Genomic DNA, 57671 nt, shown 5'->3' with positions numbered 1-57671 from the left:
ATATCGGAGCTTGTTCTCCAAGCCGACGGTCCTTGGCGACAGTCTGGTGGATTATCTCCTGAAAGGGTGGATACCCGGCAGCAGCGGACAGGCTTTGATAAAAGGCGAGTTGTTCGAGGCTATTCAAAATAGCATGGAGACCGAGATCGATAACATCGGCCGCTATGGACTGTTTCTCGCGCTGCACGCTCATCCTGATGCTCTTGGGAGCGATGATCGGATGAAGCGTTGGTCCATGCAAGGTGGTCTCAATGGTCGCATGGAGCAGGCATAATTTGCCCGAAACACCATGAACAAAATTAAACAGGCGATGCTGGAATGAAAATCATCTACAAGAGCGGCAACATCCTCGACAATGGAGAAACCTTGATCGTCCAAGGATGTAATGCACAAGGTGTTATGCGATCTGGAATCGCCAAAGAAATTCGTGATCGTTTCCCGCAAGTATTCACCGAATATCGAGCAAAATATGAAGAGCAAGGTGGTCTCCTCAATCTGGGGCAACTCATCTGGGTCGACGTTGAGTTCGATTACGGGTCGGGCTTCATCATCAACGCGATCACGCAGGAATTTTACGGCCGCGACAAGTCAGTGCTCTACGCGAGCTATGACGCGATCCGGCGGGCAGTCGCTGAGATCGATATGATCATGGGCGAGGTTCCCATCGGTGAAACCAAGATCGAGCGCGTAGCCTTTCCGCTCATCGGCTGCGGCCTTGCCAATGGTGATTGGGAAATCGTGAGCCGGATCATCGAAGAGGAATCCACTTCCTTCCAGCCCATCGTATATCTCTACGATGGCCGACTGCCTGATGGGACAGTGCCTGAGTTCGAATGACCTACAAGAGCGGCAGGCAATATGAGCAGGGCATCGGGGCGTGCGTAGTCGAAGAAGATACGATCTACGTCACGCCACGGCGTTTTGCTGCCATGAAAAATATCGAGTTACGCGAAGGTATGCATGATCGCCCCATGCCATATTGGGTCGTCATCGACATGCTGGAGGCGGCCGGGTGGCGCGAAAGTCTGTATGGCCTTCGCCCCACCGGTTATCGGATCGTCGTCGATTACGAACTGGACGACTGATAATTCCGCTCTTGGTCATCGCGCTTGGCCGAGAAAATGATGTCGCGATAAACATCACGGCCGGTGATGCTATCGACCCAAAGGATTTCGTCTTGGCAGAATTCCGTGATGAGTTGGCAGAAAAGATCGGGATTGGTTTTTCCTGCTTTTTCCACCAGTTCAGTGGCGTAATCCTGTATCTTTTTCGCGACCGCAGCGGCGACGAACGATTTGGCGAAGTGGGTATCTCCGAAAACGGAAGCCTTGCCTTCGATAGAACCCTCGGCCATGACAAGGGCGATCATGGATTGGTTCTGCTCGGCAAGTTTGAAACGCGTTTCGAGCGCGCATGCCACACGGTGAATGCGCTGGTCGCCTTCGTCCGAGACATGGAAAGCGAAGAAATCGGCCAGCGAAGAGGCCGCCGGTGCGCCACGAATGGAAATCAAAACCCTGTCCATATGTGCTCCTATCAAATAGCGTGATATCAAATGTTTACATGGCGGAGTTCAGGAGGATTCCTGCTCCGCCGTTGCCGCTTCCATCGTCCAGTGGCAGATTGCCTTGAACGGATCGACGATCGTCACCACCCAACCCTGACCCAACCGCAGAGCAACCTGAACGGCGATCAACTCATAGGTCGCCCGCGATCGTTGTTTCCTTCCGCATAGTCGTTCCTTCACCTTCCCATCAGATAGACATAGCTTTCCATCAGGTCCATCTCTTCCAGCACCTGCTTGCCCTTGGCTAGGACGAAGACGCCGAACCACGGCTTCCGGCGCTTGTAGCTGCTGTAGAAGCGAATGAGAGCCTGACCCGCCAGCGCGCCATAATGGGGATGCTGAGTGGTCGCCTCATCCGCAGTGATCTTGCCAGCGGCGATGTCACGGAGAAACTGAGCGCGCTCCGGTGACCGCAGTGTGCGCAGAGCGATATCGCGAACAGGGTGACGATTGCGATACAGCGAGGAGAGATGTTGCTGCCTCACAGAACCCCCGCCTTGGTCAATGCCTGCCGCGCCGCCTGATACGCGTCGGCGTCATGCTCTTGGAGATGATCCAGAAGGCCGGACAACACGCGCGCCATTTCAGGTGCGGCCGAAATCAGGTTCGCGCGAGCTTCGGCCAGAGCGACATATTCTTTATGAGGTTCGGAATTACCGGCGAAGGCCGACTTGGGGAGCCAACAAATATGTTCTGCATATTGGCTGTCATAGGCCGCACTATTGATGTGGGGGATCGCGACGAAACTCTGGCCGAAGTTGCTCTCGTTTTTGTGCCAGAAGTCAACATGGCCCGACAACCATGTCTCCTTGACGACCTCGCGCGCAATTTCCTTTTGGCGGGAGACCACTTGGTCAGGAATGAGGCCGATTTCCATTACGTTGAACTCCCAAAAAGAAAGGCATCCGAAATCACTTCCGGATGCCTATACCACTTATTATGAGAAAGCAACCGTTATTCAGGCGTTGCAGGCCAAACCAGATCATTCACGACAAAATCGGCCCCCAGCGTGCCGGGAAAATCGCGCAGCGCCTGACGATAGGTGCTCCATTCGGCCTTCTTCTCATCACTGAGCGGAGAGTCCGGATACTGCGTCCAGTCCGAAGCCGCCAGCAGATTGTCGCGCGTGATGCGCACGATCGCCAGCTTTTCGTCAAGCGTGAGAACGATCTCACGCGCGATCACTTTGCCGCTATCGACGACAATTTCCTGACCAGTACAATTGGCATTCACGAGGGTCGTGTGCTGAGCCTCTGTGATCTCGATCGCGTCGCTCGGCGTGTATGCGCCAGCGGCACCTTTGATGCCGTGGACGTCCGAAATGTAGAAACCCTTGGTCGACGGGCTGAAATATCTCTTCATCAAATTTCCCCTTAAAATCAGTAACCGTAGGCGAGGTAATAGCAGGTGCCCGTGACATCGAGCGCACTGTAAATGACAAGCTGTTCCTTGTTCACGTTGGTAACATAGGGGGCATTGTCCTTGGCGTCGCCGATCGTCACGCCCGCTGACACTGTGGCACCGAAGCATGCGTTCGGGAAAGCGAGCGGGAAATTGAAGGTGGTCAGCGCATTGCGCGGCGGGCTCACCTTTGCCCACACCATCTGGAAGCCGCCACGGAACACAATCCAACCCGCTTCAGCAAACTGCGTGCTGGTGTTGATGAAGGTCGTGGGCGGAGCGCCGGTGAAATTGGCGTAGTCGAGATAATAGGCCGGAAGCTGGCCTGCCAGCTTGTCCGCGTTGTTCTCCCCAGTGTGGCTGCCGCGCGACAGGACGTAGGCGAGGTTTTCACCGCCGAGTGTCGTTGCGTTCACGTTGTTGGTCCAGCGCGGGATAGGGCTGTTCGAGCCGCTTTCCAGATAATAGGGAGCAGGGCCACTTTGACCGGCAAGACGAGAATGGGTTCCCGCATTGTTGAGGTAGATCATGTCACCTGCCGTCGTCGCCGGGCTGAGTGCATTGAATGCTTCTGCCTTGGTGACCTTGCCGGTGCCGCCGCCCTCAATCGGGATCGGACCGGTGTTTTCCGTGCCGATGAGCGCGATCGTGATGTCGCCGGTGGTGCCGTCGGGGTTGGTGACCGAAAGCTTCTCAGGCGAGCCGCTGACGATCTTACGAGCAAGAGTGGCCCCGGCATTGTTGACAATGATACCAGTGCCAACCGTCGCAAGGCTGTTGGCCACGGCATTGAATTTGAGTGCGCCAAGGTTGGTGAGGGCCTGATCCTTGGTCGTTGCGCCAGTGCCGCCCTTCGCCACGCTGATTTCGGTGGCGTTCCACGTTCCGGTTGCAACGGTGCCGAGCGTGACGATCGAGGTCTGACCAGCATAGGTTGCTGCGATATCAACGCCCGAAGCGCTGACTGCGATGCGAGCAGCACTGGCGCTCAGCACCTTAACGACGTTGGACGATACCGTCAGGCCATCGCTGATGCCGGTGCTCAGGATATTGTTGGTTGCGCTCGCTTCGATCTGATTGCGGACGAATGCCGTGCTGGCGGCCTGCGTGGTGTTCGTGCCGGTAGCGGCGGTGGGAACCTTGGGCGCACCGGTAAAATCGGGGGAGGCGATCGGAGCGGCACCGGCAACGTCGGAAACGCCCAGAACAACCGCGCCGGTGCGACCCGCAACCGAAAGCATATTGGCCGTTACGGTGTTGCCACCAGAGACTGTCAGGCCTGCACCAAAGGTCAGACCCGGAACGACATTGCTGTCATCGGTGCCCATCATGATGCGACGCCATGCCGAGCCGTCCCAAACCTTCATTTTCTTCGGCGAACTGGTGTCATACCAGAACTGGCCGGGCAGGGGGTTCGACGGGGGAGTGGAGCGCGCGAAGTTCTCCAGCATCTTGATAAGGTTCTCTGCCTCATACTTGCCGTAGTTGAGCAGGCCGCGACCGATGAGGGTCAGCGATGTTGCACTCGTATTGGCAGTCTGGTCGGCAAGGACGAGAAGTTGCGTCCCGTCCGATTTGTTCAAAGTATAAGGCATCGCTTCTCTGTCACCCTCGGTTTTCTTTATTTATCAGGAAAAGTAGATGCGAACCGTGTAGGAGACGTTCAAAGCTCGGTTGAGCGACTTCTGGATCGGGTTGAAGACGATGTGGCCGATCAGGCGTGCAAGGTCCGGGTCTGCATCATAGGTCTTCAGTCCGATCTCGTCGAACGTGAAAGTGCTTTCGGTATCAGTGGCATCATCGAACGCTTCCTGACCGGAGGGCTCGCCGCGCTCTAGGCGGCAGCGCGCAGTGATGTCGGCATAGGTCATGTTCTGCACATGCGTGACCGTCAGGTAATTCAGGCTCGGGTCGGTGTTCTGCGGCGAGCCATCATCGATCACCTTCGAATATGTCTGATGATAAAGTTGTGCGTCGATACCGATCGAGTTCGCAGGGAAATAGGTGATCGCGCCCGTGCCTGAGATTGTGCTAGCTCCATTACCGAACACCATAGAATGGATATTGCCTATTCCCCGGTTGGTGAGGGAATTACAAACGGCCACGCTGAGGTTTTCCGGGTGAAGCGCATTGTAATTGGACAGCAGCACCTCTCCGGTATCGGCGTCCTCGACCTGAACATAGCCGAATGCGCGTAGGGAACCTTTATCAATCATTTTCCAACCTCAAATTATCTTCATGAAATCCACTCTTGCTTAAAATGATCTCCCCGGTATCGGCGTCTTCAATCAAGATATGGTCAGTCGCTATAAAGACGCCGACATCGTCGGCGTCGTTATCATTCTTCATATTTATTAAATCACCTTGCTAAAATCATGCTGGTGCAAGATTGCGTTGTATACGGCAGAACCGGCCGAGTGATACGGCTTGGTAACTGTCCGCTTGGTGCCGCGACGCAGCGACGTCAAAGTCACCGTGTTGCCTGATCTTGCGAACCCATAATATTCGATCCGTTCGTTATTGATCCATATGATTCCCGGCGTATTGACCTGAGGATCAGGGATGGTGAACGGATCGACGTCGATCATTTCTTCCGGCAACGCGGAAGGGTTGACCGTGATGGTGATCTGGGTTGCGGTTTCATCCAGACGCTGTGAGAGCACGCCACCACGACGTTCATGGTCGAGGATGGAAAATTCCCACGCCGCAGGATTGAGGACATTGTCGATGATCCGCTCTGAATTTGCTGCGCGCGTGGCCATCTGCAACAGACGCGGTTCGGTCGCCTTGACGCCATGTGCGCCGGTGAACACGATACGATCGCTCTCTGAATGGGTCGCGTAGAAAACGAATTTGAGCTTGGGCTCAAGCGCGTCATAGCGGATCATGTCATAACCGTAGCGGTCATATGCGTCGATCGCATATTCGACCCAATAGTCGATGCTGGGGATAGCCTTGCGGCCGTTCAACGTCACCCAAACGCTGTTCTGATCAAACGGCATGTCGACAAAATAAGTGCTGTCGGCGTTGCCATTGAACAGTTCGGTTTTGAACTCCATCACATCGCTATGCTGGAATGTGGTGCAGGTCACGATGTCGGTGTCGACCATGGTCGCGATGCTGAGAGTGCCATTCACCACATCATATTCGTCCGCGCTGCTGCGCACGATGATCATGACATCATCGCTGACGAGAGAGGGGTTGTTGGCTGTCGCAACGCCATCGACAATCGTGAGAGCCGACGGCGAAAGCACGCCATCTACCCAAACCTGTGTCGAGGTGGGTGACGCTGGTATATCTTCGCAGGCGATCGAGCGCTGCGTGCTCGTCAGCTTGCCGTAATAGATGCGTGGCGGCATCAGGCGAATGCCGTTGCGCTCGACGATCGTCCGCGCAACAGCAATCGGACTGGTGTCGGCAATGACCCAAGTCTTCCCCGCATTATACGCCAGTTCGGCATAATGAGGGCCAACGCGCTCGCCGTCGCTATCAATCGCGGTAAGGATCAGATTGGTCCCGGCCGAGGGCGTAGCATTGAGGCTGACGCTGGAGGAGGTCTGCGCCGAGACGCTGTTGTCGGCAATCACGCCATCGCGCTCTACGAGGATTTTAGCCCCGCCGATGCCCGGCATAGCAAACGTCGCCGATGTGCCGTCAGCGACAAACGAGCGCTGTGCAATGATCGCACCGGTGGCGGCATGCCCAAACATGTGCAGCGAAACGCTGGACGCGCGGGATGCATCGGCTTTGACCAGTTGGATCGTGACTGTGTGGGCCACCTGATCGATCACATAATCGACATCCATGCGCGCGCGCAGGCCATCACGGAACACTGCAACACTGTCGCGGCTGCTCGGCAGGAAATCGAAATCGATCGTCGTGGTGGCCGCAGTCACCGTGCTGACATCGAGCGCCAGAACCAACTGCTTGGGTGCGCCTTCGGTCCAGATTTCCTCAATCTGCACGATCAGGTCGTCGCGCGAGCGGAAAATAGCGAGTTCTTCGGGTCGACCAGCCGCAAGGTAGGGATCATGGAAATTGAACCCATATTTGCGATCACCGATTGCGTTGATCGCGACGTCGGCGTTTTCGCGGCGGGTGCCCACAATGCGGACATCCTGCTCCACGGCTACGCCGTCGACGACACGGCGACCATCGATTACAGTGCCCTTGAAACCGAGGTTCATCAGGACCTCAAGGTTCTTTTCCTTCATCGAACCTTGGGGCGCGTAATAGTCCTCGATATACTGGGCTGCACCGGAACTGGGTGCATCGCTCGACACCGACATAGGGATGATAACCTCTTCGTCCACAGGGGCCTCAGGGGTTTCCTCCTCTTCAATGACCGTCGGCCAGATGCGATCGAAATAGAGTTCGATGTCGAGGTTACGGACATTGTCGCTGGTCGGATCGGCGAACCACTCCGCCCACGGACCGGTTGCGAGGATTTCGCGATCGGCAGGATCGTTGATGTCGAGGGGGCGATATCCACCAAGCTTCGGATCGAAATAACGCGGCTTGTCAAAGTCGACCGCGACACCGTGAACCTCATCAATGTCTGTGGTGAGACCCCGAATGAACTCGCGGGTTTTGACACGATACGGCTTCACCTCGTCGAGATAGCTGATCAGCGTCTCGGTGGTATCGGGAGTTGCCAGCGGCAGCGCGCGCAGCGGTTCATTATAGCCCACCACGGACAGGAACGAGGTTTTGAACGCCCAATCCACCTGATCCTGCTGGCTGTGGATGAAATGCAGCATCGAGAAGAACAGTTCATTCACTTCAAGATCGGTGATCAGTCCGGTGTCCCAAAGGAGATCGAACAATATGCGCAATTCGAATGACCCATCGCGGGTTGCGACCTTCGACATGTCGAACGCGTAATCACCATCAGCCCAACCATAAACCGAGCGGTTGTAGTCGTAGAAATTGGTGCTCAACTGGATCGTGCCATTTTCGCGCGCCACCACGCTCCAATAGCCGCCTGCGCTGCTATCGTTGACGTCATTGGGAGTGAATGCCGTCCACACCCATGCACCGTTGCCGTCGTCATCTACGCGGACAAATGTGCTGGCTGGAACCGTGCCCTCACCGGCATTACGATCGGCAATGGTTGCATAGCGCACGACCGGTGCCTTGGTCGACAGATAGCCTTCGGCATACCAATCGACTGCTTCGACAAAGTCGCTGGTGCGATAGGTCTGGGCATTCACGAGAGTGAACCCGGCGTCATAACCTTCGGTGGCTGCTTCCTGATAGCGCCAGACCGTCCAGAAATCGTTCGTCGACGCATCATAGACCATCACGCGGTCATCGTTGACGAGATCAGGCAGGGCATCACGGGCCGCGATGCTGTCCACGATGTAGTCATATTTCTTGGCCGGAACCAGATACTGGTTGAGGTTACTCTCAAGGTTGGCGAACGTCTCATTATCCGGCATGGATGACAAGTCGACCTGCCAGACGCTCCACTGCGGGCGGCTTTCTGACAGAGAGTTGAGCAGCACGCGCGGGCCGACGTTGAAATCGGCATCCCACGGGCGCAATTCCCATCCGGCCTTGTCCCACGGAGCAGGCTGGATGAACTTTCCATAGACCTTGCTGGTCAGGAATGCATCACGATCATCACTGCTGTAGACGACATGGTCATATTCCGACGAGGGGGGCAGGGTTTCTACCCAACGGCGCTTATCAGGCTGAACCCAACTGAGCGCATTGACCGCTGTGGTTTCCTGCATCAGGCTGTTGATGGCGAGCTGCTGGTTTTCGCTAAGATTCTTCCGGGCAAGGATGTAGTTCAGCATCTCGATGAACGACCGGCGGCCGTCCATGATGCCACGACGGATATCGCCATCACGACGATCAAACATATTCTGCCGGGGGCGAAGCAGAGCGCCGACGGCGGTTGCCTGATGCAACGCCGGATCGGGCAGCGCCTGAAGATTGTCGTCGAAGCCGACAAGGCTATCGCGCAGCTTGTTCCAAATCTGCAAAGGCGGGAGCGATGTTTCATCCTCGGGGCGAACAAGCGCCCATTCGGTATGCACCGGCCCATCATAGCTGATGGTCTTGAGTTCCATCTGAAGAACGGTGTTGTCGTTTTCCAGATAAGCATCGAGGCCGCCGACGATCAGACCCGTCGCGCTGATCGGCGAGAGCCACGGAATGTCGGACGCAGTGACGCTACCGATCAGATCAGCACAAGCCTTGGCCGAAAGATTGCGGTCCTCCATGATCGGCACAATCGTGCGATTGCCTACCCAGAAATAGTATACGGGGCGCGTGGTGTTGCGGGCACTATCGAATTCGGCGACCGTCACATATGGAGCATCAACGCCGCCATATACGAAGCCCGAATAGGCACCTGTGGTGTCATCTTCGGCGATATCCATCCAGTCGGCGGGTGTGTATTCGCTGCGCACCCACTCATAGATGTTGACGCGCGAACCGGGTGCGATGCGCCCCCAGTTGTTGATACGGTAGTCCAGTTCCGCCAATACGCGCGCGGAGGTCGGTGACCCTGCGAGATCATCGGTATAGGCTTCGAGGAAACGAACAGCCGACAAATCCCACCACAGGCGACCAACTTCGCTCAATCCCCAATGCTGGTTGCTATGCTCCGTCCCGTAAACGGCAGGGTCATATTCCAGCTTGAAGTCGATCTCGCGATCGGCCGCACCAGCAATCATGCCTACGGCGGGATCGATGATGTTGATTTTGTCGAGGACCAGAGGCTGGGGGCGGATATCACCCGATGCAATTTTGGTGTTGAGGTTATACAGCAGTGCCGACGCTACGCGATCCGTTGCCACCCGAACGCCCTGCTGGCGAACGGTGACCCACGCATTGTCCACGAAGCGCTGGACCGCCCATTTGCCGCTCTGAAGGTTGTCCATATAGCTCAGATCGCCATTGGACCAGAAAAGGCTTGCACTCTCATCGCTGCGCTCAATCGTGGTGGCGAAGCGCACGCTACGCAGAATGAACACCTTGGGACCAAGAGCGTCTTCGAGATATTCAAAACCATCGACCAGATCGGCGTCGATCTCGAACCACATGCCATCGGGATCGACAGCCGTGATTGCGTGAACCCCGGTGATGGACGGGTTGGACAAGGTTTCGCCAGCGACGTAGACATAGCGCCCGACATCCCCGGCGGCGAGGAGGGTCTTGTTCGCCATTGTGATCCGCGCACCGACCACGTCCAAATTGGTTTCCGGCGTCTCGATCAGGACGATGCCGTTATCGTCGTCGGATACGAACAGGCTGGTAACCTTGAAGACGTCCCAGTCGCCCGCGCCAGTGTTATAGAGCCAGACCGTGTTTGACGGCGACAGGATAGTGCCCGCCGCAATAGTCGCACCAAGCGCCTCGTAATCGAATGCCGCGATGGTGGTCTCATTGCGCCGCACATAACCGGCGGTGGGTAGTGCCTCGCTCGATATGGCGTAGCTGGTTTCAAATGCTAGCGTGTCGGGTGTTTTGCTCGTCGGATAGTCTACCCAACGGCCGTCATCCGATGCAAACTGGACCCAGTCCTGCCGCGTCTTGTTCGCGGCCGAAGGACGGATGCCGACATATTGCGGCTGGTTCCGGATTTCGCTTTTATCGAGGGTGAACTCCCAACGTTCGCGCGCGTCGCGAGCGCCGTAATTACCAAGGCGGATGGCCCATTCCTCAAGGAAGCGCAGATCGCGATTACGGCCGATCACATCGGAACGCAGGAGCTTATCAAAAGCGCCGACGCTGCCCTTGTTCTGGATCATGCCTTGGTAAAATTCGAACTGCTGGGTCTCCGACATTCCAAGATCGGACAGATAGTCGCGCGACTGATAGCCGATCACATGGCGCGCATGATCACGCAGAACCGGGTTCGACGCGTTCTCGATATCGAACATGTAGCGAATATCATCCGCCGCCTTGTCAAACGATGGACGGATTTCGCCGTTGATGATGATATAGCCCTGCGCTTCAAACCGACCGGCCCACGATGCTGCACGCTGCGCGCTGATCTTCAGACGCGGTTGACGCAGGTTGTAAAGCGGCTCGTAGATGATGTTGTCGAAGATGGTCTTGTTCGAGAAAATGAGCGCATGCTCGACTTCGGCGACGCACACGCGCGCGCCATAGATATCATGATCCTCGGCAGTGATTTCGATCAGACCATCCTTGCGGTCGACAACGCTTTCCTTGCGCGGGATCGGGAAACCGGTTCGGTTGATAATGCCGTAGGAGCCGTTGACCTCCTGCTCTACGTTCAAGATCATGCCGAACTCAGTCTCATACGAAACCTTGTTCGCGGCCGGTGACATGGTCAGGAAATTACCCGGTTCCCATGCGATCTGTGCCCATTGCACGAAGGTATCGACTGCGGTGCTCCAGTCGATCGGCAGCAGGGTTTCAGGATCGACCGCGCTGAACTTCCAACCACGGCTTTCCTGATAAGCGCCATGACCCATGAGGAAATTGATGACGTCCTGCTGGGTGTCCAGCACCGTGCCATACGGGATGATCTCCTCATGGTCGGCATAGCGCGAGTAGCGGAACAGGCCGGTAAGGTCGGATGGGCGAACAAGCGTGTTGATGGCCCAATAACCAGCCTCGAATTCTGCCGCACTGGTGTGACCCTTGGTGCAGACATATGCCGCATCACCATAGAAAATGGTCACGCCATTTGCGTAATAGGTGTTGGCGCGCCACGGATTGAGAGGACGCTCATCAGCCGCACGGTTGAGCTTGATCTTTGGACCAAACTCCTCAATGGCCTTGATGGTGAACGACGGGTTGGTCGGATCATAACCGATGACACGATAGCCATTACCAGTCCATTCAATGAGGACGCCGCTGTAGAAATCCTCCCGCACGGAAGGCGACTGGTGAAGCACGATCCGAATGTCTTCCTGAGGGATCAATCCGCCATTTTCGGAGGAGACCCGCATGTTTTCGCTGGTCGTGAAACCGGCGACTTTATGCGCAAGGCGAACGCCCGTGCGGCGCAGGGCATCACCAAGGATGGATGGGTTCTGCGCGCGCGACACCATGTAATCGGAAATCCACTGCTGCAAACCGGAGCGCTCGATCAGCACCCCATTGATGCGCTCACCATGCACAACAGTTTCACCAATGCGGGGGCGACGTCCGGTCGCAATCAGAAGGCTCTGGCCATTCGGACCGATCTTTGTGTTCTGCGTATCCCAGCAACGTTCGGTAAACAGGGCAGGCTTGAGCAGATAGCACGCCATCGCGGCTGCAAACCCATAGGCGGAGCTATTGGTCCATTCGCGCTCGACGGGACTGAAATCGCCAAATTTCCACTCGGCTGATGCATCACGGAAACCGGGCCGAGTGGGGACAATTTTGGCAGCAATCGGATCGAGCAGGTCGCCAGTATCGTCCACGGGCAGGAAGCCAGTGGTCGTGACTTTGCCGGTGCTGTCCTTTCGGAGGAGCAGACCCGGCCGGGCATGCCGCGAAGAGATACCTGCGCGCGCCCCGGCGGCGATGCGTCCGGCTTCAATGTCTTCCCACATCTGGAGGTTACCGGACGTGTAGGGTGCCGGGCCATAGTGCGAAACCCACCACGAAGGCTGTGACGCAAAGCCCAGCATTTCCCAAGGAGCAACATGAGGGCGATCGGTGCCAAGAACATGGCGATAGATGCCGCGCCAGTTACCCGCAAACGGCCGACCATTGCCGTCTTCGATGCTGCTGTAGTTCCAAGTGAATGGGTCGCTCGTGGAATAGAGGGGGTTGGCGCGATAGTCGCGCGAGCCTGTCTGGCACCAGCGCTCGAACAGCGGCCCCATGATTGCACCAAGATCATCAGCACTGAAGCCATCATCGGTGGCGAAAAAGCCATCGACGATCGCATCGAGCGAAAACGCCGGGACCGCATCACCCTTGAAACCGGCTGGCAGGCTTTCATAGATCATGTTCTCAAGGCTGAGCAGCATAGCGTCGCGCGTGTCGCCGAAGGCGGGTGTGATGCTACCGTCGTGGCCGCGAATGAAACTCCCATCACCGATGCTGTCATCGATGAACATTTCGGGCTTGGTTGCCGCGAAAATACCCATGGCAGCAGGCGTCGCAGGGATGAAATACTGGCCTCCAGCCAGCGATGACTGGGCAAAGGCGAATTCGCTCGTTTTCGTCGCCGAGAGGCTGGCCAGCACCATCTGAGGCCACAGGGTGGCATCGGAATGGGCATTGATGCTGCCGCTTGCAAACAGGTCGGTGAAGCGTTGGAGATATTTCCGCTTGAACGACGTGTATTCGCGCTCGACATAACGGATCGCGGTCAGCAGCGAGAAATTGGGATCACTGGCGAGCAGCATCGGGCGCAGAAGGCTTGCTTCGTGCTGGACGATATTTGACCCAATCCCCAGATCACGCGCAGTGTCGCGCCAGTTGTTTATGGCGTAGGCTGCACCATCGAAATCATCCTGCCCGGACAGGATCGACATGAAGTGATTGAACCACTGGTTCCGGGAAATGAAGGCGGGTTCTTCATTGTCGGGATTGGCCTGAAGGTTGAAGGGAACGGGAACGCCATCCTCGACGATCTGACCAATGCCCGCATTGTTGAAATGCCACGCGTTTTCCAACTGGTTGGTTCCATCCGCACCAACGATCGCATAGAAACGGGCATCATCGATCGTCCCTGCATGATCACTGTAGACGCGCGTCTGGAAGTCATTTTCGAAAATGATCTGCCCATATTCGTTGTGCTTGAGTGGCTGACCAATATAGGTGTCCTCGCTACCAGTGCCGACCGCATAGCCGAAGATGCGGCTGCCGGAAAAATCTGAGCCGGGGTATTTGGACGTGTCATCGAAGCTGACACCATCGCCGTCGAAAACCGCGAACAGCGGCGCTGACGAGTAGGCCTGAGCAACACGCCAGATTTCACCATCATACCAATATTCGCTGTCAGTGACGCGCGAGCGAACGACTGCACCACTGGCCACACCAGATTCAAGCAGGAGGCCGTAGACTGCAACGTTGCCATCGACCACTTCTTCGATCGTGTAGACCTGATTGTTTACGAACGAAACCGGATCGTTCTTCCACTTTGCAATCGTGAATGTCGATCCGCTGATGTGATCGACCCGTGCCCGGTATGTCTGTCCATCATAGATGATCAGGCTGTTTTGGGCGTAATGGGTCTTGGGCGTCCAGTCATTCACCATCTGGCGTGCGAGCAGGCGATCACCCGGCACCAGCGTGTGGCCATCGTCGACCGAAACGCTGCCGATCGGGAGGCCGTTGATATCGGCAACCGTGATCTTCGATGCCGGGAGGTCCTCGGTCGCTGCACGGGTTGCCTCTGCGCTCATCACGCAGTCGATGTCAGCGACGCGATAGGTGCCGTAATTGTGCAGAAGAATGTTGTTGCAGAACTCGATGATCGGTCTGGTTGCCTGAAATTCCGGCTGGATCGCGCTGTTGGCCGCGATAGCGCTGCGATGAATCCAGCGATTGCGCCGCGACCAGATGTTGCGATCACGCGAACGGCGATCGATCACGACATAGGGGCGATCGCCCGCATAGTCCTCGATATCTTCGACCAGTTCGATGCTCTGGCCAATACCTTCCGCAAAGAAAATGGTGGAACTGTCGCGCACAGCATCAACGATATTCAGGCGCATACCGCTTGTGAGCATGACTGACGTATCATTGGGCAATGGGGCATGGGTCATACCACTGAGAGTATTCACGAGATCGGCGTAGCGCATGATGCGAACCGACGCGTTGTTGGCCGGGGGCGTGTTCATGACGACCTGCGACCCAACGACGGTGAATGCATTGGTCCGGATGTTGTTGATCCAGACGGCAACCAAGTCGGGTTGCCCGGCATAAGCTGGAACGGCGGCAGGCATGGTGAAGACCATGTTGGAGCCATTACCCTTGTGGGTTACGACAGGGGATGCGGCACGCATGGCATCATGTGCATCATCGACCCAGTAATAATATTGGAAGTTGAGCAATTTATCGAGATCGATCGGGGGTGCCCATCCGTAGGTTCCCGATGCAATCATCTTGTCGATCTGGCCAACCGGCGCACCGGCAGCGCGCATCTGATTGACAAAATCCTCGAAGAACAGAACGCGCTCAGGTGCTCCATCAGCATCGGTGCTGACCATGGCGGCTTCCAACTGGCGGTTCGCGCGCGCGGTGGTGGGTTCGGTCTTGTAGAAGTCTTTGCTGGCGTCGAAATAGGACGGCTTGCGCCCGATAAAACCGCTAATTGCGTCAGCCTTGCCCGGCTGGAAGACTTGATCGACCGTTACGTTGAAAAACCGATCAAGTGCTTCCGTCCGATAGACAGAGTTGAGGAGGGAGATGTTACGACGCTTGCTCATTGAAACCCGATAATCAGTGTATCTGCTATTTAGGTTTCGCTTAAAGGTCTCCCTTTATGATAAGCAATTTTCTCGTTATCTCATCCTCAGATTGGAAGGCGTGTTCGCACCGATGATCTGAATGTCGGCAACCTGCGCCGTTGAGATGAACAATTCGTCGGAACGGCACTGAATTTCATGCAGATTACCAAAACTGGCATCTTCGAACATCGGGACGATTTCACATGACGCGATCGAACCCACCAGACGATTATGGATCAGTGCATTGAGTTCCGAATAATAGAAACGTGAACCGAAATCCCATGCGTCCAGAGCAAAATAGTCGTTGATTGCCTGCACCACCCGGCTCTTGATTTCTCCATCACTGAGCGTGGAGTTGGGTAGGCGAACCAGTTTGAACTGCGCGCGCAGTGTGGCATCAGCGCCGGGACCAAACAGCAGCTTATAACGCACCGGCCGCCAGACCATCGTGTCGCTCTGCATTTTCGACTTGTCATATTCGACGAAGGTCAGGCGCAAATCGAGTTCCGAAGGCGGCGTGGGAAGATCGGCGGCGATCGCGCCATTGGCGACCCACTGACGAATGGCATAGTCATATTCCTCGGTGAGGACGAACATATCCATGACGTTGGTCGGGCTGGGGTCAATGCGATGATCGCTGGGAGCATAATGCTTCCACTGGAAATTCAGACGGGCGGCGCGACGTTCGTCGGCGCTCGTCGTGACCTTGCTCGCTCCATTGACCCAGAACTGACACATGTTCGAGCCACGACCGGTCGCCGCTTTGAAGCGCTGCGTTTCGCGCTGCCAGTCTGAGCCATTCCACAGCCAGAACGTGCGATCCTCGGCCGGATCAGAGGCCTCGATCTGATAGGCAATGATGTCACCATCGACCGCCGACTTTGCGCCGTTATCCGCGAGGCGTTCAGCTTCATGCTGATAGACGCGCACGCCATTATAGGGGCTGAAGCCTGTCAGGTTGTCGCTACTGGCCTCCCTGCGCCAGAACAGCGTGTTGAGGCGGGGAAGGGTGGAGATTACCTTGAGGAAAGCATCAGGCACATCAGCCTGTCCATCCTCGTCGCTATCCGCGAGCCCAGCCTGAATACGTGCCGCTTCGGCATAGCCATCGCCATACTGGATGAGCTTCTGAAGATAGAGGTCGTAGTCGACACCAAGAGGGGCGCTATCATCAAGGCGACCGTTGATGCGGATGATGCGGATGAGATCATTCTGTCGAGCGCCGGTCTCCGGGTCGATCGCCCGGCTGCCGGGATGGAACCACTTGACAGAGCGCTCGCTCTCGAACACGAGCCGCTGCCCGCGAGCAGAAATCCGCCAATATCCCGAACCGGAATATTCCACACTTGCGAGTTTTATTTCAGGCAGATAGTTGATGGCATTCATGTCGGTTGCGAGGGTTTCGGCATCCCTGACCCGCCAAGTGCCGGTCTCGGGGTTGAACCACAAACTGAACGACAGACGCTCTTCGAGACGTGTTTTTGCTTCTTCGGTCGCGCTGCTGTCCAAAGCCGACATGTAGACGGGAACGATCTTCACGATAGTCGCGCCATCGGGGATCGCCTGATTGATGCTGACCGATCCATAGCGCTGGCCGGTGACCGGAGCGCTTGTTGCAGTGTTTGTGATCGAACCGATGGTGGCCCATTCCTGAACCGTGACGCCTTCGGCCATATAGGAAAACAGCAAGGTGGCACCGACGGTGAAATAGGAATTGGCGATCGAGAAATATCCCGTGCTGCTGGCCGTCGCACTCGTCACATTGTGCCATGTGCAACCAACCGGAACCTCGGGGTTACCATCAGCTATGGCCCGATTGGTCAGGACGTCATTTGCATATCCGCGCACTTCATCGCTTTCGATGAGCGGCTGGATGTGCAGCAGAAGCATTTCCTCCGGCGTGCGATTGAACTGAAGCGGAACCTCAGTGTAGCGATTGAATGGCTCCTGATAGATGATCCCGTCATCAGCGAATACATTGGTGTGCTGATAGGTCCCGGTTGGATCGTTCAGATCGATGAAACGCGAGTGGCCCGAATAGATACGGCTCACGGCCTTGAGCTTGCGGATCAGGTTCGAGGTGAGAGGGTAGACGTTATAGTCTTCGCCCGTGACCATGCGGTTCTGCGTGCCGAATACGCTGGCGGCGCGGCGCTTGATCTGCGCTTCCGTTTCTGCACGCGCTGCGTTCGACACCGGTTCCTGAAGTGACAGAGTGAGTGTCAGGTTGCGCTTGAGACCACGGCGATTGTAATAGGCCAGCGTGACGGTCACGCGGCTCATATCACTGGGACGAATTTGATATTGCTCGCCATTGGCGGCGCGATGCGTGACGCGGATGTTGCCGACGGGCGCGGTTCCGAAGATACCATCGGCAAAGCGGATGGAAACGCGGTCGTTATCGCGGGTGACCACACTGAAGATATTTCGCTCAGTCGGCGAAAGCGAATTGAACGTGATGTTTTCCGAGAAAATCGCCGGGACCTTGACCCAATCCTCCAGCACCTGACCACTATCATTCACGGTTTGGACCCAGACGTCGCTGTCATTGATGTTCGTGGTTTCAATGTCCAGCAGGCGATTGGCCTGCGGCGTGGAGATGGCAAAATTGCTCTGGGTAGTTCGACCCTGCTTGAACATGAAGAAAAAGCCGGTGCGGCTTGACCCATTACCCGCGCTGTCGTTGCGGTAGAAGAAATGGATCGGGCTTTCTCGATTGGGTGCGCGCTCGAAGAAGGATTCCCCATCGGTGAAATTGCCGTTGCACAGTTCAAACGACGTGCTGGCGGCCGATCCGCCGATCCGGCTGCTGAAGCTGAGATTATTCTCGCCCATCGACGCATTGATGCGATAAAGCTGCGTCGAGACGCCCGATACGGTTCCGCTGTAGAGGCTCGCGCCGAATGGCGAAGTCTGCGGCATCGCGCTGTTCAAGACCGCACAGAAGCGCTCATACCAGTCACCATCATCGGGATTGTCCCACTGAATGGTGGTGCCGCTCAGATTGACGCCATTGGAGTCATAGACATCGTCATCGGTCTGGATGGCGGTCAGCTTAACCAGACCGCGCGCGGATTGGCAACGACGCGGGTTGTAGGAAAGAAACCGAGCCAATCGCAGGATCGACTCTCTCGCCTCCGAGACTTCCATGAAATTTTCACGGGCGTTGATATCGGTCTTGAATGCAAGCGTGCCTGCCAGATAGGACAGGAGATCGATATACGCTACGAACTCCGAACTTTCGATCCAGTCGTTAAAGTCCTCGGGGTAGTTTGCGACGATATAATCGCGCATCGCGCTGGCAATCGACGCCGGATCGGAGGCGTTGAAATTGACCTGTGTGAAGGCCTGATAGAGGACCTCCCATTCCTGACTGGCAAAAAGTTCGCTCTGACGAAGGGACTGCGACATTGGCTCAAATAATCCTTATGAAATCATGCCCTGACGGGCATCAAATTGCGCTTTGAATTCGGAGGTCTCACCAGTGGACTGGTTGGTGATCTGGGTCGAGATGATCACGCCGTGATCCCACGGATAGACCTCTGCGCCAGTGTGGCTGATCCGGCTATCCGCATTGAACACTTCATCCGCAGCTTCGCCGATCAGTTCGATCAGTTCAGGGGTGCGCTGCTCCATGAGATAGTCCCAGATCGCACAGCCATATGTGGCGCGACCAATCCGATCGCCCTTACGGGTGTTGAAGTGATTGAGCAGGTCACGCTTGATCAAATCCGCATCATAAAGCTTCCACTGGCGACGGCGCGCAGCTTCGGTTGATGCGGTGCTGAACCCAACATATTTAAAGAATTTCTTCATGACACCTATTTAGTGCGTCATAAAGTCTGTCGTTAAAAACTATCCGTTTGCCTTGATGCTGCCATCAATCGTGGTGTAATAGCGATCGAGCTTGGTCAGATGATGCGAGTAGGACGGGTCGTTTCTACGCCAAGCAATATATCCCGTGCTGGTCGTATATTCGATCTCTCGATAGCTCTTGTTCGATCTGACCGCCGCATAGGACTCCCGGTAGCTTTGGCGCATTTCCTGATCCATGAACTGGATTTGTGCTCGAATATTGGCGTCGTCGCGCTTCATCGCACCAGATGATTCCATCGCGCCCTTACTATATAGGAACTGGTTGAGCTTGGTTCCTCGCGATCCCTGCCACGAAATCATCCCGGAATTGCGGGCGCGGTTTGCCGGATCGGTGTGCGACCCGAATATCAGGTTCCGGTTGTAGTCGTTCTCGCGGCCGATCTGTGCAATCATCACCTTCGCACCGGTGTCGCTCCAGCCAAGACGGCGCATTTCGGCATACATGACGTTCCACAGACGCTTTTTCTCGGCGGTGGTGGGAAAGTCGCCCGGAGCCATTGGCTCGCCGCCGCCATTACCCATTCCGCCGCTACGCGGTTCATGATGGGGCATGGAGCCGACGCTGGATGAACCGGTAAGAGTCCCGCCGGGGCCGTCAGGCAGATCACCGCGCGTCGGGGCCAATGGGGTGGGCGCGATAGGCGCATCGACGCCGTCCTGAATCATCGCGCCCTGACGGATGCTGTTGCCGCCTGCGCTAAGGCCCATCACGCCACCAGACGAGAGCAGGAGTTCGCCCCCGGCGCGCATACTGGCATTGCCGTTCGCGCCAGTAATCAGGTCGCCGCCCGCCGAAATATGCACATCGCCCGGCGACCCCATGGCAATCCGACCGGTCGCCATGATGTTGAGATTGCCGCCCGCATCGATGTTGATGTCACCGTCGGAATGGATGTTGTAGCCGCTGGTAGAGCGCAGATCGACGGAGGCTTCCGAATAGAGGTTTACACCATTGTCGCTGATTTCAATGTAGGACTTGCCGTTCCGCGAGACCATGTAGATGAAACCGTCGGTCTCGTGGATCGTGATGCCGACACCGCTGCGCGTGCGAAAACGAATGAACTCGTTGTCCCGCTCGCCCGCGACACTGTCATCGCCCTCGCCATCATCGATATGAATGGTGTTTCCACGAGGCGTGGAGAAACCGAACACATGAGACGGGGACTCACGGCGCGCTGATGTTGTGGCGAGGCCGCGCCGCGTATCCGAGATCAACCCCTGTGTCGTCAGGCCATCATTGAGTGGGGAGAAAATCGGGCGTGAAGGATTGGCATAGTCGGTCTGCTCGATCAGCTTGTTATATTCGGCCACTGGAGCCGACCCGCCCGGCTCCGCACCGATCGCCGGAACCATGTGGTTCATGTGCTGCTGAAACAGGCAGGCAAACCAGAAGCCGCGCGAGGTATCACCGTTGGCAAAGCAGCACAGGACTTCATTGCCTACATGGGGCGGCACCATCCACATCCCATAGGATGTCTGCGTGGCCGTCCAGTCGGAGCCTTCCTTATTATCTTCGACAGGGGTCGCGCCTGCAAACGGGCTGGCATAGGACATGGTATACCAGAAACGCTGATCATTTTCAGCGCCGGTGTCGATACCGCCCATAGGACCCAGTTCGGGAATCCACACCCGAAGGCGGCCCATGCGCTGATTGTTGTCCGAAACTTCTTTGACGATGCCCACGAATATTCCGCCAACGGAGTTCGTATTATCGCCACCACCGCTCTTGAAATCGCTTGCTGTTTTACTGAGATCAAACCTACTCATTGTCTGTCGAAGAGTTCCTTGCAACCACGCTGGCCTTAAAGACATTTATGAGCGGAAGGCGGTATGCATCGAGAGTTTGAGAAAATTGCCCACCGCTGAATTCGTGATTGACCTTCGTGACGGCGTAGATCGCCGTTACTGACTCATTCTGGCGAATGATCGGATTGCCATTGGCGTCGATCCCAGTGGGGTAGGCGAAATTCAGCAGGAAGACGTTGTCGCCCAGCGTATAATCGGCCGTGTAGGTTTTCTTGTCCTTACGGCTGGCGGAAGAAAGGTTGACCACCTGTTCGAGGTTGGCCGGGCCAATCCAATATGGGTCGCCACGAACCTTCATCGTGATGTTGAGGAACTGAGAGGTCATGTCCCCATGAAGCTGGTTGAGGATCGCCCCATACAGTGATTTGCCGCCATGATACTGCCCGCTCATGCCGTTGCTCAGTGCGTTCTTCACTTCATTGGTTGCGTGAACCAGAGACAGCGATAGGTCATTGATTTCCGGCAGGTCATCAGGCGACAGCGATTCTGCAATGACGTCCTGACCCTTGCGCAGGACCGCTGCATCAAATTTCGGCAGTTTTGCGTTAAGCTCGGCTCGAATGGTCGCGATACGATTGCTCAGGAGCGCGACGTTTGCGTCAGCCTCGGCCGTTCTCGTCGCAATCGTGTTTTTATCCTCTTCCGATGCATTAGGGTCGTCGGCAATTTGCTTCTGTTCAGCTAGTGCTGTCGCGCGTTCACTGATTGCTGCTCCATAGGCGGTCACGATATCGCCAGCCAGAAGCGCCATGGTCTCCTTCGACAGAGCCTTCTTATAATGGAGATGCTTTCGAGCGGTTTCGTCGCGCACAATACGGGGAAGCTGTGCGCTCCAGAGAAGGTTATAGCTCAGGTTGAGGTCCAGAATTTCCGTATTCTTGCCGGTGAACAGATAATGATAAGCGCGCCGCATCAGCCCACGTCGCACGAATGCTTCGACCATGGCTTTCTGAACGCTGTCATTCTGCGCCTGCATGATCTGCGTCTGCGACAGAACAGGGCGCTGGGTCACATATCCATAGACATGATAGGTGATCTTCTTGTTGTAGGTATTGAACAGAGGGTCATAGCCAGTGACGCGGACCTCCGGCTCAATACGGAATATGACGCTTTCGCGGAAACCCTTGCCGTTGACCTTGGTGTCGTCGGCATCTGGTGTACCGCCTTTGGTGTCGTCATTGTCGAACGCAATGCGCTGGGCCTCTTCGCAGTTCGACATGATGAGTTGCACGAACTGCGAGATCGTTGTCCCCTGAGGGATATAGGCCCGAGGTTTCCCGTTGACCGGGTTGCGCTCCACTTTATCGCCCGGTGTGTCGATCATCGATTTGCCATGCTGCGGATTGAGCTTGGGATCGTCGGGAGTGAGCTTGAGGCCCTCGATTTTCTCGGTGGTGTATGCGGTTTCACCGAACGCACCGTGAAATTTGATGGCATAGGTCAAGCCGTCTGACAGAACGGTCCGGCGCTGCCATGTGGCGTTGAGTTGCTGCGTGAAATCGTCGCATATTTCCCTGATCGTATTGCCTTCGGCGACGACCATTTCAGGGACGCTGCGCAAATGATCCTCAAGGGCGCTTTCGAAATATGGAATGAGGGTGAGCTTATATTCTCCGCCTGCCGCCGTGAGATTGGTCTCGATGTCGGTGATCTGAACCTGCCAGACCCAACGCCCATCATTATCGAACCCCTCGTCTGCCAAGAGGTTGGTTACGATCGAACCATCGGGCTTGTAGCCCTTGAATGTCAGTTCGAGAAAATACCAGCATTTCTGGTAATTGCGCACGCGGTTCTGCAAGGCTGCGTTCTTGAGAGAGTCAAGAAATGACACGCCGCCAGCCTCGATGATCGTCATGGTCATCGTGGTCATGTTGGTCGTTTCCGACCGGTGGTTGGGGCCAACCAACGACTCCATATTGACGCTCTGGATGTTGTAGCCAGTGACGCCGGTTTCCGCGATCGTGACCTGATTATACTGGTTGAGCAGTTTCAGATATTCCGACACCGTTCCGGGAACCGTGCCCCCGGCCTCGTGAATGGCATCGACATCCGGCGTCATGAACAGTCGGAAATTGTAGTTCGTATTTTCAAACGCGTTGAGGGGGTTGGGGTCGTAATAATCCCCACGGCGAAGAGCCGCGAGCGTCTTTTCGATCTGCTCCGGGTTGATCGTCTGGGCGGAGACATTTTCCACGCTAGTGTCGGCTGCGGGCTTATCGGTTGCCTTTGGTGCTGCGGGAACGGCTGCCTTGCTCGCCGCTGCGCCCTTGCCCTTCAGAACCCCTGCTGCATTCGCCCCCAGCGCGCCGTTCCAAGCGTAAACGCTATCCTTCGACACCGGGCTGCCCACAGGCAATGTTCCGGTTGCGACACCGACATATTTCTCGGTAGCCGACGGCACGCGGACTGTGCTGTTGTTCGTCGACATGTAACCGGCATAGGCCGCATACTCGTCAGCAAACTTGGCGCTGTCGGCTTTGCTTGGCGCGGCAGACTTTGGAGGGGTCTTGGGCGGGTTCATAGACCAAGCGTCTCCTTGAGATGAGCAGCGCTTGGGACCATGATTTCTGTCCCGACCGTGAAGTCCCAGATCATGTCGCGCATCACGCCGATGTTCCGGCTGACAAATATCCACGCGAGGCTCTCGCGGCCGTAAAGATCATAGGCGAGCAGATCGGGGCGCAGAGCATATTTTGGCTCAATCACGTAGGGGGTATCGTCTTCATGGGGTGGAATACCGCGATGGACATATCGACCGATATGCCAGCTTGTCTGGGGCGTGGCGGCATAAGCCGACGATGCGGGGTAGGTAATCTTGCTCATTAGAACCATCCTGAAGAATTTCGCAGCAACTCCCCGGTCCGGAATTCATCCAGACTGAAGTCTTCGCGCTGCGCTTGTGGCGTCTGCTGCACGCCAAGCTCGACGCTGATCGTGAACAGGCTGGGGATTTTCACCGTTTGGCCGGTCTGAAGCGTGAAGCGGATGTGGTCGACGTTGGGGTCGAAGGTATAGCTATGCGATTTGACGACGCAGCGGATGTCCTTGAACATGGCATCGCCATATCCACGGAAGCGCAGCACCGGAGGCGGCAGGCCCGCTTTGTTGGACTTGCTGTCTTTCTCGCCGAAATAGCTCTTCGACACCGTGCGCAGAAAATGGATTGCGGCTGCGCAATATTCGCCCTGCTGCTGATTTTGAGCGGTAAATTCACCCGACACGCTGATGCTGACCGACGGCGTCCGGTTGTAGGCATTGATGTCATAGTTGGTGTGGACCAATGCGATCGGGTCCCAGTTCACCGCCTGCGACACAGTGATGGTTGGCGTATAGGGGAACAGCAGCCCACCCGTGGCATAAAGTGGTGCAAGGATGTTGTTCGCCGGATCGTTCGGACCATAGACCTGCGATGCCGCGCTGGCCGTGATTGCAGACAGGCGGATGCGATCGTCTACTTTCTGTTCAGCAGTCACGACTATCGTGTTTGGGTCGACAACCGTAGCCGGTGCACCGCTTGCGCTCCCTGATACCATTCCGGTTGATGAAGTAGATGAAACGGTAGGCTGCACGGACGACCCATCGCTAAATGCGGAATCGGGCATCGCCTCAACTTTGGCGACTGCTGCACTGATACGAGCCTGTCGGCGCGCTTCGCTTTCAGCATATTCCTGACTGGTCGTAGACAGCGCCTTGCCATAAGCCGGATCATCTACCGGCGTTTTATTCGCCTCCTGTGCCGCCGCCACCATGGCGGCGTTACGCTTCTTTTCTCGATCGACGGTCGCCTGCATAGGCGCAGCAGCCCGCGCTACATCCGCATTAAGCTGCGCCATCATGTCCTTGCTACTTGCCATACTTCACCAATATCGAAACTGCACATCTATTTATTTGTCGATTAAGTGCGCAGTTTTATTTTGCAATCAAAGTGAATGATTTGGTATGTTGAAGTATAATTTATAGTTTTGGTTACGGATGGCTTATCTCACAAAGAAAGAATTACTGACAGAAATTCACCGGTGCAAACTGACATACTGCTATTCGCTGGATAAGAAGGCATATGGAGCGTATGACGCCATCGTCGACGACATCGATCAGATCACGCCAGAGTTGATCGCCGAGATCATCGCCGAAAAGAAAACCCGGATCGGTAAGAAGGACGAATGCACGCGTCTTACTCCTGATAGTCTGATTTTCCGGGTCATGACCCATGACCATGTGCCGCTGGACCCTGAGCGCAAGAAGCGTAGCCGGGCGGCCAACCCTGATCATGCCCAAACGAACTTCCCGCCATTCAAGCACTTCATCATTACCGAAGAAGGTCCCAAGGAGGTGCTTCGGTCGCATTGGAAGGATGGCTTTGAAAACGGCGAGTTCTGCACCGATCATGGCCGCGTTTCGAATAAGCTTGGCGAAATGATCATGCGCCTGATCCGCAATTATGCCCGATCGGGTAGCTTCCGAAATTATACCTACAATGACGAAATGCAGGGCAATGCGCTGGAGCATCTGGTAAAGATCGCGCTGCGCTTCGACGAAGCCAAGTCGGACAACCCCTTTGGTTTCTTCACCAAATCGGTGCATCACTGCTTCGTTCGGGTGTTGAATAACGAAAAGCGCAATCAGGAAATCCGTGATGAGTTGCTGATGATGGCCGGTGCCAAACCGTCCATGACCCGTCAGATTGAACACGAACTTTCCATGCGCCCCGAATTCCAACAGGCTCAAAAGCCTATCGCAGCCAAGCGAGGTCGAAAGACCAAAGTTGAAAAGGCTGCGATGGAAGCCGCAATTAAGGCAGAACGCGAAGAGCCCAAATAATATCGACTTTGTAGTGTAGAGTTTTCTAGCCTTCTTCGACTTGAAGAAGGATATTTTACTTGAGCACTTTTGAAGTATTGGTCCGGGTGATTGATGATGTGATCGATCACCCGGATGCAGACCGACTGTCGATCTGCAAAATTCTGGGCTTCGATGCCATCACGAACAAGCTCGAAGATGGGTCGCACCGTTTTCGCAAGGGCGAGACGATCATCTACGTGCCTGAGAATGCCGTTATCCCCGCAGACGTGCTGAAGGAGCGCGGCTACTGGAATGACGAGAAGGACAAGGGCCTTCTGGGCGGCAAGGCTGGCGATCGCGTGCGCCCCATGAAGCTGCGTGGCGTTTTCAGTCAGGGTCTCGTATGGAAGCTGGAAGCCGATTGCCTGACCACTGACCTCAGCGACGTCGATAACACGTTCCTCTGGGCCTATCGCAACGGCACTGAGCATGAGAAGGCAGTGGTAGTCGGTGACGATGTCGCTGAGTTCTTCGGTATTACCAAGTATGAACCGCCGATCCCGGTCGGTATGGGCGGCGAAGTCCTGTCTGCTGTCGAGTTCGCGTTCGACTATGATATCGAGAACTGGCAAAACTTTCCCGGCTTCCTCGACAATGATGTTGTGGAAGCTGTGGAGAAGGCCCACGGGACCAACTTCCGCGTCGCATACCGACCGGGTGTCCACTATGACGAACTGTTCGGTGATGGTGATGTGGCGATCGCATCCAAGGGACTTGGAGCCAAGGGTCTCGTCTTCAAGAACAACGAGAAGAACGAGGGCAACATCTACGTCAAGACGGCGAAGGAGTTCGATCTCATTGATCGTGTCCGGATGCTGGGTCTGCGGGAAGATGCGTCGATCGACCTGTTCGGCGAAATCTTCGGTCAGGGCGTCCAGCGGTTGGCCTATGGCCTGAAGAAGCCCACGTTCCGCGCGTTCGACATTGCGATCGATGGCAAGTTCCTCAACCGGGAAGAGAAGATTGCGATCTTCGGCGAACTGGGTATCGAGCGACTGCCGGTTCTCTACCACGGTCCGTGGAATGAGGAGGCGCTGATCGCTGTGCGTGATGGCAAGACCACGATCAGCGGCGATCATATCCGTGAGGGCGTGGTGGTGACCGCTGTGGGCGACCAGTCGAAGCGCGTGACGCCCGATGGCAAGCGCAACCTGCGGCCGTTCCTCAAAATGGTGAGCCCGGCCTACAGCCTCAAAGAAGACGGTACGGAAATCCAGTAAGGAGCAATAAAGTGAATTTGAATCTGGGTCAGATGAATTTCCAGCCGCTGGCTGGCAATAAGGGGGTTCGCGTGATCGTCCCCATTACGAGCAAAATGGGCGAGGCACCGTCGGTGATGAGCAGCCTCAGCTTCGTGCTCGAAGTCGATCAGTCGCTCTCATTTAATGAAATGGAGCCGCTGGTCATGGATCAGGGCAGGGCGGTTCTGCTGGCTGCGCTGGACCTGTTTCCGGCCAAAGAGCAGGCAGAACCTGCTGAATAAGGGGTGGGGGCTTCGGCCCCCATTTCTGTTTCTCAAACTGGTGAAGAGCCGGTGGCTAATTACTCCCATGGGTCGAGCGGAAATCGTCTCCTCCCGCCTTAGCAGAAATTGTCTTGGGAGTAATATGGAACATAAGAGAGTTGAAGAACTGCTCCAGTTTGCAAAGTCGCTGACTGGTTCGAATGACATGAATGTGCTGGTCAGGGCCGCTAGGCAGATCGGCGATTGGATGAGCGCAGAAAAGCCATCCACTGACAGCGAGCCGGTTGTCTGGCTTCCGCCCCACGATCTTCTCAGTTTCATGAAGCAGACCAAAATTACTGACCAGCATGGGGTCACTTCAACATTTAAGCCCTATATGTGGCAGCGACATGCCGCTGAGATGATAGACGCTTTTGACGTCGTGCTGATCGCAGGATCGCGCCGAATGGGCGTCACTGATTTGATCAGCCGCACGCTAGCCTACGAGTTGATCAAGCCCAATTCCCGTTCGATGCTGATGTCGCACAAGCAGGCGCACTCACGCGAAACTGCGGCCCGCTCAGCGCAAATTATTAGGGGGCTACCGCCCCAAAGCCCGCAGGTCAAAAATAACGCTCAAAATATCATCGAGGTAGGCTACTCAACATCGTATGCCTCCGCACTTTATTGTCGGAACATGGATGCCATTGGACTGAAAGGGCATTCGTTGACGATGCTGGTCGTCGAGCATGGCGATTTCATGCCATACAGTAAAGTGAATGATTTCCTCAGTTGCGCCATGCCATTAATGGCCGCCTGTCGCAGCAAGTTGATCATCACGGGCAACAATCCATCAGACCCCAAATCGCTGCTTGGCAAACTGTGGCAATCTCCGATGCAGGCCGCTCGCATAACCGTTCCATGGTCAAACATCCTTGCCGATGAAAATCCACACCATACAGGTGGAGTTGACGAAAGCCGAGCGAACATGTCGCCTGATGCATTCAAGCGGGAATATGGCTGTGGAATTGGTCTAACGACCCTAGAAGAGCCGCTCATGAGCCAGAAGCGCTAAATAGGGTTACATCGATTTTCTTCGGAGATTAATAATGCATCCTATTCATCCGCGTAATTTTGGCTCGGCTGCGGGCAAGATTGCGGTAAAGTTCTATAGCGGTTCGGCCGTCGTCACGGGTTGGATCGTCAAGCAAGTGGGCACGACAAAGTACAAGGTCACGAACGGCACTGTGACCAAGTTCGCACGGCTCGCTCAGACCACGTCGGAATTGACTGCTCTCACCGCCGGTACCGGCGATGACGCGGCAAAGCGCGCGGAACTGTGCACGGTCGAAATCGCAAAGTTCGGTGGCAGCACCGAGAATGCGAAGAAGATTCTGAGCACCAAGGTTGTGACTGTCCAGAACAGCGTTCTGACCTTCAAGCTCGGCATCGCCGGTGCCGCTGCCGGTCAGGGCACCATGGCGACCTACGCCAACGCCGCTCCGACTGTCGCGAATGCGATCCCGAACCAGACCGCCACCGTTGCGGCTGCGTTCTCCTATGCGTTCCCCGCAAACACCTTTGCCGATGGCAATGGCGACACCCTCACTTACACCGCTGCTCTGGCAGCCGGTGGGGCTCTCCCGGCCTACCTCACCTTCACCCCGGCAACGCGCACGTTCGCGAAGGCTGCTGGTGCTGGTGCGGCTGGCACGGTTTCGGTTCGCGTCACGGCGTCGGATGGCAAGGCCACCGTCACCGACGACTTCGATATCGTTATCTCCTAATCGGGATAGAGCTTCGATGTGATCTGGACCCCGTCTCGAAAGAGGCGGGGTCTTTTTGCTGAATAATAGTGACTGCGCAGTATAGGCTTTTCTATGCCATCAGCAGGTGAACGACCGCACCATTTGATAACGGCATTTCAGAAGACTATTGGTGTTCGACAAAATTGTAGCAATTACCGATCTCCATTTTGGGCGATCGTCTGGCAGTTTGGTTGCCAATCAGGACAACCTTGATTTCCTCATATGGGCGATCGAACGTGCCCGCACATGGGGTGCGAAGAAGATTGCCGTCCTTGGTGACTGGCACGATAGCCGACATTCTGTCACGCTGGGTACCATCCATATGTCTCTCAAGGCGATGGAAATGCTGAACGATGCGTTCGATGAAGTGCATTTTATCACCGGCAACCACGACCTCATGTATCGCGATCGCCGCGATGTCGCTTCGACGGTGTTCGCAAAGAACCTCGACAACTTCCGCTGGATCAATCAGCCCGTAACCTATGGCGAAGGCAAAGATGGCGTGACCTTCCTGCCGTGGCTGGTTGGAGATGAACGTAAGATGCTGCGTAGTCTGAACTCCCGTTACATCTTCGGGCATTTAGAGTGTAACGGTGGATTTTTGATGAATGAAAAGGTTCCGGTCCCCGACCATGAAGGTCGACCCGAAATCGATGATTTTGTCGGCAACGAGTTCTGCTTCACGGGGCACTATCATTTTCGTCAGGCCAAGGGCAATGTCGTCTACATTGGCAATATCATGCCGTTCAATTTCGCGGATGACTGGGATGCCGATCGCGGCATGATGATGCTCGAATGGGGTAAGGACCCGATGTTCGAGGCATGGCCGGATCAGCCGCTGTTCCGCACGATGTTGCTGAGCGATCTTATGACGAAGCCGGGAGAACTGCTGCGTCCCAAGATGACGGTTCGAGCAACCATGGATACCGGCATCACCTACGAGGAGACAATGAACCTGCGTGACGAATTTGCGCGTAACCACCAACTCCGCAAGCTTGAACTGATCCAGCCCAACACAAAGCCCGAAGTAACGCGCGATATGGCGCAGGATGTAAAGTTCCAGACCGTCGATCAGATCGTGTATGAAGGTCTTGACCAGTTCGATTCCAACGGAATCGACAACAAGATGCTCAAGCAAATCTACGAAGATATTGCGTCGAGGCAAGGAAAATAGTGACTTGATGCTATAGACGAACGTAGATTTATCTGATGGATCACAAAGAAATACAGGGGTATCGCGAGCAGCAGTTCAAGTTGATCCCAAAGGTTCCGGGCGTTTACGGTTTGGCCGATTGGTTCCAGTCGACACTTTATGTCGGTCGGAGTGATGATGGTCTGAGGGCGCGCACGCAGCGACATGTCACGAGCGGCCGATCGGACCTCATCTCGAACCAGAAATTGAGCGCGGAAGAAATCGCCTTCATCTGGTTCTACGAAGAGCCCGATCGGGATCGTCGCAAGGCTATCGAAGATATGCTGATCTACCAGCATCATCAGCACAGGCTGCTGATGAATTCGAAGATTCCCGCCGCGCCGCCACCGACTATCGATCTTCCCTCTCGGGAAATCATCCAGATCATTCCAGATGTTGAACTGGCGATCCGGCGCAAACCGATAAATGCCTACAAATACAACCTGAAGATGCAGCAGCGACTGCTCGATTATATTGAGCAGACCAAGGATAACAGGGAGACCCGCAATGCTCTTCAGGCGCGGGTAAACCTTACAAACTATCACCGCGAACTATTTGAGAGAGAATGTGAATCTTGAATTTGATGGCCTCTGGCTAACCAATTTTCTCAGCACAGGTGCAGTGGAGCAGTATATCCCCTTCAATGAGGACCTGCTCACGCTGGTGCTGGGTTTCAGCACTGACGCCAATGGCGGCGAAACCCGCAACGGCACAGGCAAGACCACGATCATTCAGGCACTGAGTTATGTCCTGTTTGGTCAGGCTCTGGACCGGATCAAACAGGACAACTTGATCAACAACATCAATGGCAAGAAAATGCTGGTCGCAACCCAGTTCCGCCGTGATGGTAAGCTGGTCCGGGTCATGCGCGGGCGTAAGCCCAATGTCCTGAAACTGTTTCAGGATGGCGTCGAATATGACGAGGCGGATGCCGAACGAAACGGTGCAATGGGCGAGAATGTCGACACGCAATCCGTGATCAACAATCTGCTCGGTTTTGACCACACGATGTTCTGCCATATCCTCGCGCTCAACACCAACACCGTGCCCTTCATCAAGGAAAGCGCGGCCAAGCAGCGCGAGATTATGGAGAAGCTCCTCGGCGCAACCACGCTGGGCGATCGCGCGAAAGTCCTCTCAAAGCTCATCAGCGAGACTAAGCGCCGGGTCGAGAGCGAAGAAACCAAAATCGAGGCTATTGTGGAGGCCAACCGCCGCATCAACGTCGCCATCGATCAGGCAGCACAAAAAAAGGCCGAGTGGGATTCCGACCTGAACAGTCGGGTTGTTCGCGTTGCAACCGAACTCGATGCGATCGAAAGCCTGAACATCGATTTCGACGGCGAACTGCGCATTTTCGATCAGATCGATGCCTATGATGCGTCCCTCACGGCTGCCCGTTCGGCCAAGGAAACTGCTGAGCGCGAACTGGCTCTCAACGAACGAGAAGCCAAGACGCTGGAGGGCGAAGTATCCACTCTACTGACCCTTTCGCAGCAGGATGACCCTGATGGGTCGATCGGGAAGCTGACCCGCGAAATCGAGGCGATGCGCGATCAGGCTGTCCGCGATGCTCAAAATGCACGCGATGCATCTCGTCGTGCGGCCGAAAATGCAAACGAGGTCTCCCGGCGGGAGAAGGCGCGCGCAGTCGAAGACTGCCAGAGTTCCATTCGGCAGCTTGAGGCTGCTCTGCGTGATGCCGAATATACGGTGGACCGGCTTGGTCGGGAAAAGGATCGTGAAACGTCTCTGCGCGAAGCCAAGATGCTGGAGCGCGAAGCTGCGCACGGTTCGGACTGCGCTACCTGCGGTCAGTCGCTTGCTGGCTCGGATCATTTGCACAAGATCGAACAGAACCTTGATGCACAGCTTGCCGTGATCGACGAAGGCATCCGCGTCCTTGAGGAAAAGATCATTGATGCGCGCGCAAAATCTGATCAGTATCAGGCGTCCATCACCTCCCTGCGAGAGACCGAAGTCGCTGAGCGCAAGGCACTGGACGAACATCCGGCAGTCGCTTGGGAAGATACCGAGCTTGGTCCGATCGAGGATACGGCAGAGATCATCTCGAAGCTGGATGCCCTTGAAGTGGCAAAACAGGCCGCGATCGATCTTCGCACCGGTATTCTCGCCGAATATGAAGCGCAGAAGGCAAAGGTTTCTGACATCCGCAGCGCACAGAGCGCGTATCTGGCGGACATCGATCGCGCATCGGCCGCACTGGCGGAATTGGGTTCAAGACCGACCAGTAGCTTCCGTTCACGCGATGAAGTGTATCGAACCCGTCAGGCGCATGAAAAGAAGCTCGACGATCTGGTCCGCGAACTGGAGCAGACGCAGCAGGCCGTGAACCCGTTCATCGAGCAGGTTGAAAGCTTCCGGGCGACGCTTCAGATCGTATCCCATGATGCTTTGCATGAGGCACAGCACCTCCTGCGTCATCAGGATACCCTGCTCAAGCTGCTGACCCAGCGTGACAGTTTCATCCGCAAGCGGATCATCGAGCAGAACCTGTCCAATCTGAATGAGCGCATGACCCATTATCTGGGCAAGCTTGGGCTTCCCCATGAAGTGCAGTTTCTGCCCGATCTGTCGGTTGAAATTTCGCTGCTGGGCCGAGACTATGACTATGACCAGATGAGCCGTGGTGAGAAGACCCGCATCATTATGTCGACTTCATGGGCGTTCCGCGATGTTTGGGAGAGCCTCAACCACAGCGTCAATCTCATGTGGGTTGATGAGCTTCTCGACAATGGTCTGTGTGCCTCTGGTTCGGAAGCAGCCCTTGGCGTTCTCAAGACCTATGGCATGGGGCGCAACAAGAATGTGTTCCTGATCTCGCATCGCGAGGAACTGCGCGGTCGTGTTGAGAAGACGCTGATGGTGAAGAAGGAAAATGGCTTCACCGAATTCGCGCCTGACGAGATTTGATTTTTGACAGTTGGGTAGGTGCTTGTCTACCCAACTGTAGTCGATTTGATAGAGGAACTTGATTAGATGCGTAAGTCGAAGCGTTGGTTTGTCGAGATTGATTACGATGCAAATCCCGACATGAACTATTTTTCCATCCGATCCTTTATTCAAAACAACTTTGCCCGAACCGAAATAACCGGAAATAGGGTGATCTGTAACGACATCGACGATGCACTTCGACTGCGTATGTCGCTCGATGAAAACGTGGTCGCCACCGGCCACGCCTGAACCCATTTGAAAGCCCACTATTTGATGACTGCCAATTTCAATTACATTGAAGAAGCCCATGTGACGGCTTCGCCCAACTATCACGCTGACAAGGTCGAACCGGGTGTCCTCTTCGGCGCGCTGGAGCAGTTCGCGCTGGCCGCCCAGACGCTCGACGTGATCAAGAAGTCTCTGTTCTACGGCCGCGATCTGGGTCACATCCCCAAGGCGCTGCGCGAGGACGCCCCCGAAGTCCGCGCGAATTTCGTCGACACCAACATCGTCCATGGCATCATCGGCATCGCCACCGAAGCGGGTGAACTGGTCGAAGCGCTGATCAAGGCCATGTTCGGCGTCCACGAACTGGACGTGGTCAACATGGGTGAAGAAGTCGGCGACGTATTCTGGTATGCTGCTCTGCTGGCAAAGAAGGCTGGCGTGACCTTTGATGCGATCCAGCGCAACAATATCGAAAAGCTGCGCAAGCGCTTCCCGGACAAGTTCACGGAGTTCGATGCGAACAACCGCGATCTGGCCGCCGAGCGCGAAATTCTCAACACCCTGATCGAACCGGGGAAGATCGAAACCAATGCGGCGGTTACCCTCGCCGACTTCACCAAGAACTGATAGGAGAGGGCGGGGCAACCCGCCCTTTTTCACAAAAAGAAGTAGGGGGCTTGAAACTTTACCCCGAATGATGAATATAGGGGCATTAGTCCAGAGACATTGGAATTGAAATGGCTGCCCCACAGAGACGATCCGTAGAACGCGCCGCCCGCACCCGTGGGGTAAGTTCCAAATCGCGCGGCCATCTCAAGGCAGTCAAGACGCCGACTGACAATCAAACCACGCTGCCGATGAACATGCCCTTGTCGGATGAGGGACTGGTTCGTCAACTGGATGATTTGCCTTCCGTCGTGTTCAAGGCCGTGCAGAATGCGCGCGAGCAGATCGGTCAGATGATCAAGACCGACACGAACGAATATGCCAACTACAAATATGCGCCGATCGATGCCTATTATGCGCAGGCCATCCCGATCATCCAGAAGAACGGCCTGTCGATCGACGCGCGCGAAATCGGTTGCACAACCGGTGATGGCAATGTGCTGCTATACAAATTCAAGGGCGTGCTCGGCTACAAGGATGGCCGTCAATTCGACATCGGTGACGTTACTATTCCGCATCGTTTCGATGGGCCGCAGACTGGTGGATCGGCGCATTCCTACGCTGATAAAGTGTTGATGCGGCGCTATTTCAAAATTCAGACGGGCGAGCCCGATGGCGATAGCCAGCAGCAGGAGAAGGCTCGTGGTCGGGCACCGGCGCAGCATCGTCCAACCCAAGCTGACGTCGATCTGATGGCGGAGGCGCGGCAGTTCGCCCAGCAGAAGCCGAAAGAACCGCCGAAGCCCGTCCTCCCGAAAGTGCCTGAAAGCGCTTATAACAGCGAATATGACTTCACCGATTATATCGGCGGAGCCCGATCGGTCGATGAGTTGGAGGCGCTATATCGTCAGGCCAAGGGGACGATCAATGGTTTCGAGCCCCATGACAAGACATGGGTTCTTGATCTCTTCGCGCGGAAGAAGGCACATGTCCTGCGGTCGAACGGTTAAGGTCTATTCCGGTTTCGGAGCATGTTTGCATTTCTCAAAATGGTAGCGCTTAAGATTATTCACTCCACCAGATTTACCACAATGAGGACAAGTGGCCTGTTCCTGCGGTCCTTTTGGTTTTCGCATTTTTTCTTTGGTGGCTTCAGACTTTGGTCTCCCTTTGGTGGCTTTTGATATCTTCGCTCTCCACTCATCGCGTTCCGACGGAGACATTTTATAGGTGCACGGGATACCGAACATGGGATTATTCTCTCCGGTCATTCGTTCGCGCAACCGATCTTTCAACTGATTAAGTTGGTCTTCCGATAGGTTTTCGTGCGGGCTTTTTCCAAAGCGGGGATTCTTTTCTCCCGCGAAACGACCCTTCATATTTTCCGATTGAGCTTTTTTGACTTCATCAGTATGTTTGACACCAAACCGATGATGTAGCTCACCCAAAACGCCGAACATGGGATTTGCTGCACCGTAACAGTTGTCAACCAAATACTGCTGCCACTGGTCTTCTGTCAAACCGCGCATGATTGCGTTATTGCCACCAATTCGATACTGCTGATCCCAGACTAATTTTTCCTCATCGGTCATCTTGTTATAATAGTGGTGATCCGTATTCTGCCAAAATAGACGCAAGGTCTGTCTAATTTTATGGCGTGTTTCTTCTGGCACCTCCGCAGGCGGCAAAAATTTAACGTTAGCGATCATACCATTGTAAAATTTTCGCTCACCATTCGGCAACTTGGCTCTGAGAACATCTTCGTCAACTTGTGCCTCGATTTCGGCGTAATGCAGCGCTGCTTTCGTTTTATGAAGTGACTCTATCAGAAATATAAAAGCACCTTTCCCCTTATTCTTGATCGCTTCATTGATATGAACCGATGAGCTAGTGTATTTTTTCCAATCAGATTCCTTGACTGTTTTTTTGCGTCGCGACTTCCCTTTCACCGCCTTGGTGGTGGTGCTGTGAAACTGCTTCTTTCCAATATACTCCCGATCATTCGTCGTATCGATGATACGATATATGAAACCAAACCACTCACTGACGTCAAATTTACCGGGGTATTCCCAGTGCCCGAAATCCGAAATATCTTCCATTGTCTATTTAGACAGGGGCACTTTATTCGGTTTTATTTTTTGAAAATGCTGTTCGTTATACATTAGGTATGAAACATGATAAGCAGCATAGAACCGCTCCATCTTTCAGAGCGCAATAATCTGGCCAAGACCGTCAAGCGTCTCGATCGCCAGAACCAGAAAGAAATTCGCCGCTACAGTCTGGAAGAACTGGTCGATGGCATCAAGGCGCAGGTTCGTCGAGACCACCCCGATTTCACGGAGGATCAGGTCCGTCGCCGCGCACTGGAGCGCTATAGCCGCCTCAAGAAGCCCTACAGCGGCCCACAGCCCACCACGCAACCTTCGCATCACAACGCAGCCCACTCGGCCGCCAGAAAGGCTCAGCGCGCTAAAATGAAGGGCAATCGCTGATGGCGGGTTTCTCATTCATCGTCACCAGCCTTTTTGACGCCGCAGCTATCATCAAGGAAGGCTCCGTTACCAAGATCGTCAGCCTGATCGACAAAACCGATTTGCGCCTCATCGATCACGCGGGATCGCACCACCTCATTCGCCACTTCGATGATATCGAAACCGAAAGCACCAGAGAATGGACCGCGCCCGCGATCGATGACGTGTTGGCCATATTGGCGCATACAGCCGATCTCACCGACGACGACCGCGTTCTGGTTCATTGTCGGGCGGGAAAAAGCCGCTCGACCGCAGCGATGATCGCCATCCTGATCCAGCATGGTGCCGAGCCGCAGGAGGCATTCGATCGCGTCGCTGCCGCCCGGCCGGTGCTCCTCCCCAACCGTAGGCTCATCGAAATGTTCGATGCCGCGCTCAATCTTGAGGGTCGGCTGAATGAAGTGATCGCAGCCTATTACCAGCGCTTGACCCTTCCCGGCATCAAACTGCCCAATCGTGGAGGCCATAACCTGTGATCATATATTTCGATGGCGGGTGCAAACCTAATCCCGGCGCGATGGAGGTTGGCGTCCTCAGCGATGATGGGGCCATTCGATACCATGAGAGGATCGGACATGGGACCAATAACGAGGCCGAATGGATGGGGTTGATCTGCGCGCTAACGCTGGCGTCGCAGGCTGGAATGACCTCCATCCACATTCGCGGGGACAGCAGTCTGGTGATCAACCAAGCGCTGGAGAAATGGAAAATCAAGAGCGCAGAATTGCGTAAATTCAAGGATGTATATGACGAACTTGCCACCCAGTTCGATCATGTGGAACTCGAATATGTGCCCCGCGCGCATAATCTGGCGGGGCACTATATCGAGGAAATGAACTAGACCAACGGCATCCGTATTTTCTCGGTCGTTTTCATTCTTGCCTCTGCCTGTTTCATGATCCGAACCCTCTCCCGATAGCTGAGCGACCATGCCTCATCACGGGAGAGGCCGCCACGTTGATACCAGCACAGGTCATTGATGTGATCGATCATTCGCGCCTGATCGCCCTCATATTCGGCCATAAGCTCCTCATACTCGGCACTTGAGTTTATTCTGAGGAGCCTTGCCCGAAAAAAGTCGTGGGATCGAATTCGATTGCCGTTTCCCAACCGTGACCACAGGCGTCGCACACAACCGGGACCGTCTTGTCGAGACCAGCATTGCTGATTTCGCGCTGTTTCTCGTCGATGAGCTTGAGCCATGCAGCAGATGTATTGGCGATAAAGTCAGCGATCGCCTGACGGTCATCGACTTCGCCTTCGGGGACCACGATCTTGATAACAGTATTGGCCAACATCTTCGACTGAAGCTCGGAAACCCGCTTGAAGGCGGCTTTGCGCTGAATATGATGCTGCTCTTCAGTCAGGGACTGGTCTGCTTCCAGAACCCGCATGCGCCGTTCCTCATCGAAAATTCTACGGCTCAGTTCCGAAATATCGCGGATAGTATAGGGTTTGAGATATGCCACGATCTCCTCAGTCAGGCGCACAGCATTGACCGGGTCAACCGACTTCACATTTGCCAGCATGATGGGGAGATTGCAGTCGAACGCCATCTCATTGGCGCACTTTGGACACTGGGTTTCCACTTCCATGATGCGGCCATAGGTGGCGACACGGATCGCCAGCAGAAGCACGTCCATGTCAGGCGCGCTGATATCAGCAGGCGCTTTGATCGCGGGTACGCAGGATTCAAACAGCATTTCGACCGCGTTGCCGCTCATGAGGGCATCGGGATTCTTCATCATCATTTCATCGGCCGCGCGCATCGGAAGCACATCAACCTCACCATTGATGTTTGCCTCGAAACTCCCCTCAGGGAGAAAAGCACCACCGGTCGGCAAGATTACGCTCTGGCCGGGGATGCGGAAATACTTGTTAAGGATGCTCATATCGCTCTCTCGAATTAAAGTAGTCGTTATTGTTATTTAGAGGGCGACTAAACGGCTGCCTTAATCCTCAAAATAAATAGGGGAGTAGGAGACTCCCATGAACGACGATATTAGCCGCGACGACTTGCAGAAATTCATTTCAGGCCTTCAGGGTCTTACTGGTGCTATTGGAAAGCTTCAGACTAGCGTCGACCGTGGAGCAGCTTCGCCGGGCGGGGCATCTGAAGGTGGACGGCTTCGTCGGGTGCGCGATCGCCTCAATCAGGCAGAGCGCAATATGGATAATCGCGTTCGCAGCGTCGAACACACATTGTCTCAGTTCAACCAGAGCCTCCGCAACAGTGCCGATGGTCTGCGCAACATTCTGCGCGGTGTGTTCGGCGGCGCATTCGTCGGAGCTATCATCTCGAATGGCACCCAGATGGCGCGCACGCTCGGGGAAATGAACGAGATCGGCCAGAATTTTGGCGGTTCGTTGATGGAAATGCACAAGGCCGCAGCACAGGCCGGGCTCCCGCTGGCCGACTTTGCCGATCTGATGAAGCGCAACAGCGCCGTTGTCGCGCAATTGGGCCAGAAAGATTTTGCTCGCCTCGCCTTGAGCGTCCGCAAGAATGCCGAACGCAACGGCATGTATGGCTACACGGTTGAGGCGCTCAGCCAGCAGATGGGTGACTATATGGAGACTTCCCGTCTCTATGGGACTTTGGAAGCGCGCAGCCGGATCGACGCAACGGATGGATATGTCCATCTGGCCGAAGTCACTTCAACCATGGCTACGGCGACGGGTAAGGCGCGAACCGAAATCACGGCTCTCGCCAACGAGGCTATGCGCGGAACACTGGCGATCGCTGGTATGCTGGCACTGGACAAGGAGAGCCGTGCATTCGTCCAGAAGAACATGGAAATCGGCAGCACGGTCTTTGCGGCACAACAGGGTGAGGCCGGAAAATTCCTCGCCACTTTCTTCGCCGATACGATTGGTGCTGGCAACTCCATATTCACCGAAGGTGGTAAGGCATTGATCCAAGGTGGGCTTGGTCAGCTATCGTCGGCGATGGATGATCTCGCGGCCAAGACCAATGCAGGCACCGCCTCGGAAATGGACTATGTGAACTATGTCAACCGGTTCATCGATGAAGTGGATGCAAACGCAGAAACGTTGAAAATGCTGGCCATCAGCGGCAACGCCCAAGCGCAGCAGATGATTCAGGCCCGTTCCCAGATGCGCAAGCTCACGGCGGCCGAAATGGCCGACAAGGCCAAAGAAGCAAAATCCAGAGCCGTCATTACCAAGCTGTTCCAGTCGTTCGAAAGCGCATGGGGACGCATTCGCGGGGCCTTTCTCGATAAGCTCATCTCGTCGATCGAACCGGCTATGAAGAAGCTCGACGGTTTCTTCGCCGAAGGCGGCGGGTTCGATCCGATCGTTGACGCGGCCGGTCGCTTTGGTGACTGGCTTGGTAAGATGATCGTTAGCGTCGCCACTCCGGGTAACGTGGAGAAGATCGTCTCCATCATCACGGCCGTTGGTAGCGCCGCCTTGGCGGTGGGTAAATTCGCCGCATCCATGGCGACCTACCTCATTCCGATCGCCCAAATCGTCGGATGGACTGTCGACGTGATCACCTCCGGGATCATGAGTATCCACGACATGTTCGCACGAGTGAACAAGACGTTCGCAGACTTCGTAACGGCGGGCGCGGTCGCTGTGGCATTTATCGGCGGCAAATTCATCAAATCCATGATCGGTAATTTCCTCTCAGGTATGCGCATGATGAATGTGCGGGCAGGGGTGGTCAACATTGTGGGACAGAACGGCACCTCATCCCTTGGCGACATTCTCGGCGGCGGAAATGGTGGTGGCTCTGGTGGTAGTGGTGGACCGGGTCGCGGTGGCCGGGGAGGGGGCTCAGGCGGTGGTCGCCTGAAGAAGGCATTTGGCGCGCTTTCGTCCATGTTCGAAAATATCGTGAAGCATCCCGCGACCAAGAAATTCGCTTTCGTGGCGGCGGCTGTCGGTGCGACATTTGGTGCATTCTCCGGCATCGCCAACGCAGCCGAGCCCACCAATCCGAACGAGAAAGAAGACGCGTCGACCGCACGCCCGGTCCCATTCCAGTTCCTCCATTCCGATATGATCAAGGACAAAGCGGAGCGGGCAAAATACGAAGCGCTGCTGGATGAACAGCGTAAGCTGAAGAGCGCAGACGCCACCAATGAAAATCTGGCCCGCACCAAGGAAGTGTCGGCGGAATTGGCGGACATGCGTAGCAAATATGGCCGCGAGGTCAGCGACCTGCGCGACTTTAACAATGCGACCTCGCGGGACAGCAAGCTGATCGCTGATGGCATGGGTAAATCACGCGCGATCGGTGGGGCTGCAAAAGCCGCCCCGGATAGCCCGGCTCCTGCTGAAAAGAAGGAGGAGGGATCGAGCACGCTGGATTGGCTTCAGAACGGCTTGAGCGTGGCAGGTTTCCTCCCCGGCATCGGCACGGCCGCCGACCTTACCAATGCTGGTATCAGTGCTGTCAGGGGCGATTGGGGCGGGGCTGCAATGAGCGCGATCGCATCTATTCCAATGTTCGGCGATATCGCTGCGTTGGGTAAGGCCAGCAAATTTGTCCGCTATGGTGCCAATAGCCTCCCGATCCTTGGTGGGATGTTTGGCGGCTCAGCCAACGCCCGCCCGATCGATCCCATCCAACCAGTCGAAGGCGACATGGATGCCCGTGCTGAACGCATGCGCCCCGAGCCTACCCAGCCAACAATGGAATTCCCGCAGCAAGATCAGCAAATCGATCTGCTGAAAAAAATGATTGCGGAAAACGAACAGAGCACAAAGCTTCTCGCCACCCAGCTTCAGAAACTGATCAACTCGCAAGAAGCTATGGCGCGCACAATCGCAAGAAACGGGAAATAACACACAACCAACAAGATGACGACCTCGATCATAAATAACACCACAGTTTATGATCGAGGCTCTTCATGGCATCTTGGACCAAATTACTAACCCCATATCACATCCGCAACGGTAATGGCGGATCAGGGGGGTCGGTAACGCCAAATTCTGACAACTCCAATACAGGAACGAGTGCAAAATACGCCTCCTATCTTCCTGAGGTCTATGCTGGTCACCCTAACCGCATCCAGCGTTATGCCCAATATGAAGAGATGAACCGTGACTCGTTCATCCGCGCTGCCCTCGACACCATCGCTGAATTCTGCACCCAGTCGGAAGAGGCGAGCGATAATCCTTTCGAGATTGTCTATCAGGAAACCGCTACGGAACCTGAGACCAAAATCCTCAAGGAAATGCTGACCGCGTGGACCAATCTCAACGAGTTCACCGCCCGTCTGTTCGCCATGTTCCGCAACACGATCATGAACGGCGACAGCTTCTATCTGCGCGATCCGGAAACCAGTGAATGGACTTTCCTTGATCACTATGCCGTGATCATGGCGAAGGTCGACGAGCAGAATGGCCGCAACATCGAGGAATATCTGGTCAAGGGCTTCGATGACTTTCGTCGCGCGCGCTATTCGTCACGGATCGCCGACCTTGGGCAGTATCGTTCGCCCAATGGCATGTCGCCCATGGTCCAGACCCGGACCTATGCGACGCCCGGCTCGACGTCTGCATCGACTTTCCAGATGGCAGGTTCTGACCGGGATAATCGCCATTCCCGTCTCCAGCAGAACTATGAATATTCGGTCCTCGACGCAAAGAATGTGATCCATCTTTCGATGTCGGACGGACTGGACAACAACTGGCCCTTTGGACCCTCGATCCTCGAAAGCGTGTTCAAGGTCTGGAAGCAGAAGGAACTGCTCGAAGACGCGATCATCATCTATCGCGTTGCGCGCGCGCCTGAGCGTCGCATCTTCTACATCGACGTCGGCCAGATGAACCCGGTCATGGCGCGCCAGCACGTCGAGTCCATCAAGAATGAAATGCATCAGCGCCGCATTCCCACCCGTGCCGGTGGCGGCGGTTCAATGGTCGACGCGGCATATAATCCGCTTTCCATGATGGACGATTATTTCTTCTCGCAGACCAGTGATGGCCGTGGGTCCAAGGTCGAGGTTCTTCCGGGTGGCGATGCGACCGGCGAGATCACTGACCTCAACTATTTCCGTCGTGAACTCGCGCTCGGTTTCCGTATCCCCAACACCTACCTGCCTTATGGCGGCGACGATACTGGCGGCGGCGCGGCATATAATGACGGCAAACTGGGGACAGCGACCATTCAGGAGTTCCTGTTCACCAAATACTGCCTGCGTCTTCAGAACCGCCTTGCGCCTGCATTTGATGTCGATTTCAAACGCTTCCTCAAGGAAAACGGCGTCAAAATCGAGAATTCCCTGTTCCGCCTCAAGTTCTGCCCGCCGCAGAATTTCACTAAATACAGGCAGATTGAACTGGATACGCAGCAGGTCAACTTGCTGTCGCAGGTTAACGGCATGAAGGATGTTTCGAAGCGTTTCGCCAAGATCAAGTATGGCGGCTGGTCGCAAGACGACATTCTCGAAAACCAGCGCATGTGGGCAGAAGAAAACCCTGCAAAGGTCAAAGGCGTGGCAGGCGCAAGCATGGCTGACGCTGAAAGCGAAGGTGATCTGTCATCCGTCGGTGTTCGTCCGATGGGCGGAGACATGTTCGGCGACCCGATGGCCGATTTGCCTCCCGAAGGTGGTGAGCCTGCGCCCGATGCTGGTGCAGAGGCTGCTCCCGATGCGGCTGCACCGACCGGTCCTGCTCCGTCTGGCCCCGCGCCCACCGGTGGCGGCGGTCTCATCTAACAGGAGAGCAAAAGATGAAGTTGGTTGAATTCGTTACCCCGGATCAGGCGTCCACGGGGCGCTATGATCCGAGCGAAGATAAGCTCAATGCCCGTCGCCGGGATGATACGCGTAAAGCGAAAGTCACCCTGCGCGATCTCAATCGTCTGAAGAAAATGCGCGCGCAGAAGAAAATGGAAGCGTTGAAGAACGAAGACATTTTGTCAATCATGTACACGTCCGATGATGGCGGAATGATGTAACCACCAGTTTACCGTCAAATTTCATGTAATACGGCATCTATTCTCCCGACCCGACTAAATATCAAGTGCAATAGCACTTGAGCAACCATCGGGAGAATATGATGCGTTCTACTATTGATAAGGCAATTCTTGCCCTTCTGAATGAAGAGCAGGAAACCGCAAACGAACTGTTCCGCCAGTTCCTGATCGCCAAGGCGCAGGAAATCCATGAAAGCTTCCGTCAGGGCGACGAAGCTGTTCTGTCGGAAAATTACGACGAAGAAATCGTCGCTGAGAAGTATTTCACTGACGCCGATTTCGGCTCGGATGACGAAGCTACTGATGACACCACCGACGCTGCCGCCGACGACCTGTCAGGCGACCTTGGCGTTGATGCTGACGCAGATGCTGACGTTGATGCCGATGCTGGCCTCGATCTCGACGCGGACGCGGATGCGGATGCCGACGCAGGTCTGAGCGATGACGGTGACGAAGGCGTTGATGAGCGCATCGACGATCTGGAAGCAAAGCTGGACGATCTGGTCGCTGAGTTCGAAGCCGCGATGGCCGAACTGGAAGGCATCGCCGATGACGTTGATGGCGACGACACTGTCGGCGCTGAAGACGAAGTATCGACTGACGTTGCCGGTAACGACGTTACCGATGAACCGGTCGAAGAAGGCGATCTGAGCATCGACATCAGCCACGACGACGATTTCGACGACATCAATGAGTCGATCCTCGACGAACTGGAAAAGATCACCGTTCCGAATTCGGATGGCCGTGAGCAGGGCAACAAGTCGATCACCCAGAACGACAAGTCGCTGCCGACCGCCCGTGGTAAGGAAGGCGCTCCGATCAAGACCAAGCAGGATCAGCACAAGGGTTACGACCGCGAAACGCCGCCGTCGAGCGACCGCCTGCCCAAGTTCACCAACACGCTTGATTCCGCCGAAGAGCGCACCTCGAAGGTGAGCAAGGAAGGCGACGCGTCTGCTGAACTGAACAAGCTGAAGCCGAACCCCAAGGCTCAGTCGCCGATCGCAAAGCGCAAGTAATAACGAGGTCCCGAACCCCATGATTCTTAAAGAATGGTCATCATTTGGTGATGCCAACGTCATTCTGGAAACTGATGACAAGGGCGTGCCCGGCAAGGATTTGCACCTTACCGGTATCTTCATTCAGGGTGGGGTTCGGAACCATAACGAACGCGTATACCCTGTCCGCGAGATCGAAAAGGCGGTCAAGGCCGTCAATGACACGATCAAGTCGGGCCAGAGCGTGCTGGGTGAGTGTGATCACCCGGACACCCTGACGATCAACCTCGACCGCGTCAGCCACATGATCACTAACATGTGGATGGAAGGCAATTACGGCATGGGGAAGCTGAAAATCCTCCCCACGCCGAAGGGCCAACTCATTCGCGCCATGATTGAAGCTGGTGCGAAGCTGGGTGTTTCCTCGCGCGGTTCCGGCAACGTCAACCACGATGGCACGGTCAGCGATTTCGAAATCGTGACCGTCGACATCGTCGCGCGACCCAGTGCGCCTGAGGCTTATCCGAAGCCGGTCTACGAAGCATTCAAGGGCAAGAGCGGAGCTATTCTCGAAGAACTCTGCCGCGCCGTTTCTCACGATCCCAAAGCACAGAAGCACCTCTATGAAGGTGTCATGCAGTGGATCAAATCCGAACTACAGTAAAGCCGGGAGTATTTTCATGAAGAAAAATCTGACTGATATCCTTGGCGATGCGCTCCCTCAGGAGCTTGTTGCATCGCTTCAGGAAGCATTTGATCAGAAGGTTGCCGACGCCCGTAGCGAAATCGAACTGGAAGTCCGCGAGGACTTGGCTCGTCGTTACGATCATGACCGCAACAACCTGATCGAAACCATCGAAAAGATGGTCACCGACTCCATCACCGAAATGGAACAGAGCCGCGCCGACGAGATCGCCAAGTTCACGGAAGCTCGCGTCAAGTTCCACACCGCGATGGTCGAAGGTCGCAAGGACACTGTTGTCCGTATGTCGGAAAGCCTGTCGAAGGCCAAGGACATCATCGCACAGCAGCTTACCGCCGAAATCCGTTCGCTGCGTGAGCAGAAGGAAGCCGCAGTCTCGAAGACCTTGCAGCTTGCTGAAGAACTGAAGAGCGCAAAGCGTCTGATTGCCGAGCAGCATGCCCGCCACATCGAGAAGATCGATGCTTTCGTCACCTCGCAGGTCCGCAAGGAACTGGTCGAGTTTCAGGAAGACAAGAAAGCGCTGGTCGAAGCCCGCGTCAAGCTGGCTACCGAAGGTCGCGCGAAGCTGAAGGAAACGCAGGAGCGCTTCATCAAGGCTGCGTCGAAGAAGGTTGAAGAGATGGCCACGGTCTCTCTGAAGTCGGAACTGGCTCAGTTGCACGAAGACCTTGAGCGTAACCGCCAGAACATGTTCGGTCGCCGCATTTTCGAAGCGGTCGCCGCTGAATTCATGACGTCCTACCTCGCCGAAGGTACCGAAATCCGCAAGCTCCAGCATGTTCTGGAATCGAAGGATCAGGAACTGGTCGCGAAGGATCAGGAAATCGCAAGCGCTCAGGCACGCATCGACGAAGCCGTCAATGCTGGTCAGGCCGCATCGCGCAAGGCTGTTCTCGCTGAAGAACGCGCCGAACGCGCAAAGATCATGAGCGAACTGCTCACCAATCTGTCTGGTGACAAGCGCTCCGTGATGGAAAGCCTTCTGGAGTCCACCAAGACTGGTGAGCTTCGCAAGTCTTTCGACAAGCTTCTTCCCTCGGTTCTGGGTGAAGGCCGTCGTTCGGCTGCCGCCTCTGCCGCTGTGCTCAGTGAAAAGCGCGCAGCACCGAAGGTCGCGACCCGCACTGTAACTGGTGATGTTTCGCGTCCTAACCGTCTGCTGGAATCGCAGTCCGAAGAAGAAACCCAAGAATCGTCAGAATTTGCGCATTTCATGCGTCTGGCGGGTCGTTCGGAATAAATAAAACCGAAGACCAAGTTCTTACCCAATTTGATCAAATCCAATTTTAGGGAGTTTATTTCATGTCGAAGCTTTTTGAAAGCCAGTGGAAGCAGACCAAGGCTGCACTGCTGGAAGGCCGCGACCTCACCACCAACATGGATGGTACGGTCAACAACAACAAGAAGCGCACGATGGAGATCGTTCTTGAGAACACTCGTCGTTCGCTGATGGAACAGGCCACCATCGGTGCCACCAACTCGACCATGGTCGCGCAGTTGAACAAGGTTGTTCTGCCGGTCATCCGTCGCGTTATGCCGACCGTCATCGCCAACGAGATCATCGGCGTTCAGCCGCTTCAGGGTCCGTATGGTCAGATTCACACCCTGCGCGTCCGCTACGCTGACACCGTCCCCGCGACTGGTACTGGCCGTGCAAACGCTGGTGACGAAGCACTGGCGAACAACATCTACAAGTTCTATTCGGGTAACGAAGACATCGCCAATCCGGCTGCTGCTTCGACCACCGCTCTGGAAGGCAAGCCGGGTAACCGCCTGTCGATCGGCATCACCCGTCACCTCGTCGAAGTTCAGACCCGCAAGCTGTCGGCTCGTTGGACTCTGGAATCGGCTCAGGACGCTCAGAGCCAGCACGGCATCGACATCGAAGCTGAAGTGATGGCTGCTCTGGCGCAGGAAATCACTGCCCAGATCGATCAGGAAATCCTGTTCTCGCTGCGTCGTCTGGGTGGCACCCCCGCTCAGGTCTTCAACCAGACCGCTGTCACCGGCACCCCGACCTTCGTCGGCGACGCCCATGCTGCTCTGGCCATCATGATCAACCGTCAGGCCAACCTGATCGCCTCGCGCACCCGCCGTGGCGCTGGTAACTGGGTCGTCGTTTCGCCGACCGCTCTGACCATCCTTCAGTCGGCCACCACCTCGGCGTTCGCTCGCTCGACCGACGGCACGTTCGAAGCTCCGACGAACACCAAGTTCGTTGGTATGCTGAACAACCAGATGCGCGTTTATGTTGACCAGTATGCTGGCGATGCGACCCCGGTCCTCGTTGGTTACAAGGGCAACGAAACCGACGCCGCTGCGTTCTACTGCCCCTACATCCCGCTGACCTCGACCGGCGTGATGATGGACCCGAATACGACCGAGCCCGTCGTCAGCTTCATGACTCGGTATGGATACAAGGAACTGACTGACACCACCGAAACTCTCGGCAACGCCGCAGATTACGTCGGTCTGGTGGGCATCGACAGCAACAACCTGACTTTCTATTGATTTTTCGGTAGAAGGACGAAAGAATTGAGGCGGGGGAAACCCCGCCTCTTTTTTTGTTAGTTATTAATATCCATGGTTGTGTTGGCAAGGGACATGCTGTATGCATGTCTCATGGAAACTGAAATCAAATGCATGGAATGCAATAAATCCACAAAACAGATCACCCCTGCGCACCTCAGGACGCATGGTCTGACTATGCAACAGTATCGGGAAAGGTATCCTGACGCGCCAATTTTCACGGAATCTTTTCGCAATAAACTATCGGCGGAGCGGAAAGGTAAACCGCGTGACCCTAGCGTTATTGCGGCAATGCATGCTGGGCGGGATGCCGCACCAAAGCGGACAGGCTATCGACATTCTGCTGAAACGAGAGAAAAAATCGCTCTAAAGGCAACCGGACGAAAATTGAGCGATGAGCATAAGGAAAGCATTTCAAAATCGGCTATTGGTCGCAAACACAGCGAAGAAACCAAAGCAAAAATACGCGCAAATCACTCCTCTCAATCGTCGACAGGCGATAAGCCTTATTTGACGGAAGGCACGTTGCGGCGCTTCTGCCAAGAAACGTTCAAGGGTTGCGAGATTACCTTCAATAGAAAGGTAAAGGACTTTGGTGCGAATTATAGGCCCGATGTCGCAATTCTATGTCGAAAAATTTTGATAGAGTTCGACGGCTATCATCACTATCAAAGTCCTTCTGTGATCATATCGGATCAAGCCCGTGACCGTTTCTTTCTGAAACACGGGTTCACGACTATTCGCATCCCATATTTTGTTCAATTATCAGAAGAAACTATCATCCATTGGTTCAGGGAGCTACTACCTTCGGATTTTAGCCCATCAATGCAAATATATCCTCATGGCTTTATCGATGATAATGCAGTTTTACCAGCGGCATTTTGCGAACTTGGCGTTGAAAAATTCAAGCGCGAAATAGAGGCGCTACCCGAAAGCGTAAGGATATCAATCATGGAATCGTTGCAAAGAAAAGCAGATTTCCTTGATCCAAGAATTGTCTTCCCGCTGTCGATGCTGGATTAAACGAATGGGGGCGGAAACCCGCCCCCATTCTTATTCGGTCAGCAACGACCGAACGGTCAGACAATCACTATTTGTGGTATATCGTTCGGAATGTCAAGTTGATCCTTTGCCCGGCTTTTGAAGTTTTTTCGATCCCGTGCAGCCAGTTCTTTTGTGTATCGCCCGCCATAATGAGCAAATCATGATCGGCCAGTTTCACATGAACCGGTGGATGAAGTGACTTCTTGTGGCGGAAAGTGAATTTCCGTGTTGCACCGAAACTGACAGAGGCGATCACCGGTCGCTCACCAAGCTCTACTTCATTGTCGCTATGAAAGCCGATGCTGTCGTTACCATCTCGATATAAATTGAGCAGAACGCTGTTGAACTGAGCACCCAGCATGTCGAACAATTGCTCCCGGATCAGCGTGAGGGTTTCCGTCCAAGGCAAAGGGTCGTGCTTCAGGCCGGAATAGGTGTAGGAGGCCTCTGGATCGCCATACCAAGCCGTAAGGCGAGGTTGGCGGACAGTTCGGCCCATTATATGGATAGATCGTTGCTGCCATGCTGTTTCTGATCGCAGGCGCGCGAATATATCATCCCGCTTTGGGAGCTTCAGGTGATACACCTCAGCGTCGGGTATTTCGAGATCATCAAATTCATCCATCCGCCTGATATATCGGTTTTGATTTCAAAGTTCAAAATTGAAGATTACGCAAGTCATCAAAAGTGGTATGAATGATGCGTCAACGGCGCGGGGCTGCCATCGAGGAAGCGAAAGCGGCCTGACACAAGAAAGGCCCGGTATTGCTACCGAGCCTTTCCCTTATTGCACCTTCGGGGGAGATGTTATTCTTCGTCGTAGATACGCAGAACGTCTTCAATGACGGGGTGACGTTCGACGTCGCCGGTATCAAAACGCGCTACGGCAATGGCGTCAGAGCCACGGCGCTCAAGGCGCTCGATGAAGTCCTTCAGACCATTGTGGTCATAGCCACGATCATGCTGCTGAAGATCGCCCGTGACGATGATACGGCTGCCTTCGCCAATACGGGTGAGCACCATCTTCATCTGGTTCGGCGTAGCGTTCTGCGCTTCGTCAAACAGCACCACGGCGTTCTTGAGCGTGCGGCCACGCATAAAGGCGAGCGGGGCGATTTCGATCTGTTCATTCTCGATCATCTTTTCGACCTGCTGAACAGTGTAATATTCCTTGAAAACGTCCATAATGGGGATGACCCACGGAGCCATCTTTTCCAGCAGGGTGCCGGGCAGATAGCCATGCTGTTCATCAACCGACACGGCCGGGCGCGTGAGCACCACCTTATCGATCTTTCCAGCCTTCAAATCCTTGATGGCAGACGTGGTGCCGAGCAAAGTCTTACCGCAACCGGCCGGACCCATGGCAAAGATAATGCTGAGATTATCGGATTCGAGCATGTCGATATACTCTTCCTGCGCAATATTACGCGGGAGCAGTTCGACTTTCTTCTTCGATGAGTTTGCAGTAGGCTCAAAATTATCCGATACCAGACGCGGATAATTCCGGTCCTCACGGGGATTGGCACGATTAGCGCCCTTGGCGCGATGTGCGCCCTTGGCAGGTCGTTTGTTACTCGGTTTTGCCACACCATACTCCAGTGGTTAAGAGGTTTGAGTGAGCGCTCCTTCTATTTATACAAGGAGGTGGTGTGGCTCGGCTTATTAGAGAGTATTTCTCCTATTCTTTACGCAATCATTTGCGCTATTTCGGACCAGCCAGAAACGCGCAGCAAATTACTGTCATGCCTGTTGTAGGGATGGTCGATAAGGAACGTGTGATGGCCAGCGGTTGAACCCTCGATCGCGTGGCTGACTGAATCCTCGACCCATATTGCGGGCTCATAGCCCGAAAGGCAGTCGAACTTGGACGATCGCAAACCCGTATAATGGATGACCGGCCAGTCGATCTGGAACACGTCCTCCAGATTGCGCTGTCGTGCCCACTGGACGTCATCACCTTCGTGGCATGCGGTGACGGCAATGAATTCCCATCCATCGCTCACGAGGCTCCGCAGCGCCTCCTGCGCGCCTTTCAGCGGAGGGAGGTTTCCGAACATCGGATCATGCGAAAAATCATGGAAAAGCTGCAATTCCTCTTCGATAGTAAGGGGAAGCAGATGTTTCACATAATAGACGTCATTGACGTGGCCGGGGAGTTTGTATCCCCGGCCTTCCAACCACGACTGGAACATGTTTCCATAGTCGAGGAGGGTATTGTCGACATCGGTAAGGATCAGCTTACGCTTCACCATTACCCGCCCGCGAAGGAAGCTGCTCTGGATCGACGTCGCCGCTGGCCAGCAGTTCGCGCGCCTTGGCCGTCAACCAGCCTTCGGTGATTTCTGCGATCTCCTGATCGTAACGATCATAGAGAGTCTTGAGCAGAAGATCATTCGGCGTCTGGGTATCGTTCTTGACCAGCTTCATGTTGAAGACGTCAAGAATGATCGGGACATTGCGCAGGTGGTTGTTGCTGACGCGGTCGGTGACCTCATATCGCTCCAACTGATCGAGGCCGGTGCCATCATATGCCCAGCCGCGCACGCGGGTATCGGCGGTCTGCGGTTTGGCCTTCTTTCGCTTGGACGACACGCTCTTGAATTTGTCGAACTTGCGGACAGTGGGGTTATCCTGCTCCACTTCATCCTGCGCTGTGACCTTTGCGGGGACATAGCGCAGATATACGAGGAAGAAGGGGCGATTGCGGAGATAGGGGTCTTTATTCAGAAGTGACATGATAATTCCGTTATTTGCGCAGGCGCTCAAGGCAGATGAGCGTTGCCGCGAGATTGATTTCAGGATCGAGAATTTCGTTGTGCTTGCAGAGGCCGTCGCGGATGATCAGCAAGGCGTCGTCGGCCTTTTCGTCCGTGGAAGCCCAAAGCTGGAGGTTGCGATGGAAGAACCTGAAAATATCTGGATATTCTTCGATACGCGCCTTTTCGACTACCATTTGGCGTGCTGCACGAACCTCGCCGCGACGATACATCTCGACCATTTCATTGAGATAATCGAACGTAGCAATGTCGTCCGACTTCAGGGGGGAGAGGACTCCATTGACGACCTTGTTCTGCAACATCCCGATGCACTTGCGCAGATCGGGATAGGTCGCATTCACATATTCGACGAGGACCGCAGGGTCGAATGTGACCTTTTCGCTCTCCAGAACATCCACCGCGCGCATGGTGAATTCCGTCGAGTCCAGTGCATTGAACACATAGACCGTCACACGCGAATGGAGCGGGTCAGTGATGCGGCGGGGCTCGTTGGTCGTGAGGATGAAGCGAACGCTGCGGGAATTCAATTCCATCAGCGATTTGAGCGCATCCTGTGCATAGGCACTGAGGCGATCGGCCTCATCAAGAATGACATATTTGTAGCCGGTCTCGTTCATCGACCATGTTGAGCAGAAATTGCTGATCCGCTCGATCACGTCATCGACTTTGCGTTCCTTGCTCGCATTGATGAAGAGAATATCCACCTTCGGGATGCCCATTTCGTTGAGCAAAGCACGGGCAAGGGTTGTCTTGCCCGTGCCCGCCGGGCCGGTGAACATCAGGTGTGGAATTCCCCGCTGCGCGATCCATTCCGCCGCCTTCTTTTCAAGGTGGGGAGAGGACCAGACATAGCCAGCGAGGGTGAGCGGCCGATAATCATCGACCCACAGCTTGATCATTCGAAATTCCCGAGATTACTGGCCGCGACCATGGCCGACGAGCGACCCGACATTGTGCATTTCGTGATCACGCGGATCACTGTCCGACACGAGAAGGATGGATTCGGGGTATTCGGCCTGCCAGATATCCAGATCGCTTCCCTCGCCATCGCTCATGGTGATGCGCTGCGACCAGCGACCATGGGCAATGAGAACCCATTCACCGGGGACGAGATCGTCGACGTCAGGTCCGACGGCGTGAACCTTAGCCCAGCGCGGGCGGATACCACGGTCCTTCATGTCATCATCGGGAATGATGATGCCGCCCAGAGTCTTCTGAATGCCGCGATCGAACTCGGTAACGAAAACCTTGTTGCCGATCGGCGTGAAGCTCTTGGCCTTAATAGTATTGCTGACTGACATTAAATCTCTCTTATCAAATGCTTTCGCATCGTAGAGACGGGCCAGCGAACAAGTCAAAATTCACGTAAAGAAAAACCCGGCCGAAGCCGGGTTGATCTTAGTTTTCGCTTTCGCTCGACTGCCTCTTGCGACGCGAGGGCGGAATGTCAGCCTGATCGGACGATGGAGCAGCGGGGAGGCTATCCGCAGCCGCATTCAAACTCATCACTTCATCAGCAATGTCGGACAGCGGGCGGTAGGCGCTCACAGCCTTGGGGCTGGCATAATATTCATTTGCCTTCTCTTCGCGGCTCTTGACGATCACGCCACCCCGACCAACCGTATCACCGCGCGCGTTCATGTTCGCGTTGCCGACAGCCATGGTCGCGCCCTTGCGCTCGATGAAGTCGTTGTAGTTGATCTCAACGCCCTTCTTGGAAATTACCTTCATAGAATTCTCCGAATTAACTGCTGATATTTATCATTTGAGAAAATCGGAGATTGAAAGCTCATACTTCATCGAATCGATATGGTGAACGCCGAGCAGGAACAGGCAGTAACTGGCCACCGAACTTCCGCGCCCAACGCCCCATACGACATTGTTTGCCCGGAAGCGTTCTACCATCACTTTCATGCGGATAAGGAGGGGAAGGAGGCCGCGCTTTTCAAACAGCGCCAGTTCATCGGATACCCGCGTGCGCTGTGCGTCATTCTCGCACCTATTCATGAGATAGTCGCGGATATCGAAGCCTTGCTCGGGCTCAAACAGCCATTGCGCCGCGCGGCGATCATGGCACGCTTCGGGTGTTTCGCTCATTGGCGTGGGAAGATCGAACAGATAATCGATCTTGTCGCGCCGAGTGCAGTGGGCGTGATACTGGTCGATGAGTTCGTCATGCTCGACCAGAACGGTCTTGGGATCGCCGCCGCGCATCAAAAATTCGATCATGCCCTGTGGGGTCAGGATTACCCGACCCCACTCGTCTGTTTTCCGCTCAATTTCCATCCGAAGATGATGGCGAATAGCCCATGACGTTTTCAATAAGATTGTCCAGCGCCACGACGACATCGGCATCGTTGTTCGCGATCGCTTCACGCATACGAACGAGGAACGGTTCGCTAAGCAGCTTATTGAACATCATGAGCGGAGTATATTGAGCCGACGGAAACATCACTTCGGCCCGCCATCGATGACGGTGGGCTTGAACTTCCCGGCCACCACCACGGGCTTTTCGGCCGGGCGCTTGGCAAGGAAATCGAGGCTGAACGCCCATGATGGCGCGATATTGAGATCGACACCATCGGGCGGCGTGCTATCGAGCATGGAGGCGTCATTGCGGTGCCACCACGGGAGATCGAACCAGTTCGGACCGGGAACCCAATCTTCCATCGGAGGGAGTTCGCGGGCGCTGTCACCCATGAAAACGAAGGCCATGCCGCCAGAGGTGTCGGCCTTGATGTCGACGCTGCCAAACACGAAAACACCTTCACACAGCGCGCTGAGCTTGGCGTGCAGAATGATCGCGACCGTTTCATCATCCGGGTCATAGGGCATCAGTGCGAGATAGTTGTCCACGCGGGGTGCCGAGGTTTCTGCGTCGAGGACGATATCGAGACCAGCACGATTGGCCGTGCAGAGCATTACGCTCTTGGAGAGCATATCCAGCCAATAGGCCATCTTGTCGAGAGCAAGCTGGGCAGCATGTTCATCGACGCCCGGCACGGCGGCTATTTCCATGCGCACGTCGAAGCTGGTGGGGGAGAGGAAGCCGCCAATCACTCGGATGGCCTTCACGTTGAACGAATAGCTCATGAAGGTTTCATTTTCGACACCGTCGAAATTTGGATAGTCTGACATTATTTTTCCTTGGGAGGGGTATTGGTCGAAGGGGCTGGGGGCACGTCGGGTGATGCAGTCATCGGGCGATCCGATCGAATGACGGACATGCGTTGAAGTGGCTTTCGCGCGAGACGTTCACCCGGCTTGGGGCGCTTGGGCTCAGGGGAGAGATCGGGTTCAGTCTCGACAACGGATTTCTGTTGCTTCATCCGTTCGTCGAACAGTTCCTTTTGCGTCCGCTCCATTCGTTCGAGCGAAATGGCGCTAAGGATGTTGCGCAACTGTTCGACCACCTCTGGGCTGGCACCCGATGTGCTATAGAAGCTGAGTTTGCGGCTGACGTCGGAGTAACGATTAACTAGCTCGTCATCGGACATCCCAGCCAAATCTAATCCGGGTATATACATGAGATCATGTTAGAAAAGCGGAACGTTTCGCCGCAATATTATTTTGGTTGGGCGAACGCCGGATTGGTGACCTTGAAATATTTTCCGCAGCTTGGGCCACCGCAATAGAACTCGACGCTACGGAAGGTGATACCTTCGAACACCCAAGTCCCGGTCGTCTCACAATGGGGGCAGGTGAACTGCATTGGGCCACGCAGCAATGCTTTGGTCGGATCGGCTTGCTTGGATGCGCGCTTCTTCAAAGGAAACTTAATAATATCCATGACTTAGATACCAAGCGGGAACCTCATAATGCCGGGATGGCGCACCAGTATTTATCCCATCCCGGCAATTTCAGATCACGTAGGATCGGTCGAATTTTCGTCGTTGGTCGCCTCTTCGGTCTTCGGGAACCGGTCCTTGATTTCCTTCTGACGGGCCATCCAAGCATCGAAGCCCTCATGATACATGAGGTCCAATTGCTCTTCGATCGAACCGTAGGCGTCCTTTCGCGCGGCGGCATAGCCCTTCTTGATGTTGATCTTCACTGTGTTTCCTCCGGCCCCGTGGGGATTTCAAGATATTGGGATAGATAGTGGGGATGGGCGAGGAAGATAGTGCGCGTCTCGGTCACATCGGCTTCAAACTCGATGCGGTCGTCCTCTGCAATGACCTGCCCTTCCTGAAGGGTAATCGCGGTGCCTTCAGGAACGCCCTCCACTAGATTATAGGCCACGCTGACCTCAAAGGGCATGCGTTCCTTGGACGTCATAGTGGTGAGGTCGAGATAGACGGTGTTGGCCGTCAGGTGATCGTCAACCATCACTTCAATGATCGAGGTATCCCGGTAGTCGATGGGGCGCTGCGACACCGCAACGACCTCCCCGGTAGTCTTGAAATATCCATATGCCATTATCGTTTCGTTCCCAGAAGAGTGAGCATGATGTCGCGGACGTAGAAATTGCGTGCGACTGCCTTGGTGATGAATGCGCCGGATATAGCCCGCATCAGCACGCGGACCTGTGCGCCCTCAACCATGGTCGAGATAGTTCCCCCGACGCGGCTGTAGGTGTTACCGTTGTCGGTAGTAATCCCGAGCGTCTGCTGCGTCTTAAGCTGATACCCATTGCCTGTGTCGACATAGAGGTAGATACGAGCCGAAGCGTCATACTGGATTGTCGTATCGAGCGTGAAATCCACCGACACCACTGCCGAACCGTCGACACCGTCACCAATCGTGATCCAACCGGTGGTCAAGCAGTCGATGGTGCCATTGGCCGGAACATAGGCATCGACCGCCGATAGAGCCTGCGTTGCACCAATTGCGCCACCGGCGATGGAGCCCGTCGTGACTGCACCAACCTTGATCATGTTGGTTTCGATCGAGTCCGCAGTCAGTTTGCCGTAAATGCGAACCTCGTTATTCTCGACGCTGAGCACCTTGTTCCATGTGCTACCGTTGGGATTGAACACATGGAATTCGCGCGCACCGATGCTGACATTGCTGTTGATCGAGCCATCATTGTTGACCGATCGCGCAGAGATGAATGCGGTCGATCCGCCACCAGCATTGGTTTCAAGTTTCCAGAACGCTTCCGCCGTGCGATCGCCAATGTTGCCCATGGTCTGTTCGACCACGGAGATGCGCCCGGCCGCAGAGTTGATGTCATCGAGAACGGTGGTAACAGCCGTGCCTGCGATCGTTCCTGCAATGTCGCCAAGGAAGACCGGGGCGGTCTCAGGACGATAGGGGTTTTCCTCGCCACGCTGGCTCTTCACCGCAGCGCTCTGCATCACGCCATCAGCTTCAATGTCCGCGTCGACGATGCGATATGCCTGCACATAGAAGGTATAGAAACGCTCGGGCGGAACGCCCTGAATGATCAGCGCGCGACGATCCGGCGGGACATAATAGACCAGTTCGAGCGCCGGGTTCTGGCCCAGTGCATATGCGAGCGAACTGTCATTGCAGATAACATAAAGGATGAAACCGTCAATGGTCGACGGGTCTCCGCCCCACGTCCACTCAAAGCTGATATTGGCTGAGCCATTGGCATTGAGGGTATGATCGACAGCCGTGCCATCACCAGCGACAACCGGTGCCGGAATGGGTGAACCATTTCTGTCGTTGCGTGTGTCAAAGTTGAGGATCGTTGCCTGAATTTTCGAGGCATCAACGTCGCCCACCTTGACAGTGTTATAGGCACTGCCGCCCTTAGTGGCCGAACCAGCAAAAGTGAAATCAACGTTGCCCGACGGAAGCGTGTTGCCCGACCCGGTGAACTTGCCCCACGCCGATAGTGCATTGTCGCGCACTGTTCCGGCGGCGGTGCCCGCAACCGTGCCCGTGACATCACCAGTAAAGGCAACGGTGGACGAGGGACGATAAGGGTTTTCCTCGCCACGGCTGCTCTTGACCGTTGACGAACGAATGAAGCCACTGGCTGCGATATCGGCGTCGACGACGCGATAGGCGCAAACGAAGAAAGTGTAATATTGGTTCGCCGGAACACCATA

At 55.1% G+C, this 57671-nt stretch carries 58 protein-coding genes (1 of these 58 running past the window's edge); 25 read left to right on the top strand and 33 right to left on the bottom strand.

The window, feature by feature from the left end; genetic code table 11:
• Window positions 1-10 precede the first annotated feature (10 nt).
• From AC0KVN_RS01710 to AC0KVN_RS01700, 3 genes are read left to right on the top strand one after another with little or no spacing between them, the layout of a single operon-like run.
• Complete coding sequence (locus tag AC0KVN_RS01710) at window positions 11-274, top strand: hypothetical protein (protein WP_483655419.1); 264 nt, start codon at window positions 11-13, stop codon at window positions 272-274.
• Window positions 275-318: 44 nt separating this feature from the next.
• Entirely contained in the window at window positions 319-837 is a 519-nt protein-coding gene (locus AC0KVN_RS01705) for a macro domain-containing protein (protein WP_483655418.1), read from the top strand.
• The gene (locus tag AC0KVN_RS01700; protein ID WP_483655417.1) at window positions 834-1085 is read left to right on the top strand and encodes a hypothetical protein; all 252 of its coding nucleotides are present in this window, start codon (window positions 834-836) and stop codon (window positions 1083-1085) included. Before AC0KVN_RS01705 ends, AC0KVN_RS01700 begins: the two co-directional genes overlap by 4 nt.
• Here the strand turns inward: AC0KVN_RS01700 and AC0KVN_RS01695 are convergent.
• The 15 genes from AC0KVN_RS01695 to AC0KVN_RS01625 form a co-directional block, all read right to left on the bottom strand.
• Window positions 1067-1525 carry a hypothetical protein gene (locus AC0KVN_RS01695; RefSeq protein ID WP_483655416.1) on the bottom strand — a complete coding sequence of 153 codons (459 nt, stop codon included), beginning with the start codon at window positions 1523-1525 and terminating at the stop codon, window positions 1067-1069. The genes AC0KVN_RS01700 and AC0KVN_RS01695 overlap by 19 nt on opposite strands.
• Before the next feature lie 48 nt (window positions 1526-1573).
• A complete protein-coding gene (locus AC0KVN_RS01690; protein WP_483655415.1) occupies window positions 1574-1696 on the bottom strand; it encodes a hypothetical protein in 123 nt (40 codons plus the stop codon).
• A gap of 47 nt (window positions 1697-1743) precedes the next feature.
• Entirely contained in the window at window positions 1744-2052 is a 309-nt protein-coding gene (locus tag AC0KVN_RS01685) for a hypothetical protein (protein ID WP_483655414.1), read from the bottom strand.
• Entirely contained in the window at window positions 2049-2444 is a 396-nt protein-coding gene (locus AC0KVN_RS01680; protein WP_483655413.1) for a hypothetical protein, read from the bottom strand. The genes AC0KVN_RS01685 and AC0KVN_RS01680 overlap by 4 nt, the downstream gene beginning before the upstream one ends.
• Window positions 2445-2521: 77 nt before the next feature.
• Window positions 2522-2929 carry a tail fiber assembly protein gene (locus tag AC0KVN_RS01675; RefSeq protein ID WP_483655412.1) on the bottom strand — a complete coding sequence of 136 codons (408 nt, stop codon included), beginning with the start codon at window positions 2927-2929 and terminating at the stop codon, window positions 2522-2524.
• A gap of 17 nt (window positions 2930-2946) precedes the next feature.
• A complete protein-coding gene (locus tag AC0KVN_RS01670; protein WP_483655411.1) occupies window positions 2947-4563 on the bottom strand; it encodes a gp53-like domain-containing protein in 1617 nt (538 codons plus the stop codon).
• Between the two features lie 33 nt (window positions 4564-4596).
• Complete coding sequence (locus tag AC0KVN_RS01665; RefSeq protein WP_483655410.1) at window positions 4597-5184, bottom strand: hypothetical protein; 588 nt, start codon at window positions 5182-5184, stop codon at window positions 4597-4599.
• Window positions 5177-5317 carry a hypothetical protein gene (locus AC0KVN_RS01660; protein WP_483655409.1) on the bottom strand — a complete coding sequence of 47 codons (141 nt, stop codon included), beginning with the start codon at window positions 5315-5317 and terminating at the stop codon, window positions 5177-5179. The genes AC0KVN_RS01665 and AC0KVN_RS01660 overlap by 8 nt, the downstream gene beginning before the upstream one ends.
• 5 nt (window positions 5318-5322) lie before the next feature.
• Window positions 5323-15330 (bottom strand): hypothetical protein, encoded by a 10008-nt coding sequence (locus tag AC0KVN_RS01655; RefSeq protein WP_483655408.1) that lies wholly within the window; start codon window positions 15328-15330, stop codon window positions 5323-5325.
• Between the two features lie 75 nt (window positions 15331-15405).
• Window positions 15406-18762 carry a hypothetical protein gene (locus AC0KVN_RS01650; RefSeq protein ID WP_483655407.1) on the bottom strand — a complete coding sequence of 1119 codons (3357 nt, stop codon included), beginning with the start codon at window positions 18760-18762 and terminating at the stop codon, window positions 15406-15408.
• A 15-nt stretch (window positions 18763-18777) separates the two neighbouring features.
• Window positions 18778-19167: a GPW/gp25 family protein gene (locus AC0KVN_RS01645; RefSeq protein WP_483655406.1), complete on the bottom strand. Its 390-nt coding sequence runs from the start codon at window positions 19165-19167 to the stop codon at window positions 18778-18780.
• Window positions 19168-19206: 39 nt separating this feature from the next.
• Window positions 19207-20994, bottom strand: coding sequence for a hypothetical protein (locus tag AC0KVN_RS01640; RefSeq protein ID WP_483655405.1), 1788 nt, complete (start codon window positions 20992-20994; stop codon window positions 19207-19209).
• Window positions 20987-23554 carry a hypothetical protein gene (locus AC0KVN_RS01635; RefSeq protein ID WP_483655404.1) on the bottom strand — a complete coding sequence of 856 codons (2568 nt, stop codon included), beginning with the start codon at window positions 23552-23554 and terminating at the stop codon, window positions 20987-20989. The genes AC0KVN_RS01640 and AC0KVN_RS01635 overlap by 8 nt, the downstream gene beginning before the upstream one ends.
• Window positions 23551-23856: a hypothetical protein gene (locus AC0KVN_RS01630; protein ID WP_483655403.1), complete on the bottom strand. Its 306-nt coding sequence runs from the start codon at window positions 23854-23856 to the stop codon at window positions 23551-23553. Before AC0KVN_RS01630 ends, AC0KVN_RS01635 begins: the two co-directional genes overlap by 4 nt.
• Entirely contained in the window at window positions 23856-24869 is a 1014-nt protein-coding gene (locus AC0KVN_RS01625; RefSeq protein ID WP_483655402.1) for a hypothetical protein, read from the bottom strand. Before AC0KVN_RS01625 ends, AC0KVN_RS01630 begins: the two co-directional genes overlap by 1 nt.
• 136 nt (window positions 24870-25005) lie before the next feature.
• Here AC0KVN_RS01625 and AC0KVN_RS01620 point away from each other — a divergent pair, with 136 nt between their 5' ends.
• The 11 genes from AC0KVN_RS01620 to AC0KVN_RS01570 all read left to right on the top strand — a co-directional run bounded on the left by AC0KVN_RS01620 (window position 25006) and on the right by AC0KVN_RS01570 (window position 35115).
• Complete coding sequence (locus AC0KVN_RS01620) at window positions 25006-25851, top strand: hypothetical protein (RefSeq protein WP_483655401.1); 846 nt, start codon at window positions 25006-25008, stop codon at window positions 25849-25851.
• A gap of 59 nt (window positions 25852-25910) precedes the next feature.
• Window positions 25911-27092: an RNA ligase (ATP) gene (locus AC0KVN_RS01615; protein ID WP_483655400.1), complete on the top strand. Its 1182-nt coding sequence runs from the start codon at window positions 25911-25913 to the stop codon at window positions 27090-27092.
• 11 nt (window positions 27093-27103) lie between these two features.
• Complete coding sequence (locus AC0KVN_RS01610; RefSeq protein WP_483655399.1) at window positions 27104-27355, top strand: hypothetical protein; 252 nt, start codon at window positions 27104-27106, stop codon at window positions 27353-27355.
• A 124-nt stretch (window positions 27356-27479) separates the two neighbouring features.
• Entirely contained in the window at window positions 27480-28391 is a 912-nt protein-coding gene (locus tag AC0KVN_RS01605) for a terminase large subunit (protein WP_483655398.1), read from the top strand.
• A 34-nt stretch (window positions 28392-28425) separates the two neighbouring features.
• Window positions 28426-29103 carry a putative Ig domain-containing protein gene (locus tag AC0KVN_RS01600; protein WP_483655397.1) on the top strand — a complete coding sequence of 226 codons (678 nt, stop codon included), beginning with the start codon at window positions 28426-28428 and terminating at the stop codon, window positions 29101-29103.
• A 151-nt stretch (window positions 29104-29254) separates the two neighbouring features.
• Complete coding sequence (locus tag AC0KVN_RS01595; protein WP_483655396.1) at window positions 29255-30298, top strand: metallophosphoesterase; 1044 nt, start codon at window positions 29255-29257, stop codon at window positions 30296-30298.
• A gap of 35 nt (window positions 30299-30333) precedes the next feature.
• Window positions 30334-30894, top strand: a complete 561-nt coding sequence (locus AC0KVN_RS01590) for a hypothetical protein (protein ID WP_483655395.1) — start codon at window positions 30334-30336, stop codon at window positions 30892-30894.
• Entirely contained in the window at window positions 30884-33250 is a 2367-nt protein-coding gene (locus AC0KVN_RS01585) for a hypothetical protein (protein WP_483655394.1), read from the top strand. The genes AC0KVN_RS01590 and AC0KVN_RS01585 overlap by 11 nt, the downstream gene beginning before the upstream one ends.
• Window positions 33251-33316: 66 nt before the next feature.
• Window positions 33317-33520: a hypothetical protein gene (locus AC0KVN_RS01580; protein WP_483655393.1), complete on the top strand. Its 204-nt coding sequence runs from the start codon at window positions 33317-33319 to the stop codon at window positions 33518-33520.
• Window positions 33521-33544: 24 nt separating this feature from the next.
• A complete protein-coding gene (locus AC0KVN_RS01575) occupies window positions 33545-34126 on the top strand; it encodes a nucleoside triphosphate pyrophosphohydrolase family protein (RefSeq protein ID WP_483655392.1) in 582 nt (193 codons plus the stop codon).
• Window positions 34127-34236: 110 nt separating this feature from the next.
• The gene (locus tag AC0KVN_RS01570; RefSeq protein ID WP_483655391.1) at window positions 34237-35115 is read left to right on the top strand and encodes an ERF family protein; all 879 of its coding nucleotides are present in this window, start codon (window positions 34237-34239) and stop codon (window positions 35113-35115) included.
• A 3-nt stretch (window positions 35116-35118) separates the two neighbouring features.
• Here AC0KVN_RS01570 and AC0KVN_RS01565 read toward each other — a convergent pair whose 3' ends face one another.
• Window positions 35119-36204 carry an NUMOD3 domain-containing DNA-binding protein gene (locus tag AC0KVN_RS01565; protein WP_483655390.1) on the bottom strand — a complete coding sequence of 362 codons (1086 nt, stop codon included), beginning with the start codon at window positions 36202-36204 and terminating at the stop codon, window positions 35119-35121.
• Between the two features lie 75 nt (window positions 36205-36279).
• On the opposite strand from AC0KVN_RS01565, the gene AC0KVN_RS01560 reads away from it, so the two are divergent.
• The 3 genes from AC0KVN_RS01560 to AC0KVN_RS01550 are packed head-to-tail and all read left to right on the top strand — an operon-like array spanning window position 36280 to window position 37477.
• Window positions 36280-36597, top strand: a complete 318-nt coding sequence (locus tag AC0KVN_RS01560; protein ID WP_483655389.1) for a hypothetical protein — start codon at window positions 36280-36282, stop codon at window positions 36595-36597.
• Window positions 36597-37112, top strand: coding sequence for a dual specificity protein phosphatase family protein (locus AC0KVN_RS01555; RefSeq protein WP_483655388.1), 516 nt, complete (start codon window positions 36597-36599; stop codon window positions 37110-37112). The genes AC0KVN_RS01560 and AC0KVN_RS01555 overlap by 1 nt, the downstream gene beginning before the upstream one ends.
• On the top strand, window positions 37109-37477 hold the full coding sequence (locus AC0KVN_RS01550; RefSeq protein WP_483655387.1) for a ribonuclease HI family protein: 369 nt from the start codon (window positions 37109-37111) through the stop codon (window positions 37475-37477). Before AC0KVN_RS01555 ends, AC0KVN_RS01550 begins: the two co-directional genes overlap by 4 nt.
• On the opposite strand, the gene AC0KVN_RS01545 is transcribed toward AC0KVN_RS01550, so the two are convergent.
• On the bottom strand, window positions 37474-37659 hold the full coding sequence (locus AC0KVN_RS01545) for a hypothetical protein (protein WP_483655386.1): 186 nt from the start codon (window positions 37657-37659) through the stop codon (window positions 37474-37476). The genes AC0KVN_RS01550 and AC0KVN_RS01545 overlap by 4 nt on opposite strands.
• A gap of 26 nt (window positions 37660-37685) precedes the next feature.
• Window positions 37686-38528, bottom strand: a complete 843-nt coding sequence (locus AC0KVN_RS01540; protein WP_483655385.1) for a T4 family baseplate hub assembly chaperone — start codon at window positions 38526-38528, stop codon at window positions 37686-37688.
• Between the two features lie 97 nt (window positions 38529-38625).
• Between AC0KVN_RS01540 and AC0KVN_RS01535 the strand changes: the two genes are divergently transcribed.
• From AC0KVN_RS01535 to AC0KVN_RS01500, 8 genes are all read left to right on the top strand, one after another.
• Window positions 38626-41454, top strand: a complete 2829-nt coding sequence (locus AC0KVN_RS01535) for a hypothetical protein (protein ID WP_483655384.1) — start codon at window positions 38626-38628, stop codon at window positions 41452-41454.
• A 65-nt stretch (window positions 41455-41519) separates the two neighbouring features.
• The gene (locus AC0KVN_RS01530; protein ID WP_483655383.1) at window positions 41520-43334 is read left to right on the top strand and encodes a portal protein; all 1815 of its coding nucleotides are present in this window, start codon (window positions 41520-41522) and stop codon (window positions 43332-43334) included.
• A gap of 14 nt (window positions 43335-43348) precedes the next feature.
• Window positions 43349-43576, top strand: coding sequence for a hypothetical protein (locus AC0KVN_RS01525; RefSeq protein WP_483655382.1), 228 nt, complete (start codon window positions 43349-43351; stop codon window positions 43574-43576).
• A gap of 98 nt (window positions 43577-43674) precedes the next feature.
• Window positions 43675-44613, top strand: coding sequence for a hypothetical protein (locus AC0KVN_RS01520; protein ID WP_483655381.1), 939 nt, complete (start codon window positions 43675-43677; stop codon window positions 44611-44613).
• 19 nt (window positions 44614-44632) lie between these two features.
• Window positions 44633-45256 carry a hypothetical protein gene (locus AC0KVN_RS01515; protein WP_483655380.1) on the top strand — a complete coding sequence of 208 codons (624 nt, stop codon included), beginning with the start codon at window positions 44633-44635 and terminating at the stop codon, window positions 45254-45256.
• A 16-nt stretch (window positions 45257-45272) separates the two neighbouring features.
• On the top strand, window positions 45273-46538 hold the full coding sequence (locus AC0KVN_RS01510) for a hypothetical protein (RefSeq protein ID WP_483655379.1): 1266 nt from the start codon (window positions 45273-45275) through the stop codon (window positions 46536-46538).
• 62 nt (window positions 46539-46600) lie between these two features.
• On the top strand, window positions 46601-47809 hold the full coding sequence (locus tag AC0KVN_RS01505; protein WP_483655378.1) for a hypothetical protein: 1209 nt from the start codon (window positions 46601-46603) through the stop codon (window positions 47807-47809).
• A 111-nt stretch (window positions 47810-47920) separates the two neighbouring features.
• On the top strand, window positions 47921-48850 hold the full coding sequence (locus tag AC0KVN_RS01500; protein ID WP_483655377.1) for an NUMOD3 domain-containing DNA-binding protein: 930 nt from the start codon (window positions 47921-47923) through the stop codon (window positions 48848-48850).
• 67 nt (window positions 48851-48917) lie between these two features.
• Here AC0KVN_RS01500 and AC0KVN_RS01495 read toward each other — a convergent pair whose 3' ends face one another.
• The 15 genes from AC0KVN_RS01495 to AC0KVN_RS01425 all read right to left on the bottom strand — a co-directional run.
• Window positions 48918-49496 (bottom strand): alpha-ketoglutarate-dependent dioxygenase AlkB family protein, encoded by a 579-nt coding sequence (locus AC0KVN_RS01495; protein ID WP_483655376.1) that lies wholly within the window; start codon window positions 49494-49496, stop codon window positions 48918-48920.
• 182 nt (window positions 49497-49678) lie between these two features.
• A complete protein-coding gene (locus AC0KVN_RS01490) occupies window positions 49679-50458 on the bottom strand; it encodes a PhoH family protein (protein WP_483655375.1) in 780 nt (259 codons plus the stop codon).
• A gap of 98 nt (window positions 50459-50556) precedes the next feature.
• Window positions 50557-51123 carry a 5' nucleotidase, NT5C type gene (locus AC0KVN_RS01485; RefSeq protein ID WP_483655374.1) on the bottom strand — a complete coding sequence of 189 codons (567 nt, stop codon included), beginning with the start codon at window positions 51121-51123 and terminating at the stop codon, window positions 50557-50559.
• On the bottom strand, window positions 51110-51607 hold the full coding sequence (locus AC0KVN_RS01480) for a hypothetical protein (protein ID WP_483655373.1): 498 nt from the start codon (window positions 51605-51607) through the stop codon (window positions 51110-51112). Before AC0KVN_RS01480 ends, AC0KVN_RS01485 begins: the two co-directional genes overlap by 14 nt.
• Window positions 51608-51617: 10 nt before the next feature.
• On the bottom strand, window positions 51618-52547 hold the full coding sequence (locus tag AC0KVN_RS01475) for an AAA family ATPase (RefSeq protein ID WP_483655372.1): 930 nt from the start codon (window positions 52545-52547) through the stop codon (window positions 51618-51620).
• A 15-nt stretch (window positions 52548-52562) separates the two neighbouring features.
• On the bottom strand, window positions 52563-52949 hold the full coding sequence (locus AC0KVN_RS01470; RefSeq protein ID WP_483655371.1) for a hypothetical protein: 387 nt from the start codon (window positions 52947-52949) through the stop codon (window positions 52563-52565).
• Window positions 52950-53046: 97 nt separating this feature from the next.
• Complete coding sequence (locus tag AC0KVN_RS01465; RefSeq protein WP_483655370.1) at window positions 53047-53379, bottom strand: hypothetical protein; 333 nt, start codon at window positions 53377-53379, stop codon at window positions 53047-53049.
• Between the two features lie 30 nt (window positions 53380-53409).
• Window positions 53410-53877: a hypothetical protein gene (locus tag AC0KVN_RS01460; protein WP_483655369.1), complete on the bottom strand. Its 468-nt coding sequence runs from the start codon at window positions 53875-53877 to the stop codon at window positions 53410-53412.
• Between the two features lie 46 nt (window positions 53878-53923).
• Window positions 53924-54103 (bottom strand): hypothetical protein, encoded by a 180-nt coding sequence (locus AC0KVN_RS01455; protein ID WP_483655368.1) that lies wholly within the window; start codon window positions 54101-54103, stop codon window positions 53924-53926.
• Window positions 54100-54741, bottom strand: coding sequence for a hypothetical protein (locus tag AC0KVN_RS01450; RefSeq protein WP_483655367.1), 642 nt, complete (start codon window positions 54739-54741; stop codon window positions 54100-54102). Before AC0KVN_RS01450 ends, AC0KVN_RS01455 begins: the two co-directional genes overlap by 4 nt.
• A gap of 44 nt (window positions 54742-54785) precedes the next feature.
• Window positions 54786-55145 carry a hypothetical protein gene (locus AC0KVN_RS01445; RefSeq protein ID WP_483655366.1) on the bottom strand — a complete coding sequence of 120 codons (360 nt, stop codon included), beginning with the start codon at window positions 55143-55145 and terminating at the stop codon, window positions 54786-54788.
• Between the two features lie 68 nt (window positions 55146-55213).
• The gene (locus tag AC0KVN_RS01440) at window positions 55214-55438 is read right to left on the bottom strand and encodes a hypothetical protein (RefSeq protein ID WP_483655365.1); all 225 of its coding nucleotides are present in this window, start codon (window positions 55436-55438) and stop codon (window positions 55214-55216) included.
• Window positions 55439-55513: 75 nt separating this feature from the next.
• Window positions 55514-55702, bottom strand: coding sequence for a hypothetical protein (locus tag AC0KVN_RS01435; RefSeq protein WP_483655364.1), 189 nt, complete (start codon window positions 55700-55702; stop codon window positions 55514-55516).
• Window positions 55699-56067: a hypothetical protein gene (locus tag AC0KVN_RS01430; RefSeq protein WP_483655363.1), complete on the bottom strand. Its 369-nt coding sequence runs from the start codon at window positions 56065-56067 to the stop codon at window positions 55699-55701. Before AC0KVN_RS01430 ends, AC0KVN_RS01435 begins: the two co-directional genes overlap by 4 nt.
• Window positions 56067-57671, bottom strand: partial view of a DUF7359 domain-containing protein gene (locus AC0KVN_RS01425; RefSeq protein WP_483655362.1) — the 3' end only. The gene runs 4221 nt beyond the window's last position; the window shows 1605 of its 5826 coding nt (coding positions 4222-5826); its start codon lies off the right edge, out of view; it ends in the stop codon at window positions 56067-56069. Before AC0KVN_RS01425 ends, AC0KVN_RS01430 begins: the two co-directional genes overlap by 1 nt.

The organism is Sphingobium sp. SG1, assembly GCF_057063145.1.
This window is presented reverse-complemented; position numbering and strand designations above follow the sequence as displayed.

Coding starts and splice junctions, on each gene's coding strand:
- AC0KVN_RS01480 (WP_483655373.1), bottom strand. CDS start 51,607: ATGTCACTTCTGAATAAAGACCCCTATCTCCGCAATCGCCCCTTCTTC.
- AC0KVN_RS01430 (WP_483655363.1), bottom strand. CDS start 56,067: ATGGCATATGGATATTTCAAGACTACCGGGGAGGTCGTTGCGGTGTCG.
- AC0KVN_RS01540 (WP_483655385.1), bottom strand. CDS start 38,528: ATGAGCATCCTTAACAAGTATTTCCGCATCCCCGGCCAGAGCGTAATC.
- AC0KVN_RS01670 (WP_483655411.1), bottom strand. CDS start 4,563: ATGCCTTATACTTTGAACAAATCGGACGGGACGCAACTTCTCGTCCTT.
- AC0KVN_RS01530 (WP_483655383.1), top strand. CDS start 41,520: ATGGCATCTTGGACCAAATTACTAACCCCATATCACATCCGCAACGGT.
- AC0KVN_RS01445 (WP_483655366.1), bottom strand. CDS start 55,145: ATGTCCGATGACGAGCTAGTTAATCGTTACTCCGACGTCAGCCGCAAA.
- AC0KVN_RS01675 (WP_483655412.1), bottom strand. CDS start 2,929: ATGAAGAGATATTTCAGCCCGTCGACCAAGGGTTTCTACATTTCGGAC.
- AC0KVN_RS01650 (WP_483655407.1), bottom strand. CDS start 18,762: ATGTCGCAGTCCCTTCGTCAGAGCGAACTTTTTGCCAGTCAGGAATGG.
- AC0KVN_RS01475 (WP_483655372.1), bottom strand. CDS start 52,547: ATGATCAAGCTGTGGGTCGATGATTATCGGCCGCTCACCCTCGCTGGC.
- AC0KVN_RS01625 (WP_483655402.1), bottom strand. CDS start 24,869: ATGATGGCGCAGCTTAATGCGGATGTAGCGCGGGCTGCTGCGCCTATG.
- AC0KVN_RS01525 (WP_483655382.1), top strand. CDS start 43,349: ATGAAGTTGGTTGAATTCGTTACCCCGGATCAGGCGTCCACGGGGCGC.
- AC0KVN_RS01545 (WP_483655386.1), bottom strand. CDS start 37,659: ATGGCCGAATATGAGGGCGATCAGGCGCGAATGATCGATCACATCAAT.
- AC0KVN_RS01460 (WP_483655369.1), bottom strand. CDS start 53,877: ATGATCGAATTTTTGATGCGCGGCGGCGATCCCAAGACCGTTCTGGTC.
- AC0KVN_RS01640 (WP_483655405.1), bottom strand. CDS start 20,994: ATGAGTAGGTTTGATCTCAGTAAAACAGCAAGCGATTTCAAGAGCGGT.
- AC0KVN_RS01680 (WP_483655413.1), bottom strand. CDS start 2,444: ATGGAAATCGGCCTCATTCCTGACCAAGTGGTCTCCCGCCAAAAGGAA.
- AC0KVN_RS01500 (WP_483655377.1), top strand. CDS start 47,921: ATGGAAACTGAAATCAAATGCATGGAATGCAATAAATCCACAAAACAG.
- AC0KVN_RS01510 (WP_483655379.1), top strand. CDS start 45,273: ATGAAGAAAAATCTGACTGATATCCTTGGCGATGCGCTCCCTCAGGAG.
- AC0KVN_RS01515 (WP_483655380.1), top strand. CDS start 44,633: ATGATTCTTAAAGAATGGTCATCATTTGGTGATGCCAACGTCATTCTG.
- AC0KVN_RS01575 (WP_483655392.1), top strand. CDS start 33,545: ATGACTGCCAATTTCAATTACATTGAAGAAGCCCATGTGACGGCTTCG.
- AC0KVN_RS01630 (WP_483655403.1), bottom strand. CDS start 23,856: ATGAGCAAGATTACCTACCCCGCATCGTCGGCTTATGCCGCCACGCCC.
- AC0KVN_RS01470 (WP_483655371.1), bottom strand. CDS start 52,949: ATGTCAGTCAGCAATACTATTAAGGCCAAGAGCTTCACGCCGATCGGC.
- AC0KVN_RS01635 (WP_483655404.1), bottom strand. CDS start 23,554: ATGAACCCGCCCAAGACCCCTCCAAAGTCTGCCGCGCCAAGCAAAGCC.
- AC0KVN_RS01570 (WP_483655391.1), top strand. CDS start 34,237: ATGGCTGCCCCACAGAGACGATCCGTAGAACGCGCCGCCCGCACCCGT.
- AC0KVN_RS01645 (WP_483655406.1), bottom strand. CDS start 19,167: ATGAAGAAATTCTTTAAATATGTTGGGTTCAGCACCGCATCAACCGAA.
- AC0KVN_RS01485 (WP_483655374.1), bottom strand. CDS start 51,123: ATGGTGAAGCGTAAGCTGATCCTTACCGATGTCGACAATACCCTCCTC.
- AC0KVN_RS01495 (WP_483655376.1), bottom strand. CDS start 49,496: ATGGATGAATTTGATGATCTCGAAATACCCGACGCTGAGGTGTATCAC.
- AC0KVN_RS01660 (WP_483655409.1), bottom strand. CDS start 5,317: ATGAAGAATGATAACGACGCCGACGATGTCGGCGTCTTTATAGCGACT.
- AC0KVN_RS01655 (WP_483655408.1), bottom strand. CDS start 15,330: ATGAGCAAGCGTCGTAACATCTCCCTCCTCAACTCTGTCTATCGGACG.
- AC0KVN_RS01605 (WP_483655398.1), top strand. CDS start 27,480: ATGGAACATAAGAGAGTTGAAGAACTGCTCCAGTTTGCAAAGTCGCTG.
- AC0KVN_RS01505 (WP_483655378.1), top strand. CDS start 46,601: ATGTCGAAGCTTTTTGAAAGCCAGTGGAAGCAGACCAAGGCTGCACTG.
- AC0KVN_RS01520 (WP_483655381.1), top strand. CDS start 43,675: ATGATGCGTTCTACTATTGATAAGGCAATTCTTGCCCTTCTGAATGAA.
- AC0KVN_RS01440 (WP_483655365.1), bottom strand. CDS start 55,438: ATGGATATTATTAAGTTTCCTTTGAAGAAGCGCGCATCCAAGCAAGCC.
- AC0KVN_RS01580 (WP_483655393.1), top strand. CDS start 33,317: ATGCGTAAGTCGAAGCGTTGGTTTGTCGAGATTGATTACGATGCAAAT.
- AC0KVN_RS01535 (WP_483655384.1), top strand. CDS start 38,626: ATGAACGACGATATTAGCCGCGACGACTTGCAGAAATTCATTTCAGGC.
- AC0KVN_RS01450 (WP_483655367.1), bottom strand. CDS start 54,741: ATGAGCTATTCGTTCAACGTGAAGGCCATCCGAGTGATTGGCGGCTTC.
- AC0KVN_RS01700 (WP_483655417.1), top strand. CDS start 834: ATGACCTACAAGAGCGGCAGGCAATATGAGCAGGGCATCGGGGCGTGC.
- AC0KVN_RS01555 (WP_483655388.1), top strand. CDS start 36,597: ATGGCGGGTTTCTCATTCATCGTCACCAGCCTTTTTGACGCCGCAGCT.
- AC0KVN_RS01665 (WP_483655410.1), bottom strand. CDS start 5,184: ATGATTGATAAAGGTTCCCTACGCGCATTCGGCTATGTTCAGGTCGAG.
- AC0KVN_RS01560 (WP_483655389.1), top strand. CDS start 36,280: ATGATAAGCAGCATAGAACCGCTCCATCTTTCAGAGCGCAATAATCTG.
- AC0KVN_RS01620 (WP_483655401.1), top strand. CDS start 25,006: ATGGCTTATCTCACAAAGAAAGAATTACTGACAGAAATTCACCGGTGC.
- AC0KVN_RS01465 (WP_483655370.1), bottom strand. CDS start 53,379: ATGAAGGTAATTTCCAAGAAGGGCGTTGAGATCAACTACAACGACTTC.
- AC0KVN_RS01590 (WP_483655395.1), top strand. CDS start 30,334: ATGGATCACAAAGAAATACAGGGGTATCGCGAGCAGCAGTTCAAGTTG.
- AC0KVN_RS01695 (WP_483655416.1), bottom strand. CDS start 1,525: ATGGACAGGGTTTTGATTTCCATTCGTGGCGCACCGGCGGCCTCTTCG.
- AC0KVN_RS01565 (WP_483655390.1), bottom strand. CDS start 36,204: ATGGAAGATATTTCGGATTTCGGGCACTGGGAATACCCCGGTAAATTT.
- AC0KVN_RS01705 (WP_483655418.1), top strand. CDS start 319: ATGAAAATCATCTACAAGAGCGGCAACATCCTCGACAATGGAGAAACC.
- AC0KVN_RS01600 (WP_483655397.1), top strand. CDS start 28,426: ATGCATCCTATTCATCCGCGTAATTTTGGCTCGGCTGCGGGCAAGATT.